Origin of the sequence: Afifella pfennigii DSM 17143, from assembly GCF_000688515.1 — a bacterium.
GTDB classification, from domain to species: Bacteria; Pseudomonadota; Alphaproteobacteria; order Rhizobiales; family Afifellaceae; genus Afifella; species Afifella pfennigii.
Map to the genome: position 1 here is coordinate 56,120 of NZ_JHZK01000009.1, position 47,047 is coordinate 103,166.

A 47,047-nucleotide genomic window follows, 5' to 3' on the forward strand; every position below is an offset into this window, starting at 1 on the left:
CGACATTCTCCGCGACATCGCCTGAGCTTCCATCGGGGCGGAGCGCGCCCCTGCCGGTGCCTCGGAAGGCCTTTAGACGCTGCGCAACGCCTCCGCCGGCAGCATGCGCACGGCCCGCCAGGCCGGATAGGAGGCTCCCAGCACGCAAAGCGGCACCGCAAAGGCCAGTGGCAGCGCCAGATCGGCCGCCCGCGGCGTGAACTCGATGAGGTCGCCGAGCGCCGGCAAGGAACCGAAGAACGAGGAAGAGGCGATGCCGAGCACGACGCCGCCCGCGCAGCCGGCAAGGCCCATGACCAGGCCCTCCACCACGATGAGACCGACCACCTGCATGTCGCTCCAGCCCATGGCCGTCATCATGCCGATCTCGCGCGTGCGCTCCTGCACGGAAAGAAGAAGCGTGCCGAGAAGGCTGAGCCCGCCCATCACCAGGGCGACGATGGAGATCGCCGTCGATATCGATTCCAGGACCTCCGTATTGCGGTCGCCCTCCATCACCTCTTCCGCGTTGGAAACCGTAACCGGCAGGGCCTCGGCGATTGCCTGCCGCACCGCCTCCGCTTCCTGCGCGCCGAGTTCGGGGTCGAGGCGCACGGAGAAGTACGTCACCTGTCCTTCCCGCAGCGAGGCCTCCTGTAGCACCGAGAGCGGCGCGATGGTGAGGCCGCGATTCATCGCCGTGTCGAACTCGGTCAGCCCGACGACGGTGAACGGCTCCTCGAACATCAACACCTCGGAGCCGACCTGAAGCTGCAGCGTGTCGGCGATGACGTCGCCGACCACTACTTCCCTGGCGCCGGGCTCCGGCATGCGCCCTTCCGACAGCGGCACGTCCCGCCAGGCCTGCGAGGCGGGGTCCCAGCCGGAGACAAGCACATGGTTGCCCTCGCCGACGACGGTGAAGGCCATCAGCGTGCCGGCGACCGCTTCCACCCCTTCCATCGACGCCAGCTCGGCGGCCATGTCCCCCGGCAAACGCGCCGAGATGACGTCGGTGGCGCTGCGCGCCATGACCACCATCTCCGCGCCCTGCTCGTCGAGCCCCTGCTCGACGCTTTCGGCGATGCCGCGACCGAGCGCCAGGAGCGCCACCGCCGTGCCGATGGCCAGCGTCACGCCGAGGATGGTGAGGAGCGTGCGCGCCGGCCGGCGTTTGAGGTTCGCGAAGGCGAATTCTAAGAACGTCATGCCGCCATCCTCTCCGTCGGTCGGTCCTCCACCACCTCGCCGTCGGAGATCCGCACAAGGCGGTCGCAGCGTTCCGCAAGGCGCTCGTCGTGGGTGACGAGGACGAGCGCCATCTGCCGCTCAGCTTGCAGGTCGAAAAGCAGCCGCTCCACCGCCTCCGCGTTACCGCTGTCGAGATTGCCGGTCGGCTCGTCGGCGAAGAGCGCCGCGGGCTCGCGCACCAGGGCCCTGGCGATGGCGATGCGTTGGCGCTCGCCGCCGGAAAGTTCCGAAGGCAGCTGACCTGCGCGGCCCGACAGGCCGACGCGCTCCAGGGCGGACGCCGCTGTCTGGCTCTGCTCGTGCCGGCCGAGCGCGCCGCTCATCAGCGCCAGCTCCACATTCTGCTGCGCCGTCAGGGTCGGCAAGAGATGGAATTCCTGAAAGACGATGCCGATGGCCGAGCGGCGCAGACGCGCCCATTCCTGGCGCTCGCCGATCGCGCGCCCCTGCCACAGAACGCGGCCCGCATCCGGCCGGTCGAGCCCGGTGGCGATGTTGAGCAGGCAAGACTTGCCGCTGCCGCTGCGCCCGACGATGGCCACGCTCTCATTCGCCTTGAAGGCGAGATCGAGGCCCTTGAGCGCCACGATATGACCGCGGTCGAAGCTGCGGCGCACCTGTTCCAGGCGCAGAAGCGGCTCGGCGCTCATTTCCGTCCCGCCCTGGCAAAGTCCTCGATGGCCGGTTCGATTTCGCCGTTGCGCGTGCGGATATAGCTTGCAAGATCGGCTTTTATCGTCGCCACCAGGCCGCGACCGTCTACGGAAAGATCGACCGCCGTCCAGCCGAGCGCCCCGCCGGGGCGCAATCGCCAGACGAAGACGGCGGCCTTGGCGTTGTCCATCTGCGCCGTGACGCTGGCCCCGCCCTGCGTTTGGCGCACGCGGCGCACCACGGCTTCGCCCGCGATGCGATCGTCGAGAAGGTCAAGGCATTCGCCCGTCAGGCGCGTACCGATCGCCTCGGCCAGCTTGCCCTTCAGGCGGTTGCTGTAGACGTTCCAATCCTGACCGGCGCTCGCCTTCGCGATAGCGTTAAGGTCGAAGGTGTCGCCGACCAGCTTCGAGCAGGCGCTGCGCTGGGGCCCGCCGCTAGGCGCCTGGCGTGCCGCGGTAAGGCGCTCTTGGCTCTTGCTCACAAAGCTCTCAGGGTCCGCCGCGAGCGCCTGGCTGGAAAGCGCGATCATGAAGAAGGCGAGAAAGGCGACGAAGGGCGCAAGGCGTTCTTGCCGAGCCGGCAGAAGGTTGGTCGCGGAAGGATTGAGCAAGGGGATTTTCCGATTTGGGTCGAGCTGCAACAAATCAGCAGATAGGTTTCCGTTTCCGGCCGAAAAGCGTGCGCGTGGCGGCAAGTAGCATCCCCAACCTTCCTCCCGATACGTTGCGCTCAGGGGCATACACCACCGACACGCGGATGGCGACCATGCGCCCGGCCGGAAGGCATGGGCGACGCCAGAGCGGGTTCGCGATGTCCCGATAGGCAGGTTGAGCGCCTATCAGGCGCCGCTGCGATCGTAAACGGAGATATCGTCGCCGGTATGGGCCCGCGGATTTGCTCGCAACCTTCCGGGGGGTCAGAGCGCACGGCGAGGAAGCCCGCGCCGAACTTATCCCCGGCCCTCTTCGCCCGTGTTTCATGTCTCCACGGACAACCTCGCCCGGCAGCACAGAGATGACGAACAACACGGCCAATCTCAGTCTTCCTTACATCCTCGCCGCGCAGGCGCAGAAGCATGTCACCCACAACGAGGCGCTGCGCATCCTCGATAGTCTCATCCACCTTGCCGTCCTTGACCGCGACCTTGCCGAGCCGCCAGCCCTGCCTGCCGAAGGGGAGAGATATCTCGTCCCCGCCGGCGCCACGGGCGAGTGGGAGGCCAAGGCGGGCATGCTGGCGGCCTGGCAGGATGGCGCCTGGGCGTTTCTGACCCCGCGCCAGGGATGGCTGTGCTGGGTGACGGACGAGGCGACGCTTCTCGCCTTCGACGGGGCGAGCTGGGAGAGCGCGAACGGGCAGATTGAGGCCCTGCCGATGCTCGGCATCAACGCCAGCGCCGATGCCACCAACCGGCTCGCCGTCAGCGCCGCGGCAACGCTCCTCAGCCACGAGGGCGACGATCATCGCGTGGTGGTCAACAAGGCCCTGGCCGCCGACACGGCCTCTCTCGTCTTTCAAACCGGCTTCTCCGGCCGCGCCGAGATCGGACTTGCCGGCGAGGACGACTTCTCCTTCAAGGTCAGCGCCGATGGCACAAGCTTCCACCAGGGCATCGCCATCGCGGCCGCGAGCGGCCAGGTGAGCTTCCCGCAGGCGCCCAAATTCTCCGCCACGATCAATTACGACCAATATTGCGCCGCCGATGCCTGGACCAAGATCGGCGTCAACGTCGCCCAACACAACGATCAGCTGGCTTTCGACGCGGCAACCAGCCGTTTCACCGCCCCGGCCGCCGGCTACTATCTCTTCGGCGGCAAATACCGCTTTAAGGCGAACGCCACGGTGCCTTCCACCATCCTGACGGGCTTCGGCAAGAATGGCGCCGACCCCGCGACAGGCAGCGATAGTGCGGAGCAGCAGGGCCCGATCGCGAGCCTCGTCTCCACCGTGCAGCACCTCCAGCTCTACAGCCTGGCGCAGGGCGACACCATCGATCTGCGCGCCCGCATGAGCGGCTATGACGGCTATGCCGAGAGCGGCAGCGTCAGCTTCTGGGGCCACCGCATCGCCTAGGAGCGGCGTCAGAGGAGCAAGAAGGGAGGCGGCGATCGCGCCCCCGGACTCCTGGATACCTTACGGACCGAAGGTCTGATTGTACGCTCCAACCTGCGGCGAGCGGCGCAACAGCACGTCGAGGGACCTGAACATGTCCATCATGCGCTCTTCCGAAACGGGGCTTTCCACCACGACGACCAATTCCGGCTTGTTGGAGGAGGCGCGGACGAGCCCCCAGGTGCCATCCGGATTGCTGACGCGAATTCCATTCACGCGAACGATCTCCGCGATCGGCGCGCCGGCCAGCTCCTCGCCAGCGGCCTGACGCGTTTCAATCGCTCGCGCTAGCTGCTCGACCACCTCGTATTTGGCCTCATCCGGGCAATGGGGCGACATGGTCGGCGAGCTCCAGCTTTTCGGCAGAGCCCCATAAAGCTCCGATAGGGTAGCTCCCTCAGCTTCTGCCAGCATGTCGAGGACGGCGATCGCCGTCACCACTCCATCGTCATAGCCGAGGCCGATGGGGGGCGCGAAGAAGAAATGCCCGGACTTTTCGAAGCCCGCCAACGCCCCGAGCTCGCGCACGCGGCGCTTGATATGGCTGTGGCCGGTTTTCCAGTAGTCGGTCCTGGCGCCCGCTTGCTTGAGGATCGGATCCGTGGCGAAGAGGCCGGTCGACTTGACATCGACCACGAACCCCGCCGCTTCATGATGGCGGGACAGATGACGTGCGAGCATTAGACCGATCTTGTCGGCGTAGATCGGCTCTCCTTTTTCCGTCACGACGCCGCACCGATCCCCATCGCCATCGAAGCCGAAACCGATATCGGCTCCCGTGCGCACGACCTCCGAAGAAAGTGCGCGCAGCATGCGCAGATCTTCGGGGTTCGGGTTGTAGTTCGGGAAGGAATGATCGAGCTCGCAATCGAGCGGAAAAATCTCGCAGCCGAGCCGTTCCAGAATGGCCGGCACAAACGCCCCGGCCGTCCCGTTCCCACACGCAACCACAGCCTTCAGCTTTCGGGTGAAACTTGGCCGGTCGGTGAGGGTCGCCGCGTACTGCGCCGGGAAATCGTCGACAAAGCGGTAGCTGCCGCCCTGAGCCGCCGAGAGCTTTTCCGTCAACACGATTTCTTTGAGTTCCAGCATGTCCTCTGGGCCGAAGGTGACGGGCGGGTCCATGCCCATCTTGACCCCTGTCCAACCGTTCTCGTTATGCGAGGCGGTCACCATCGCCACACCGGGCACGCCGAGCTCGAACTGTGCGAAGTAGGCCATGGGAGAAAGAGCAAGGCCGATATCGTGAACGTTCCTCCCCGTCGCCAGCAGACCAAGCACCAGCGCGTGCTTCACAGGCATGGAATAGCTTCGGAAATCGTGACCCGTCACGACGTCGGAGATACCCCTTCGAGCGAGCAAAACGCCGAGACCGGCGCCTAACCTTTGCATACCGAGCAGGTTGATCTCGCTCCCCAGCAGCCAACGGGCGTCGTATTCGCGAAACCCCGTCGGCTTCACCAATGGCACCGTCTCGTATTCTGCGCTGTTCGGCGGAAGCCGATCCACGGGCCGCCGAAGCAGTGCCTCCCCGTTCGTCTCAGCGCCGAAGGATTTGGCTTCGCTCACGATAGGCTCAGCTCCGATGGTAGGCGTCGTCGAAGCGCACAATGTCGTCCTCGCCTAGATAGTCGCCGCTCTGCACCTCGATGAGCACGAGGGGAAGGATGCCGACATTCTCCAGCCGGTGCTTCGCCCCGCAGGGGATATAGGTCGACTGATTGGTCGTCAGGATCAGCTCCTCATCGCCGTTGACGATCCTCGCCGTGCCGCTGACCACGACCCAGTGCTCTGCCCGGTGGTGGTGCAATTGCAGGCTCAGCCGGCCGCCTCGCTTCACCTCAAGACGCTTGATCTTGAAGCGGTAGCCGGTCTCCAGGACGGTATAGCTGCCCCATGGCCGGTGCACCGTGCGATGAAGCCGCGCTTCCTCGCGCCCGCAGAGCTTCAGCGCATCGTAGAGCTGCTTGGTGTCCTGCGCCCGCTCGCGCCGCGTCACCAGGAGCGCGTCCGGTGAATCGACGATGACCAGATCCTCAACGCCCATGGTCGCGATGAGCCGCTCACTGCCGCGGATATAGCTCGTGCGCGTGTCGAGCGCCACGATATTGCCGAGGATACGATTGCCGTCCTTGTCCGGCGCGACGAGATCGGCCATGGCGTTCCATGAGCCGATATCGCTCCAGCCGATATCGCAGGGCACGACCGCAATCCCCTCGGCACGTTCCATCACCGCATAGTCGATCGAAATCTTCGGCGCGGCCTCAAAGCTGGTCGGGTCCAGATGCAGTTCGGCGAAGCCGTGCGGCTGCATCCGCGTTCCCTTCGCCAGAGCGGCCTGCGCAGCTTCCAGAACCTGGGGGCAATACGCCGTCAGGGCCGCTTCCATCGTCGCGGCTTGAAAGCAGAACATCCCTGAGTTCCAATAGAAGTTTCCCGCGGCCACATAGCGCTCGGCGGTTTCCAGGTCGGGTTTCTCGATAAACCTGAGGACATGCTCGCCCCGCGCTTCGATGTAACCGAAGCCGGTCTCCGGGCGGGCCGGACGGATGCCGAAGGTCACCAGCTTCCCCTCGCCGGCGCGTGCGACGCCGCGCTCTATCGCCGCCAAGAAGCCGGCCATGTCGCTCACCATATGGTCGGCTGGCGCGACGCAGAGGATGGCGTCGGGGCCGTGGCTCTCCTTGACGTGGACGGTTGCAGCGGCGATCGCCGGCGCCGTGTCGCGCCCGGCCGGCTCAAGCAGATAGGTGCGTTTCAGTCCGCCCTTCCCGCAGGCCGCATATTCCTCCTCCGTCACGAACAGGAGCTCGCGATTGGTGACGGTCAGAAGCTCGGCGCTTTCCGCGATCGCCGTCATACGGCGAAAGGCGTGCTGGATCAGCGAGATGCCGTCGGCATCCTTGATGAAAGGCTTCGGATAGGTGTCGCGCGATACCGGCCATAGCCGCGAGCCGGCGCCGCCACTCAAGATCACCGGGACAACAACCACCGCATCTTCCCCCGTGACAGCCGGCCCGCTCGACGAACCGCAACTCTATCCAACAAGGGACAGCCTTGGCTATAAGGCGTCCAGCTTCAAGGCACGCCATCGCCAGGCGCGGTGCATCGGCGGATGGCTGGCTTGATCGGCGCCGCAACCCCGTGGCACTCACACAGGCAACCCCGCGCCAAAACGCGTAAGACCGCTTTTCGGAACCATCCTCAATGAGCCGTTTCGTCCATCTCGTGGCGGGAGCCCGACCGAATTTCATGAAGGTCGCGCCGCTTTACCACCAGCTTGCCCGCGCCGACTGGTGTCGCCCGGTGCTGGTTCATACGGGACAGCACTATAGTTCGGAGATGTCGGAGACCTTCATCCGCGATCTCGACCTGCCGACACCGGACCACCAGCTCTCCATTGGCAGTGGCAGCCACGCCGAGCAGACGGCGCGATGCATGATCGCTTACGAGAAACTATGCACCTTGACCGCACCGGACCTCGTGGTGGTTGTCGGAGACGTCAACTCGACGATGGCTTGCGCCCTTGCCGCCAAGAAGCTCGGATTGGACGTCGCGCATCTGGAAGCCGGATTGCGCAGCGGCGACCGGTCGATGCCGGAAGAGATCAACCGCCTTGTAACGGACGCTATCGCCGACCTGTTATGGACACCCTCGCCTGACGCCGATGTCAATCTGCGCACAGAGGGTGTTTCGGAGAACCGTATCCACCGGGTCGGCAACATCATGATCGACGCCTACGAGTTGCTGCGCGACCGCATTGAAGCCGCCCCTGGCCCCTCGTCCCTCGGCCTGGCAGGCGAGGACTACGCCGTTGTCACGCTGCATCGTCCGTCCAATGTCGATACGCAGACGAAATTGGAGGAACTCGTCTCGGCCGTAACGCAAACGGCCGAGCAAATTCGGCTGGTCTTTCCGCTGCATCCCCGCACCAGCGCGGCTCTGGAGCGCTTCGGCATGACCGCCGCACTCAAGCATCCACGTATCCACCTTCTGTCGCCGCTCGGCTATGTCGACTTCATGTCTCTTGTGCGCCGGGCTCGCCTGGTGATTACAGATTCCGGCGGGCTCCAGGAGGAGACGACGTATCTCGGCGTTCCCTGTCTCACCATCCGCAAAAATACAGAGCGACCAATCACCGTGACGGAAGGCACAAATCGGCTCATCGATGCAGCCGATCTGCCCGTGGCCGTCGCGCAATGCCTCGCCGACGAGGCGCCAGCGGCCCGCCGGCCGGAACTATGGGACGGTCACACCGCTGAACGCGTAGCACGGAGCATTAGGGAATTCTTCACGGCGCGTAGCGCGTGACGGCCCGGCCGCGGCGCCGCCTGGTCAGGCCGCCGGAGAGACTGGCGTTCTGCCATCGCGGAAGACGTACTCCGAACACGCCTCACCGGTCTTGATGTTCTCCAGCTGAAGCCCCGTCTCCTTCATTCGATCGATGACGTCCTGATCGTAGACGAACTCCATGGGCCAACCGCCGAGCCAGTCGCGGATGTCGGTGAAAAGGCTCATGCCGCGCGTCATCCGGTGATGAACCATGCGCCAACCGAGATGAGGCAGACGCCATGGCCGGCGGTTGAGCATGTAGGTCCACACATACCAGGCCTCCATGCGACGGCGCTTGGTTTCGCTCGCCTGATTGTATTCCTGCTTGATACGCAGCCAGAAATCCGGATCGGGCTGCACGTCCGCCGCATAAAGCGCGATATAGAACGTGCCACCCTCGGCCACGCGCTTGCGCGCATTTTCGACCGCTTTCCAAACATCACCCGTGTGGTGGAGCACGCCCCAGGAATAAACGAGATCCCAGGTGCCGAGCGATGCCACATAGGCATCGTCGAGAACGTCGCCGCGCTCGATCGTCCAATTGTCTGGGCGACCGGCGAACTCCCACATCTTCTGCGTCGTCTCCACCGAATTCGGATCGTAGTCAAAGCTCCGAACCTCAGCGGCGCCGGCCTGGAAGGCGGCGAGGGAATGGATTCCGCTGCCGCAACCGATGTCGAGAAAGCGCACACCTTCCAGATTGTCACGCTTCAGTAACGACATCATATGCTTGGCGGCGATATCCACCCGTTCCTGTGAAAAGCTTTTCTTTGCGAAACGGGACCAGTTTTTTCCGAACTCGTACCGCATTTCAGACGATTCAGTTGACATCTCGTCTTCCTGCATGAGGGGGAAGGGGGCAGGCACGTGCGACCGCGCTTTTGCCGCTGACTAGCCGGATCGTCAACATAGGATAGGCCGCTTGTCACGCCATCGAGCGATGATCATCCGCGGCCAGGCGGGTCACCCGTTGGTTCGCCGGCCACCTGAGCGAGTAGATTATGGCGAAAAATCGCGGATCGAGGCGAATTGGAGCTCCCATAAACCACCAAACGCTCTTTCTGTCCAACTAGCCCTAATCCGGCAAAATCCGCCGATTCGATGCTATTCTAGCCGATAAATGTCGCGCCAGGGCTTCCCAGCGGTAGCGAAAGGGACGAACCAGCGCTTGCGGGCTTGATCGGTCAAGACGGTGCCACACACGGATGAAGGGTTCGCCCGGACGCTCATGAAGCCTCTTTCGAGCATTCTTACTGCCACCGCGAATGGCTCCTTCAAATCCGTAGGCCGTTTTCGCATCTGGCTATTGCGCGCGCTCGCCGTGCTCTCGATCTTGGCGGTCATCTTGCAGTTCGGCCTACCCCAATCGCGGGTCCTGACGGACGAGGCAATCCAGGGGCCCGACGGGTGGATGTATCATCTGCCCCTCACCTCGCCGCTTCCGCTCCTCCAGACCCGCGATGACACCAACACCGCTCCACGACGTTCAAAGGCGCGCCTTCTGGAGGACGGCAAGGAACTCGGCCCTGCCCACACGTTGCACGCTAACATTATTGCAAATGGCGGCGGAGGTTACTCGCATTACCAAGACTATTTCTATTTCTCCACAAGCGACAACAGCGACCCCCGGCAAAACGGGCGCACCTACACGCTTCAGTACCAAGTCTACCCGTCAGTCTGGCTAACGCTGCTCGTCATCTTGGTTTTCGGCCTCGTCGTCTTAGCCTCGATCGACCGGAGCGAGCCTCGTGCCGGCTTGCTTCGGGTCACCCGGCAGGTCTTCTTCGGCCTGTCCCCATTGGCGGTCCTCGTAGCTGCGTGCGGGCTCGGTCTCCTCATGGGCGGCGTGATGCTCTTTGCGGTGCCCGATATCGCAGCAAAGCTCTTCAAGGGGCTGCGCAGAGCGATCGAGGAGGCCGCCGTTTTCGGCCTTTCTTTCGCAGCCGGAGCGCTTCTCATTCAAAGCCTCCGCAATCTTCGCTCGGTACACCGGCATCTGCTGCAATGCGTCGGCCTCGTCCTCCTGGCATACGGAATCTCGGACCTCGTCGTCGGCCCGGTCCAGTACTGGGGCATGGCCATGGGCGTGCTCGCCGCTCTACCAGTCATCGCTGGCCGGGATCGCCGTTATTCTGCCGTTTCACATCTCGTCTCTTGGTGGACGGCGTTGGAGGCAGCCGATGAAAGAAAGCTTGTCCGACGAATTATCCTCGCCTCCATGGTGGCCTGCCTCATCGTCGTGCTGCCGGAAGTTATCCGTTACTGGGATGAATCAGGCTGGTGGGATTCGGCAAGCTACGATCTCATCGCACATCGCATAGCCGCCGGCACAGAGCCGCTTGGCTCCAGCTATTTCATGCCCGTCTACCAGTACGGACTAGCCACTTTTTATTGGGCGTTCGGACATTTTTTCTTTGTCCAGCAGATCGTGAACGTCGCCTTGGCCACCTTCGCCGTCGGCATCATGACGACCAGTGCGTGGCTCTTGTTCCGCCGGGCGCACGCCGTGCTGATCGTCGCTGTCGTGGTCGTCTGTTGGGAGCAGTTCCATCACGTCTCCTGGCGAACACAGATCGAGGGATGGTACATCCCGATCTTTGCCGCCTCCATTCTGGCTCTTCTTCTGTATATCCGCCGACCCGGCTGGAAGACATTGGTGCTTCTTGCCCTGGCCGCCGCCCTCGTGTTCAACACCCGCCTGCAGGGGGCTTTCTATGCTGCCGCCTTGGGGCTTTCCGTCTTCTTCATTTTTGACACGGGATGGCGGCGCCGGGCCCAGCATGTCGCGGTCTTCTTCCTTCTCTTCCTCACACTCGGGATACTGCCCTGGTCTCTGAGGAACTGGGTCGAAGAGGGTCGCTTCTCGCCCTCCAGCACGCAATCGGCCATCCTTTCGGCAACGCTGAACGATCCCCGAACCCCCCTTTATGGCATCCGCTACTGGGAAGTGCCCGACGAGGTCAATGAGGAATGGAAGCGACGCTATCCGGACGAAGCCGAGAGAATTGAGGCTCAACGCGGCGAACTGATGCGCCGTCTCATGACGGATCCCGGTTACTTTGTGGAAGCCGCGCCCTGGCGTGCGATGGCGTTTTACGGCCTGCTACCGCCGGGGACTCTCGAGACGGTGGCTCGGCAAGCGGATTGGGAAAACGAGCTTTGGCCTTGGCTCGATACCGTATCGCCCTTCATGGCGCTTCTCCTCCTTTCCGCTCTCGGCGTTCTGGCCCGCCCACGCTCGCGTTTTCAGCTCCTCTTTGCGGGATTGATAGCCGCGAATCTGCTCGTCGGGCTCAGCGTAGGCTCCGCCGAAAGCCGCATCTCCTATCCGCCATTGTTGTTACATCTTCTGATGGGTACGGCGGTGTTCGCACCATTCGCCCTTGGCGGGCGCTCGCAGCCGTCAGCTCCAGATGTGGCTCTACCGGTCCCCTGGGGAACGATTATTGGCGCGATCTTCATCGTGCTGCTTCCCACCATGATTGCAGCCCACCTCGCCTTCGGTCGGACCCATCAATTCAGGCCGATCATGTCGAATGCTTGGCGCTTCGAGCCCGCCGTCGCCCCCGATTCTGCAATACCTCGGCTCGATCCACGCATGCTACGCGGCGAGTTGGAGGCACCATTGCCACTCAAGCCCGGGACCGAGTATCGGGCTTCGATCCGGGTCCTAAATCTGATGATGCCCCCGCCTTCTGCCTGTTGCTGGAGAGGCTTCGATCGGCGCCTGCATCGCAATGGTTCGGTACAGTATTTCATCGCCCATATTCTTGGAGATCACCGGGGCGACGGTTATGCACAGATCGCGCTGCGTTTTGAGGGAGCCGTGGTCACGGGAAGCCCCCTGGAAGACAGTGTCGTCGATGGCGTCTTGCGTATCGAAGCCGACCAGGACGAGGTGCCGTCGCTGCCGCGCTATTGGGCGGTTCTGCGATCGGCAAGAACGCTTAAGCCGCCACCTTACATACCATGAGGTCGGCGGAGCACACGCAGCGACGACGATGGTGGCAACGGTTCCCCTACCGCCTCATTGGCGTAGGGCTTCTCATCTACATCCTCTCGGTGGTGGATCTGCGGGAGGTGGCCGCCGCGCTCGCAGGGCTATCCATCGGCGAACTCTCTCTTGCAAGCCTCATCATCGCTGCCTTCATTGGCCTGCGCTGTGCGCGCTGGGACATGCTGGTGAGAAGTACCGGCTGCAATCTGCCATTCATCACCAATCTGCATAGCTGTAGCGAAGCGATCTGGCTCGGCCTGGTGACGCCCGGGCGGTTAGGTGAGTTCCGCCGAGCCATGGAGGTGCGGCGCGCGAGCGGGCGACGCCTGGTCGTGATCGGCTGGTTGGTGACGTTCGACCTGGCGCTCGATCTCGCAGCAATGGCGTTGTTCTTTCTGGCAGGGCTACCGATCCTCTTCCTCTCAGCCGAAAACTCGCTTGGTCCGCTTCTTTATGCAGGAATATTTCTCTCTGGATCTTTAGCGCTGATCTTCACGCCGGCGATTCTGCTATTTGCCCACGACTATCTCCCTGGCCTCAGACAACTGCCTGGATTGACGGAGTTCGTGAAGGATATGCTGACGCGCCTCGGCGGACGGGGTATGGCGTCTCTCACCTTGCTCAGCATCAGCGCTTTTCTCGGCTATGCCGGCGCCATCTGGGCATTGACGGCCAACATCGACCTTGATCTTTCACTTCTCGCCCTACTGACGATGGTCGGTGCCGTCGGCGTATCGGGGGCGATCCCGATCACCGTTTTCGGGCTGGGAACGAGAGAGTTGGTTCTTATCTGGTACCTTGGATTTTTCGGCAAAGCGGCAGAAACGGCCATCGCCGTGTCGCTGATGTTTCTCGCCGCGCAGGCGATTGCCTTCGTGATCTCCTTCCTGACGGCGCGCGCGACGAAGCTATTTCTTCCGCAGACCGACGAACCGCCTGACCGAAACGCCGCCGGCCATAGGCAAGACTGAGCGGTCGGTCCCGCAGTCAGGCACGCCGCCCTCGAGCGGCCGGCTCTAAAGCGGTCTCAATCTGTAGGATTTGGCCAGATTGAATTGGCGCCCGCCAAACCGGAACGGCCAGCACGAGGTAGCTTCGATCCGGAAGAACTTTTCGAGGCTGTTCTCGATCAGGAACACCGTATTGCAATGGTCTATCCGCTGGGCGGTGCGGCTCTGAGCCGGCGTCATCCCGTTGATTCTGGCATTGCGTATCGAGGTGACGTAGCGGGCGGCCGTGACCGCCAAGCTGCCTTCGGTCGGAACCATGACATAGAAAGCTCCGTCCGGCGCCAGGCAGCGCTGAATCTCCTTCAACGCCGCCTCCAGGAAGAAGACATGCTCCAGAACGGCAATGGCGAAAACGCGCCTCACGCTGGCGGAGCGGAAGGGCAAGGCTGCCAGATCGGCGCGAATGAGCGTCGCCTCTGGGTTCCGTCTTCGCGCCATCTTCAACAACGACATCTCTTGGTCGATGCCGATCGCGCCGCCTGCTCCACTCAGCCGCTGCAAAGCATCGCCGGCGCCACATCCGAGATCTATCCCCGTCTCCGTCGACGGCACGACCAGGCGATAGAGGTCCTCCTTCAGACGGCGCTCGATCTCGGCAGAGAGGCTTCCAGGCGCGTAATGCGCCGCGTGGTGAGCCTCGATATTCTCGATGAAACGCTGATAGTAGGGATTGTCGTAAAGACGCGGGCGCTCCTGCCCATGGCCGGTCACCGAAAGGCAATCGATGATGTTATCCTCGCAAGGATAGCTGGCCCCGCAGGCCTGGCAATCGAGGGCCATTTCGGTGAGTCTGACATCTGCCGCGCCGCAGATCGCACAGGCAAGCAACGCCAGCGCGCCATCCTCATCGCGCAACTGCGCCCCTCTGCCCGGCGGCGCTCGCTCCAAGGCTCCACTGGACATCGGCTTCCCCTTCACAAAGGCGGTTTCTCGGCAACGATCAGCACCTTGAGGCCAAAGAACCGACCGGTCCGATCGAGCAGAGCATGATCGATGGCCTGCATCAGCCGAACAGCGGCATCGGGCAGATGCAAGGCCGTAAATCCGCCGGTTGCGAGATACCCAAGGCAGGCAAAGGGCGTTACTTCGACTGTTCGCAGGCCGACGCGGGCCGGCAGCTCGTCGGCGTATTTCTCAAAATAGGTACGTGGAATGGTGGCATTTCCGTCCATCGGATCCTTCTCGCCACGAAAGACGGGGCCCCAGGGCTCGGCGATCGCAAAGCAATCCTCATCGTGCAGATAGGTGTTGACGATCGTGCCCACGGGGCCGGTCCACGGCTCGATGAGCACCAGACGCCCGCCGGGAACCAGCACACGCGCCATCTCGGCGAAGGCCGTGGCCGGCATCTGGAGGTGGTGGATGACGTCGATGCCAACGACGCAGGAAAAGCTGTCGTCCTCAAAGGGCATATTGTGGACATCGACACAGCGATCGATATGCGGCGCAGGCGTGACGTCGGTGACGGTATCGCAGCGATGATGGCGCGCGAAGAAGCCCGGACCGGCCCCGACCTCAAGGCTCCGCCCCTGCGGCATCGCGGCAACGATGCGTGCGAAGAACTCGCTCTCGTAATAGCGGCGCAAGCCGGCCTTGCGTTCCCACGCGTCCCAGTGTCTGCGCACCCAATCCGGTACGGAAGCATCGGCGTCTGCTGCGGGCGATAGGTCGACCATTGCCTTCACTCGATGTCATCGATCTCGGCGTCGGGCCCGGACATCGGAAGTCGCCAGTTTACGCAAACGGGGCTGCCGTTCGCCAATGTTTGCCTCAGATGCTCGAGCGCCGCCGAAGGAAATCGGATCACCAGGGCGCCATCCTGGCGTGCCGACGGGCTGTGCATGGAGATCGCGCCGGCAATCGCCAGACGCTCGAGCGATCGCAACCCGTCCCCCGGCACCAGTCGATCGCATATGCGTATCGTCTCGCCGAGATGCACCTTGCGCTCCAGCCGCAAGGCCAGCGATCGGCGCGGCGTCACCATTCTTTTCTTGACCACGCTCTGGAAAAGCTCGGCGAGACGGCCGTTCGCCAGAAGCTCCGTCAGCAGTTGAAACGGGACCATCAACCGCTCAAGTGGCAGGCCGGAGGCGGCCGCGTAAAACGGCGCGGACACCGAGACCTCGCTGAGATCGTCGGACCCCTGCAGCGGTCCATCGGTCCAGATTGCCGACGAATACCTCCTGTCGCCGGCCACGACTTCATAGCCCAGATGATAGAGTGGGACGCCACGGGCCGGCTGAAGAGCGAGAGCCCCGCCAAGCCGGCGACTGATCATCAGCGCGCGCCCCTCTTGGCGGCGAAGGACGAAACCGGCGCCCGGCAGCTCGACCGAAGCCGGACCGCCCCGTTGCCTTTCGCTCAAGCCGGCCGGGTTGTGGGTCGCTTGTAGTGCAGCAAGAGCAAATTGCGGAAAGTAGAAATAGGCGAAGTAGCGATCATCGATCCCACGCAGATTGGGACCACGCCCGTTCGCGAGTTGCGACAGCCATCGACCCGCGAGCGCGGCGGCTGCGGGATTGGCGTCGGCGAAGTAAAGCGCGCCGAAGGTGAAGAGATGCCCTGTCCCCCGGCTCCCGAGCCGTCCGGGATAGCCTGCATGATCGACGCCCAACAGTGAGAGAAAGCCGATAAGCTGTTCAGCAATCGGACCTGCTTGAGCCGCGCCGAGACCGTGGCATGCCGCAAGAAAGTCGAGCGCCAGCGTGCTGTAGCCGAAGTCGGCGCCGCCATATTCCGGCAGCCACCCCTCCTCATGCTGATCACGGGCGATTGCCGCCAGTTTGTCCTCGCCAGCCCGTTGCCAGCGGGGCGCCCCCGTGAGGCGAAAGAGCCCTTGCATCGCGGTTGCAGCTGCAAGGTTTTGGTTCATCACCGTCGGATTGTAGCGGCCTTCCAGCCAGCCGCCCGCCCGCTCCAGCGCTCCCACTGCGGTGTCGCGGACGCTGCCGGGCAACGCGTCGCCGAGAAGGTCGAGTGTCAGCGCCGCGCCGGCTGCGGTGATCGCCGTCGGGCAGTAGCTGTGCTCGTTGCGATACCATTCGTCAAACGAGCCGTCGCGATGGGCATGGCGGGCCCACCAGCCGAGCGCCGCCGCGGCAGCTTCGGCCGGTGACACCTCCAAACCGGTGTCCGAGCCGTCGGCTCCCAGCCGGTGCAACGCCGCCAGACCGAGCATGAGTTGCTGCCAGGTTGCGCCCGGAAAGTTGGTCAGCGTCCGGTAATACCAATACGCTCGGTCGGCGCAGCCATAGGTGCGCGACAAGGGCCCCAGATCCAGGAGCGCGTAAGCCCGTCCAGCCGCGGCTCGGACTTCACCAACGAGATCGAGGCCCGCATCCGCTGTCCCCACGACGGCTTCGCCCTTAGCGATTTGCTGTATTGGCATCGAGCCACATATGCAGGCTGGCCATCGTCACCAGGCGCTTCGAGGCGAGAAAGTCGCCACGCCGCAGATGGGCGAGGTTCTCCTCAACAAATGGCTGCTTCAGAATGCCGTGGCGACGCACGGTCTCGGGCGACAGCCAATCGCCGCAGAGCCTTTCCAGACCCGCACGATAGCGCTGCTCCATCGGCACGTGAAAGGCGAGCTTTGGTCTTGCCCAGGCGCCGCCCTGGCGCTTCAGAACCTCCCGTAGGACACGTTTATTGTGACCGTCTGCCAAAAAGAGCTCATCGGGCGCCGAAAGCATATGCTCGTAGAGTCGCGGATCGAGGAAAGGAACGCGCGCCTCCAACCCATGCGCCATGCTGAGTTGATCCATCTTGTTGAGGATCTGATAGGGCAGCCAGGTGCGCACTGTCTCGAGCATCACGTTCGACAGGCTGAGATCCATACCGTTCGCGGGCGTCGGGATGCCGAGATCGGCCGCACGGGTGATGTCGCGATCGTCAATCACGGCACAGGCATTGCGATAAATGCCTTCCGGCCGGTGCAGATCCGTGACCATCCTTGCCACTTTCTCACGGCCCAACACACCCAGAGATGCCTGATAGTCGAAGAAACGATCAAGAAGGGCACTCGGGACCATGCGCACCAGGGGCGACAGGAGATGGGCGAAGGGAAGAAGCCGCCGCAGCCGGTCGAACTTCGCAAAGGCGGCAAAATGGACGTAGCCGCCAAACACTTCATCAGCGCCTTCGCCCGTCAGGACCACCTTCACGTCCCTGGCGGCCGCTTCACAGAGCTGGTAGGTCGGCAGGATGATGGCGTCACCGACCGGCAGATCCATGCAGGCAATCGCGTCATAATGGTTCGAGAAATCGTCCGCATTGTCGACATCAACGACCTTGTGCCGAGCCCCAATAGCCTCGGCGGTTTCAAGAGCGCCCGCCGTCTCATCGCCAGCATCGCGCATGCTGAAAGTAAAGGCCGTCATATCGTAGGCGGCGTGGCGGGCGGCAAAGCGCGCGATCACGGAGGAATCGACGCCCCCGGACAGAAACAGCCCGACCGGAAAGTCCGACTGCAGCTGAGCACGAACCACATCGTCGATGAGCGCCTCGGTTTCGTCGACCCATTCGGCAAGGCTGAGCTGCGAGTGCTCCTTGCGCGCGGCGGGCTGCCAGTAATGCGTTAGCCGCGGTTCCTCGTTCGCCGGCTTCTCAAGGATCGTGCCGGGTGCAAGCGTGCGGATTCCACGAAAGAAATGCTGCCCGTTTGGGACATAGCGGTATTGGAGAAAGTCTCGGAGCGCCCGCTCGTCGAGGCTGCGGTCGACTTCCGGATGGCAAGCAAGCGCCTGGGCGCATGAGGAAAAAGCTATGCCGCCGGGAATATCGGCATAGTAAAGCGGCTTAATGCCGAAATGATCGCGCACCAAGTAAACCGTTTTGGTGCGCGCATCGTGAAGGGCGAAGGCGAAAATACCATTCAACTCGGCGAAAAAAGTCGGGCCGAAAATCGCATAGCCGAGTGGGATCAGCTCCGTATCGCAGTCTGTGCGGAAGCTCTGGCCGGCGGCTTCGATTCTCGCTCGCAGCTCAGGGTAGTTGTAGATCTCTCCATTGTAGCTAACGGATATCCTGCCATCCTCTGTGACCATGGGCTGAGCGCCGCCATCCATGTCGAGGATGGCAAGCCGGGTATGACCGAGGCAAATGCCGCTCGCGCAATAGGTGCCCTCGCCATCAGGACCACGATGACGGATGGCGTCCACCATGCGATCGATGAGCCCATCGATCCGTGGCCCTGTGTATCCGGCAATTCCGCACATGTTAGAGTGCGCCTGTTGGTGCCGGCGGAACGCTATTCCGCCAAACGCGCAATGCGCGGCATGTTACGGTCGATCGCTGAGAATGTCTCGGCGATATGCTCGCTCCGTGACACGCCGACCACGATGCCATCGATGTTCGGAACGGTCGACAAATAGCTGTAGGCCTCCTCGGGCTTCAGATAACCTGAAGCCAAGGATCCCATGATGAGTAGGCTGCAGTCGTTCTCGGCCACCGCCTTCTCGCACGCTCCGCGATCCGGATTCATGTGGTAGCCGCATTTGTTGAAATGCGTCATCACAAGCGGTGGCGGAAGGCCCCATTCCCTGAAGCGCGCGAGCAGGAAGGGCAGGTTCTTTGTCGCAAAACCGCCCTGTGCGGAATAGGATTTGCGGATTTCCTCAAGATAGAACTCGAAGACCTGCGGCATCCCGAAGGCAAGCGCCAGGTCGGTGAACGCGTCATGCAGGAAAACCGCCGGCATGTTCAGCGGCAAAAATGGCTTGAGTTCCAGCTGCATCAACGCGGAGAGCGTGGCGTTGATGTCTTTCGACACGAAAGCCCGGCTGCCCATGGCGAACAGCTTCAGCTTCTGCGACAGCGTCGTGCCGGACAACATCTCCAGCACGACGTTGACCATGCCGACCTCGTTGGCCCTCGTTACATATTTCTGGGCGTAGGGCAGCAGAGGATAAATGCGAAGATCCTGTCGCAGCCGCGGATCGGCGGCGATCGCGGCAGATAGGGGGGCGGCCCGCTCATGCGTCGACATCATCATACCGCCCGCCCCGGCGGCATGCGCCTCCCTCACCACCGCCAGGATTGCGGAGGGATCGGCGAAATGCGCCGCCCTCTCCATTCCTCGCTGGCTTGAGAGATGATCGACACCGAAGAAGGCGTTGTGGCCGAGAACGATCCCGGCAAGCACGTCAGCGGACATTCGTATGTCCCTCCTTGAGGGAGACGGGCACGCCGTTACCTTCCGCCGACAGATAGGCCGCGTCGATTACGCGCTGAACCTCGAAGGCGGAGCGGATGTCCGAGCCGACCTCGCCTTCGCCGCGCACGGCGCCAAGAAACTCCATCGCCTGATCCGTGTAGATCGTTCCACCGATATCGAAAGGCACGCCCTTGTAGAGATCGGGCTTGCGCCATCGGTGCCACCCCGCGGCGAGGCTCCCGACGCCATCGACAAGAAAGAGCTGGACCTGATCGTCATCGACATCGAGCGTCCCGTTCTCGCCCTGCACATGGATTGCGACGGTAGGCGTTCGATAGTGGCGCGCCGACCACGAGGCATCCAAAAAACCGCGAAGACCATTCTCGAACTGCAGGAAGACGTGCGCGTGATCCTCCACCTGCTGGGAGTAAAGGCGACCCATCTGTGCGCTGACCCAATCGATGGGCCCGAAAAAGTGACGCAACAGGTCGATGAGGTGCGAATTCTGTGTAGTCAGGACCCCACCCCCGGAGACCTTCGGATCGTAGCGCCAGCCTTTTCCGCGCTTGAAAAGCTGACCGATATACATGCTCGAGCGCAGCATCTGGAGCCTGCCAAGAGCGCCACTGGCGATGATCTCCCTGGCCTTGACCGCGGTGTGCTGGAACCGTGTCATATACCCGACCATGTTGACGACCGGGTGCGCCGTCAGCTCCGAAAGCAAAGGCTCGGCCTGGGCGGCATCGGTCGATAGCGGCTTTTCGATGAAAACATGCCTGTCCCGGCGGATACATTCCAGAGCGACGGGCACATGCAATCCAGTCGGCGTCGCAATGGCCACGACATCCGGCTCGATTTGGTCGAGCAGCTTCTCAAAGTCGGTGAAAACCTCGATCCCCGTCGTGCGAGCCTTGAGGCCGTTCAGAACCGTCTTGGCCTTGTCGGCGACGGCAACGAGGCGGCAACCGGGGAGCGCGTGAAGGGTCGCCGCGTGCAAGAGGCCAAGCTTGCCGAGACCGATAACGGCCGCCCGGAGTTCAGAGGTTTGATGCATGTCTTTCCTTTGTCGCCTTCCGCTCGGCGGAACTGCCGAGCAACGGCGGACTGACCCGGCCGCGATCGACGGCACGCTTGATCTGCGTGACCAGCTGCAGGAGAACGCCGAAGAAGAAAAACTGCATGCCGGCCAGGACCAGCAAGGCGATAAGAACCAGCCCTGGCGTTCGGTGAGCCAACCTGAGCGAAAAGTCTTCCTGATACAGAATGAAAAAGAAATAGAGAAACGCGAAACCGATGAGCGACAAGCCAAGCATATACAGGGTTTGCATGTGATGACCGGAACGCAACAAAAGAACCGGCAATGTATAGAATATATAGCGCGGGATTGAGCCAACAACGCGCGAGTTGCCGTGCTGGCGCATCCGCCAGGCGCTGGGCAGCTCTACGACTTTGAAGCCTTTTTCAACCGCATCGATAATCGTTTCCTGCACGTAAGTGTGCGTGCCGATCATCTCCAACTCGCGCGCGACCACCGGAACCATGGCGCGAATGCCGCCGTGGCTGTCGGTCAGATCGAGCCCCGTCTTGCGATTGAGCATGTAGGTGAGGATGCGTGTGCCGACGCGGTTGATGAACCGGTAGCGATAACCTACCAGGCCAGACTCCTTGAAGCGCGAGCCGAGTACGAGATCGGCGCCGCCCTGCGTCACCGCGGCCACGAAGCGCCCGATTTCCTCGCGCACGGCTGTCTGGCCGTCACCATCGATGCTGAGAATGATATCTGGCTCGAACGCCAGCGCCGCTTTGAGCCCCCGGTACATCGCCGAGCCTAGCCCTTCGCCGCCGCCGATGAGCACGCTAGCCCCGGCGGCTTCGGCACGTTCGCGGGTCGCATCACGCGAATCGTCGACAACCAGAATCTCGATGCGATCGTAGTGGAGTACGCGCAGCGAGGACCGTACCTCCTCGATCACCGCCGCGATCGAGGCCTGCTCGTTCTTGGTGGGGATGACCACGACGGCAGTTGGCATCAGCAGTATCCTTGTACGGCCGCCGTCAAACCCGAACGGATCGCGTGATCATTGGATGACAGGGTGAATGTCGCCAGCGAGCCGCGCCGCCAGGATTGGCGTCCTGAAGCCGCAGTGCCAATGCGACGGGCTGCGGCCGCCGAAAGCCGCCTCGCGACCCGCCATGAACAATTGATCCGCATCCGCCGCGCAAACAGCATGCTCAGTGCGAGACGGTACGCAAAGCCGCATGCCCGCACGAGCCCGGCCAGAACAAGCCGGAAATATCGGCCTTGATCCCCGAATGGTCTGACAGACCGACCAGATCGAACAGCGTTTGTCCGCGTTTCCATGGCAGGCTGGCTATAGGGACGGGTGTGCAAGCGCGCGCCAGAATCACAAGGTCCGTCTCCTCAACGAGCCGGTGACAGTCTTCCACCAGCATGGTCGCCAAATGAGGCAGGCTTTCCAGGGCGAAACGTCGGTTACTTCCAACCAGGCGCTCGGGCATCAGATTGTTGTCGTAGACAAGGATCGATCTGCCCTTGCCGAGCAGATGCTCGGCAATCGTCACCATAGGGGAATCGCGCAGATCATCGGTTTGGTCCTTAAAAGCTAGACCGATCATCCCAATTCGGCGGCCTTCCATGTGCAATATCTGCGAGATGATGTTCTGAATCTGCGCCTCGTTCGACAGCGGCACATGCTCAAGCATAGGCACGTGAAGCGCCTCCTGCCTCGCCCAACTGATCACACCTCTAAGATCCTTCGGAAGACAGCTGCCGCCATAAGGCATGCCGGGCCGAAGATACTTCGTCGAGATATTGAGTTTGGTATCGAGGCAGAAGACATCCATCACAGATCTCGAATCGACGCCGAAGGAATGTGCCAGGAGACCGATCTCGTTCGCAAAAGTGACCTTGACCGCGTGAAAGCAATTGTCGGCATACTTCACCACTGCCGCGACGTCGGGCTCGACATAGCGGACAGGCGCGTCAATGCCGGGATAAAGCTGCTGACAGATCTTTCTGACAGCCTCGTCGGTACAGCCAAAAACGATCTTCGACGGCTCAAAGAAATCCGTTACAGCCTGACCTTCGCGGAGAAATTCGGGATGCACACAGTAACCGACTGGCTGTCGCGGCATAAGCTCACGCGCCAGAATATCCATCAGTTCCCGATGAACGGAGGGAAGCGCCGTCGAGCGTGTAAGTATTGGGATGCATCGTTCATGCGCAGCGCGAAACTCGGCGATCTCTCCGACAACCTGGCGAAGAAAAGAAGTGTCGATCGCGCCATTGCGCAGCGAGGGCGTTCCCACGCAAACGAAACAAGCATCGCATTCCTGCAACGCCTCTCCGGCATTGGTCGTCGCTGAGACTGCGCCACGCCGATGCGCCTGCGCCAACAGGTCGTCAATGCCAGGTTCCTGCAGAGGCGCCTTCCCGTTGGCGATACAGTCCACCTTGTTCGGGTCGGGGTCGACACCTATCACTCGATGACCGAGGCGGGCCAAGCAGGCGGTGCTGGTTGCCCCGACATAACCCAATCCAAAAACGGCTACGGTTAGTCCCATTGGGATACCCCTCGGGAGCGGCGAAAAGCGATTGAGACCTCCTCACGGTCGTCGCATCCACGGTAAACGCGGCGCTGTCCCCGTATCGCCCCGAACCAACGCCCGGGTCTCTCCGCTCATGTCGCCGCTGTTCGTAGGCGGCCGGAGCGCTGCTCGCAAGCACGCAAATGCAACACATGCGCCCATAACGCCCGTCACAGCCAACAATGACTGTCATATACGCGTCTACACATCACCCGCCCCGTCATTTGCTACGGCATGTCCGTCGGAGACGAGAAGAACGCAACTAGATTTAAACAAAATACATATCGAAGAACCCTAAAAAACGCGCGCTCCCGTGTGCTGCGAGAGGTAGGACCGCGCTGGTCATCGAGAAGCCAGCGTCGCGACAGAGGAAGATTGCTTGTCGCCTTCGGGTTCGTCGGCGCAGGCGCGTATTAGACGAACGAGACCCTCGGCCGCCCGTCCAGCATTGTGCGTTCGGTCAATATAGCTTCGTACGGCGTCTGATGCCCGCAACCACGCAGCCTCGTCCGACACCAGCCGCTCGATCCCGGCACACAGAGCATTCATATCACCGGCGGCGACGAAGCCGGATCCGGTGGCGGTCAGGAACCCGTCTGGGTCGACGACCAGAGATGCGATAGGCACCCCTGCCTTGCCTGCCTGCAGAAAGGTGTTCGGAAAGCCTTCCAGGGTGGACGTACTGACCAAGATGCGGGCGCGGGCGAATAGCCCGTCGATCTCGGAGAACGGTACGTAATCGTCGATCGTGACATTCGCCGGACGCTCCTTCAGAACCGTTTCATGCAGTGTCGGATCTGAGCGCGTCATCACCATATGGAAGCGCCGATTCGGCAATGCGCGAGCGAGTTCGAGGCAGAGCTCCGGGCGCTTGCATCCGTCGGATTTGCCGACCCACAAAACGTCGATATCGCGGCCCTCACCTGGCGCGACCGGATCGGTCACCACCGGATTTGCGATGATGAGGCCATCCCTGCCAAAGGCCTCCGCGAGACGCTGCCGCTGCCATTCGGTCTGAACGACGATCGCCGATGCGTGAGCTAAAGCATATTGGCCACGCCATGACGTCCGCCCCCATGCATCGACCTCCTCGCTGGCGAACCGAAAATGGTCCGCAAGATCGGAATCGCTGCCAATACAAAGAACGCTGGCACATCCACGGCGACGGCAACAAGCGATCGTCTCAGCGCTGACGTCGTTGACGCCGAAGGTCACGACGACATCGGCAGCGCAGCGCTCCAGCAAGGCCGCTGTCTCGCTGGCGCAGCACGGCTCCGCGAATTCGGCGGTGGCGCCATCGGCTTCTGCCTGGGGAGCCTCGGTTCCGCCGACGGCGGGCCTCAACCGATGCGGTAGCGCCAGCAGGGGTCGCACCACCGGCCGCAGTACCCTCCTGAAGGGAAGACGAGCCCAGACAGCATAGGCGAGCCGACGCACGAGCGTGCGGGCCGAGGCCCCGGCAATGAGAGCCGGCGCCCCGATCATCGGGTAGCCCGGATGCTGGTGGACAAGAACGTCGTCGATCAATTGCCGGTCGGCCGCACCGTGATGGCCGACGAAGAAATGGACAGTGAGGTCGTCCTTGGCGGCCACCAGACGCGCCAGGAGAGCGGCACGGACCTCCGACCCGCCGAAAGGAGCGCGCGATGCCGTATCGAACAACGGATAGGCATACAGCGCAACGAAGCAGACATTTGAGGTTTTCAAGCCGCCGCCCTGATCAAGCTGGGCGAAAAGTCTTCGACCGCCGAAGGCATCTCGTAGACCGCCAGCGTTTCGTCAATCATACGTTCATATCCAAAACGTTCCGCGATGAAAGCCGGGCTCTCTTGCGTGGCGCGCCGTCGCCATGTCTCGTCGGCGAGGATGAACAAAATGCGCTCCGCCAAGAAGCGTGCATCATGCGGCCTGACGGCAAATCCTGTGACCTCCGGCAAAATCGCCTCCGATGCACCGCCTCCATCGGTCGTCACCACCGGCACGCCGATCATCTGTGCTTCCACGAGGGCGTTCGGGAGCCCTTCCAGCCTGGAGGTCAAAAGCAGGACATCCATTGCGCTGAGCGCCGCCGCCGGATTGGCGACGACGCCCGGGAAGACCATCCGCTCCAGAAAGCCATACGCTTGCGCGCGATCCTTCGCAGCGGCCAAGAGCGCTCCGTCGCCAACCATGAGAAAGCTCGCATCGGGTCGTTCACGCGCCACGATGGCGGCGGCCTGGATCCAAAGAAACGGCCCTTTTTCCTCGTTGAAACGCATCAACCCGCCGATGACGGGTCCGTTCCAGATTTGAATCTGGTCGCGGAAAGCCCTTGCCTCCCTGGCCGAGGCGCGCACGAAATCCTCTGTACGCACCCCATTCCGCAACACCTTGATACGGTCGGCGGAAATACCAAGCCAGCGCGCATAATCCCGAGAACCCGCAACGCTGTTGTTCAAGATCGTCACGTTCGGCTGACGCAGCAGCGTGCGATAGCCATTGCGCATATAGGGCTGATAAAGCCCGAAATGGGTCGGGGCAACGCTACGACAACTGAGGACGATTTTCGGCACCCCGGCAATCAACGCGGCGATACCAGCTTTGACGTTCATCTCGTCAAGCCAAGAATGAACGACTTGCGGACGCTGGGTAATGAACTCGGCCGCGTAACGGCATATGCTCTCCGCGATCCACGGCGGCAAGGTGGACAGCCTATGCCGGTACCGCGATGCAACAAGCTCCGCGAGAGCGCGCATCGCAGGATCCATCTCGTCCAGGCGTTTAACCGTTCTGGCCGACACCCCGGCGCGCCGCAGCGGCGCGGCGAAGAAGTCGCCTTCGCCCGGAGCCATCGCTTCGCATAGAAGCGCCACGTCGCGATGGCCGCGCGCGACCAATCCAGTCAGCGTGTTCACCGCCTGTCGCTCAGCGCCACCGGCACCCAAGGTGCCAGTCACGACGATGACGCGCCCCGCAACGGCCGTGTGTTGACCGGAGGAACGTGAGAGGGGCCGTGCCGGATAGGTCGGCGGCAAGGTTCCGCGAGCAAACACGCGCCGTATCGGCTGCACAATTCGAAGCGTCGAAAACCACCTTTGACAGTATACGAGGATTGCATGGAGCTCAGCTCGAAGCGGGATGCGCCGAAGAACCTTGCGCAGGATCGGCTGACCTCTATCGGAGCCTTCTGACATTAGGCACCCAAGCGTATGGCGCTTTCATCTATCATGAAGCGAGTCGGCATGATCTCAAAAGAATATTCTCTGAAGCGGCGACCTCCGCCCTCTCGCAGCCTTGGCTTCAAGCGCCATCTTCTCAAATTTCCCCGCGACAAACGGAACCTCGTACTGCCTTACCGCCTCCCGATGCTGATTGCTCATTGCAAGTTTATTTAATTCAAATCTACACAACGCTTGCGACAGAGCGTTAACGACAGAAATTGGGTCGTTGGGGTCCAATACTTCGTAACCCAATTCGCGAACGATGTCAGCCGATGCTCCCCGCTGGGGCGTGAGAGCTAGAATCGGCTTTTCCATCATCATGTAGTCGACAAGCTTGGAGGGAAAAAACACATTCGTCTCTGCCGGCGCGTCGATCAACACCAGCACGTCCGCCTTCGACATCTCCCGGAGACTGTCCAAATAGCTCATCCGACTGGCGAAAACGACGATATCCCCAAGACCAAGATCTGCCGCAAGGGTTTCCGCTTCTTCCGCGCCTGATCGTTCGCCGACGACCTGCAACTCAATACGCCCAGCCAGTTCCGTTTTCTGTCGCAGCATCGACAACGCCCGCAGCAGCACGTTCGGCGTACGCCGGCCGGGGAAGAGTTGGCCGACATAGGCAAGTCTTAACGGACGTTTCATTGCTTCAGCCGGCTGGCCTTCTTCCACCAAAGTCCGCAAATCCGAATCGATGGCATGCGGTAGCACCCGAGCCTTCCGGCGAAGCGCCGGAGGGTATTTGCGCATGACGAGATCGGCAGCGTATTCGTTGGTGAACAGGAGAAGGTCCGCCTGACGCACGACGGCGGCCTCCCGCCGCGCCTGCAATTGGCGGCTCTCCTTAGAAAGGCCGGAGACGTAGGGATTGTCCACCCACGGATCGCTAAAATGGGCAATCCAAGGTATACCTCGCCGCCACCGTCGCAACTTCAGTCCAACGAGATGGTCACGCCAGGGTTGGGCGAAGGTCACCAGCACATCGCAACCATCCACGAGATCGGCATTGCGCACCGCTTCGGCGGCACGGCTTGCCCAGATCTCGTCCTCGTCGGGTTTGGCGCCCTTCAGTCGCGACCAGAATCGGACGAGCGGATGAGAGGGTTCCTGGTCGAGATTGCCGAAATCGACAAGAAACGGCGTATAATAGCCGGCATTCAGGTCCCGAAGCGTCAGATCGAGGATATCGGTCTTCGGCAAATCCGCCAGCCGAGGCGTCACGACGACGCTCTGCCAGCCGAGCTTGCTCAGTCCTTTCAGCAGACGAACCACCTGGATGGAGCGCGGATAAAGCGCCGGCGGCATTGCCCAGGAGACGGCGATCAGGCGCTTGTCCATACGCGCAGCCACTGTTCGAGGATGATCAGGTTCCAAAGACGGTGCCTGGAGGGACCGTCGGCGTCGACAGCGGTACCGGCCCGCACCGCATCTTCCAAGGCGGCGCGATGACACCATGCGGAAAGCGCGCTGGAAGGCGACAGCAGGCACTCTCGCGCCCAGCCCGCAAGCGGGCCTGACAACCAGCCGTAGACGGGTACCGGAAAGCCCTGCTTTGGCCGCTCGATGATCTCGGCCGGCAACAGGCTTGCCGCGAAACGGCGCAGCACGTGCTTGGTCTCAAGATCGCCTTGGGGACCGCGCCCGACCTTTGCCGCGGCGGGCGCGCGCGCCGCCCATTCGACAAGCCGATAGTCAAGAAAGGGCGTCCGCAGTTCGAGCGAGTGGCCCATCGACATGCGATCGGCCTTCATCAGGAGATCCTCCACCAGCCAATCCTGGCAGTAGAGATAAAGCATCTGATCAAGCGCCGGCCGGCATCCGCCGCGTTGCAGATGTGCCCTGAGGACATCCAGGCTGTCTCGCGCTTCGATGGGTCGCGAAAGCAGGTCGCCTTTCTCGCGCGAGCTGAGATAGTTGGTCATATGGCCGGGCACCGCATCGTGCCTCACGTCGCCACCGGCCATCCCCCTCGTGGCGAGCCCGAGACGCTCGTATAGCCGCTGGAGGGGTCCTGCCGTCGGCGCCGGAAACATTTCCTCGCGGCGCATCAGCCAGCGGTCGAAATCGTAGCCGGCCAGGATCTCGTCGGCGCCCTCCCCCGACAGAGCGACGGTGACGCTGCGGCGCGCCAGTTCCGACACGTAGTAAAGGGGGACCGAAGCGAGATCCGCCAGGGGCTCGTCGGTCAAATGAACGAAGTGCGGCAGGAAATCGAGGAACTGGCGCTCGCCAATCTCCACTTCGGCATGGTCGGTTCCGAGATGGTCGGCGACGCGGCGAGCATGGACGCGCTCGTCCGTCTCCGGACTATCGCAGAAGGAAACCGAGAAGGTCTTGAGATTGTGGCCGTGGCTGCGGACGGCGACGGCGGCAACGGCGCTGCTGTCCAGCCCGCCGCTCAACATGATACCGACCGGCACGTCGGCGATCATGCGACGCTCCACGGCGTCGGTAAAAAGATCGCCGAACTCCTTCACCAGCTCCGCTTGCTCGCGCGCGCGCGCATTGGGTGGCGGGATGTCCCACCATCGTTCGATGCATGGCTCCATGCCGGGCTTGATGACGAGGCGGTGGCCCGCAGGAAGCTTGAAGATGTTCTTCCACATCGTGCCGGGTCCCGGCACGTAGCGGAAAGTCAGATAGTCCCAAATCGCCCCAGGTTCGATGTCGCGGCGGGTACCGGCCAGCGCCAGGATCGCTTTGATCTCCGAGCCGAATGCGAAGATCTGCCCATCCCAATAGTAGTAGAGCGGTTTGACGCCCAGGCGGTCGCGAACCAGGTGCAAGGCACGTTCACGCCGGTCCCAGATCGCGACGGCGAACATGCCGTTGAGCTCATGGAATCCATCAAGACCATGCGCCACGTATTGGCGAAGGATGGTCTCCGTATCGGATACCGTTCGGAACCGGGCGCCGCGCTCCAGCTCAAGCTTCCGCCGAATATCGCGGTAGTTGAAAATCTCACCGTTGAAGACGATCTGAACGGCGCCGTCCTCGCTCGCCATCGGCTGGTGCCCGCCCGCGATGTCGATGACGCTGAGCCGCTGCATGCCCAGCGCTACGTCGGTATCGATATAGGTTCCGCGATCGTCCGGCCCGCGATAAACGATCGTGTCGCACATCGCCGCAAGCATCGCACGGCGCGCGTCTTCCGATTCCGCGACGCCTAGGAACCCCGCAATACCGCACATCGTCCTAGCGCGCCGATTGTGCCATCAGAGCGCGCGGAAGCGCCGGACCGCCTCGCGCCCCTGCAGGGACGGCAGGTTCCGTTTCGCGACGAGGTCGATCGCCTTCTCGAACGCCGCCTGGCCGGCGACATGCGAGGGGTCGCAGTAATAGGTCAGAATTCCGGGCATTTCCTCGGCGAGCATACGCTCCACCGTCTCGCTGAACAGCTCCCAATATATCTCGCCGAGCGCGTAGTTCGTCCGGTCCGTCAGATAGGTCCAGGAATCGAGAATGGTCGGCGGGTAGCGATACGACCCCATGGTCGGGAGCTCGACGAATTCGTCCATATCGACCACGGGACCGCGGGAAAGCGCCATTGCGGGTATCGTCGTCGAGGCGTAGCGATAGCCGAGCGGCTTCAACTGCCCATAGAGGAATTGCAGCTGCTCGGGTGCCTGAAAGCAGCCGAAATGCGGCGCGCGAAAGCCCTCCGGCACGACGCCGGTCGCCGCGATCACCGCCTCGTGGCCCGCAGCGATATCTCCAGCCACCTCATCGCGTTCCATGTCGGCATAGAACGTCGCGCTCTGGTAACGCCCGTCGCGCCACTCCGCATGCGGCCGGTAGCCATGATTGAGGAACTCGGCTCCGGATTCGGCAAGACGCCGCCAGGTGGCCGCCCCGTTCTCCAGCTGTACGCCGGGAACCGCATAGCCGGACCGAATCCCGCGTCGTCGCAAATCGGTCTCAAGCGCCTCGGCGGCGGCGATATCCTCGTCGGTATCGCAATCGAAGGTCAGAAGCAGGTAGAGCCGATCGACGCCCGCGGCCCGGCAAAGCTCGGCGTAGCCCCGCATCTGGGCAACGTTCTCCGCCTCAGGCTCAGCATTCTGCCGACCGGCCGGCACCCCGCTGTCTTCGGGGGACGGGCGGAATCCGAAACGTTGCAGGAGGGCGGCGATCATCGTGCGTCCCATGCTCTGCTCAGGTAGACCGCTTGCCGGTGATCCACAAGCTCCAGCCCCAGCGACGTGCCAAAGCCTTGATTCTCGGCAACGGCAGGCGTTTTGTTCCAAGTTCAGGGCCCCAGATGTTGAGTACATTCGGCACGTCGGTACCCAGAACCCGAATGTCCACCCCCTGATATTGCTGGAAGAGCTCCTCACGAATCTCGCGCTTCGTCACCGGCCAGGTATGCGGATTGCCTTCGCGACGATCCCCGTCCGCGTAGCGGCTGGCCAGTTCGACTTCCTTCAGCCATCGACGCTCCATGTTGACGAACCCTTCCTGCCAGCCGACCAGAAAGCGGTAGAGAAGAGACTCCCGATTATAGAGCATGACGCCGACGCCGCCCCCGGGCTTGAGCACCCGCCGCAATTCCTCGATGGCCGCCTTCGTACCCGGCGTGTGGTGCAACACGCCCCAGGAATAGACGAAGTCGAAGCTTTCGCTTTCGAACGGCAGGGTCTCGCCGTCAGCCTCTCGAATGTCGCCCGATAGACCGAAGATACTGAAGCGATTGCGCGTCTGAGCCACCGCCACCGGGTTGATGTCGACGGCTGCGACCTCTGCCCCCTGACGCGCCCAGTTCATCGCCATACAGCCCATGCCGCATCCGACTTCAAGGACGCGCGCGCCACGGTAGCGCGGATAGTCGAAGAGTCGCGAAAATGGGCCTTCCGGCCCGTGAAGCGGCATATTCCAGCGATAGAACGTAGCGTCGGCGTTCTCGAAGAACTCCCGCGATCCGAGCTCCACCGCTTCGACGCCGCCCTGGCCAGCATATTCGGTGTTGCCGTGCTCCTCCCCGTAGGTCATCGGGAAGTCGGCCCACCAGCGACGAATGGCGGTTTTCACGTCGGCATTATCGACCATGACGAGACCTCCGCGCATCGAGGGCGGCCAGCAAGGCCGACAGCGGCTGAACGGTGAGCGCGAGCGCTTTCTCAACGATGCGCGTATGCGCCAGAAAGCGAGATAGTCGCAGGCGCCGCGCTAAGCGTCGGTCGAACCGAAAGGCTCGCCGGCGGCCGTTCAGAACGAATAGGCCGGGCGCCCGTTCCAGGGCCACCCTATCCACGGCTTCGCAGCCCAAGCCCAGCGCATCCGCCCAGACGAGGACGACGTTGGCGAAATCGCCAGCCTGACCGAGTAAGCCCTCGCGCCAGGCGGCGGGATCAAGAGGATCGACCCGTTCGATCGATGCGAAGAGATCAGCGACTTCTGATGGTAGGCTCTCGGCGTCCTGAAGGGCGCTGTCGAGAACCAGGGCCGGTTTGTCCGAAGCGGCGATGATATCCGTTGCGCTTACCACCATCGCCATCTGATAGGCGAAGGCGCGCGGATTGGCATAATGGTCGCGATGAACGATGCGATGACCGCGCGCAGCGGGCGTTTCCAGCCGCGCGGCGAAGCTTCTCGGCGCACCCGTGCCGTCCCGATCGCGGCCGTGATAGGCAAGGACGACGAACAACGTCCGCCCGGCTTTCGGCGGGGGCGTCCAGGCGAGCGTCAGCGGCAGGCCCGCAGGTACGGCGGTTGGCGAATTCATGCCGACACGCCCTCCTTCGTGGCCAGCAAATAGAGCGACGATGCCTGTCGCGGCAGCAACGCCCGGCCGGCTAGCGAGAATAGATCGTCCACCATCTTGTATTTGCGGATGCGGCCGTCGAGCGCCCAGTCCGGCGGTCCCCAGCCCAGATGATGGGTATCCAGCACCTTGAAGCCGGCCTTGATCATCTTCAGCCCGATCGTTTGGCCGGTGTAGAAGTGACAATGGTCGGTGCTCATGATCGCCGCCGCATCGCGCCGATAGGCCCACTGCCACCACCAGGCACCTTCGTTCGGCGTGCCGAGAACCAGCAATCCTCCGGGTCTGAGGATACGCCTGATGGCGCGCAGCGCCGCGATATCGTCGGGGATGTGCTCGATGACATGGTTGAAAAAGATCACGTCGAAGGCCGAATCCTCTGCCGGGTAGTCGAGGATATCGGCGACAAACAAGGTCGCATCGGCATTGAGCGCCTTGGCCCGTGCAAGCCGCACGGCGTTGTAGTCGCTCCCATAGACGTGCTCGCCGTAGCGGGCAAGCCAGAGAAGATGATTGCCGTCGCCGCAACCGAGATCGAGAAGACGCGCCGCCTTGCGGCCGGCGCCGAGATGGCGCGCAAGCGCGCTCTCCACATAGAGCCGCCGCTTCTTCAGGTGATGACGCCAGGGGCTCGCCTCTTCGGGCGGTTGCACGGCCTCGTACCAGAGCGGATTGACCCGCCGCGCCTCCTCAAGTTCGGCCGAGAGCTCTTGCCAGTTTCGAACCAGCACCGGCACGCCGGCAACCGCGCCATACACCTCCCCGCATGCGCCGCAGGCGACACGCTCCTGCCCGGAAACTTGCAGCGCACTGGCGCCGCATGCCGGACAGACGAGCCCGGCATAGGCCGCCTCGCTCGTCACACTCATCGGCCGCCGCGCATGAAGCGCTCGTAGATTTCGACGACCTTCTTCTCCGTCACGGCCGGCGCCCAATTGGCCTGCGCATGTCGGTAGGCTCGGCGGCCGAGATCCTCGCGCGCGGCGTCGTCTCGCATCAGCCAGGAGATGGCATGGCTGTAAGATTCGACCGAGTTCTCCACCAGATGGACGAAGTCGCCATCCTCGAATTCAGGGACGGGCGGACCCAGACGCCTGTTGATGACGAGAGGCAATCCGGTCAGCAGAGCCTCCAGCACGGATTTGTTCAGCTCCCAGTATTCGGTATGGACAACGAACGCATCGAAAGACGGTAGGATCTCGCAAAGCTCGTCATTGTCGACGGCGGGCCGGAAGATCACGCGGTCCGTCACACCAAGTTCCGCACTCAGCGCCTCCAGCGCTGGCCGCTGCGGGCCGTCTCCGACGATGGTCAGTTCGGCCTCGGGCAGCTCCGCGACGGCGCGAATGATGTTGTCGGGGTTCTTCTCCGGCACCAGACGGCCGACGCAGACCATGCGGAACCGCTCGCCTCGGCTGTAATCGGACTTCTCGCGCAGGTTCGGACCGTTGAGGATGTTATAGCACACCTCGAAGCGCTCCACGCCGTGCCGCTGCACATACGGCACGATGGGCTTGTAGACCGGCATGACGAGATCGGCGGAGCGCAGCCCCGCATGCTCGATATACTCAAAGAACGCGTTGTGACGTTCCTGCTCGGGCGTGAAGGGCGGCCGGACGTGGCGCCGGACCGGATTGACGTCCGGGTTGATGTGCAGCGACATCACATAGGGAATGCCAAGCTTGCGCTTGATGCGGCTCGCCAGATAGCCGTTCCAGTCAGCGCCATGCAGACGGATGAGATGCGGGTCGATCCGTCTGGCGGTCTCCACGCCCGGCGCCGCCCAGTCGCGCAGCGGCTTCTTCCACCAGCTTTGCCAGTTTTGCGCGATCAAGCCCGGATCTTCCGGATGGGTGTGCCAGTGCAGCTCGGCCCGACCGACAGTCCGCTGGAGCGCTTGCAGATCGGGCGAGTCCTGACTCGTGGACAGGATATGCACGACGTCGAAGAGCTCCCCGGGATTGTAATAGTTGGGCTGGTATTCGCCCTTGGTCAGGATATCCGTCACGCGGTCGGGGATGATGACCAGCAGGCGGCGGGCCGCGTTGGACGACGACATGGAGGCCATATTGCTCGCAAAACTCCGTTAGGGCTGGCGCCGCTTGCGACCGGCGACTTCAACCGCGAAACGGGCAGGATTGTAGAAATCGAGAAGGGACCGGGGGCGGCGGACGAGCCCGCCGAAAAGCACGCCGAGCCCCGACATGGGTTGCAGGTTGAGCCGGTCATAAAGATCGAAGCCGAGCCTGCGCAGCGTTGCCATGACGCCCCAATTCGAGCGGTAGAAGATCGAGGTCTCGAAAAACTGCGGGTTTTTTCCGTGAGCTCTCAGCCGTGCCGCCGCCGCTCGTCGGCTCAGGAACGGATGCCAGGGAACCTGATAATGCGCCTCGTTGCGCCATGCCGCATAGTTCGGACACAGGACGTAGATCGAACCGCCCGGCTTCAAGAGCTCAGCGGCTCGGGCAAGCACGGCGCGATAATCGTCGATGTGCTCGATGACGTTCCACAATGTCACGGCATCGAAGCTTTCCGGCTCCAGCTCGGATGCGAACACCCCGCCCTCCAGAAAGACGCGCTCGGCATCGTCCTGCGGGCGCAGTCGCCCCAGCCGGCGCCGCGCGAAATCGACCTCATAGGCGGCGACCTCCGTGCCAATGGCGTCGTAGCCTGCGTTGCGCGCCGCCACGACGAAGCTGCCGAAGCCGTTGCCGACATCGAGGATGCGCGCTGGCGCCGCAATCGCCGCGCCCACCACCTGGACCGCATAATCGGCGAAAGCCATGCCGGCATGGCTCTCGATATGGAAGGCTATCGAGGCATCGTCGAAGACCCCGGCATACTCCTGGCGCAGATGCCTCTCAAGCTCGGCGCTTTCCCGAGCCGTCAGAATCTCCGCGCAGCGCTCGACATGGCGCGGCTCTCTGCCCGTGTTCTCCACCGAAACCATTGCGTCTGCCTTGTGCGAACCGCGTGCTACTGTCAGACCGGCTTCCGAAACACGCATCCAATGACATCGGCGAAGCTTGGCAGGAGAGCACCCGGGCAAATGGCGCGTTCGTGTTGATCGGTCATAGCGTCAAAGAATTCCCCATGCGCTTCCAGACCGCTGTAGCGCTGATGCACAGAATTCATGGGGCTAGCTCCTTCGCTCCACGACGATGAGATGACGAAAGGCGAATCGGCGCAGAAGCGGCAGACTGCTGATCCGTTCATCGAGCATCCGGCCGAAGACCCGGCGCTTCAAGATTTCGCGCCAGACAGGATGCAGCAAGGGACGCAGCCAATTCGGCCTGCCCGCCCATAGCGGCAGCAACTGAAAGCACCGATGCTCTTTCACCGCAAGCCCGGCATCGCCGATTGCGGCCCCGATCTCCTTCAGCGACAGCGGATAGGTCTCTGGCCAGTCGGTGTAGAACTGCAGGCAATAGGCATTGAGCGAACGCCGATTGCCGAAGTCGAGGATGGCCCGGCCGCCAGGCTTCAAAACGCGGCCAACCTCCGCCACCACCGTCTCGGCCTGCGGGATCGCATAGAGCGAGGAGAAGCAATAGAGGCAATCCACCGAGGCATCGCCGAGCGGCAAGGCGCGCGCATCCGCGCCCGCGAAGGCGACGTTGCCGCGTCCACGCTCCTCAGCCAGCGCCCGGCCGGCCTGCAGATACCGCTCGCTGAAGTCCAGCCCGATCGCCTGGTCGACGGAGGTCGACAGATCGACCAGATGCGCGCCTGCCGCGCAGCACAGATCGACGAGCGCGCCGCCGCGATAGTTGCGCGCAACAAGCGAGAACCGGTCGTGCAGCAGCCGGTCGACATATTCGCTCGCTGCGGCATCGAAGGCACGGCATATTTTCTCGGTCGCATAAAGCGACCCCGCCGCATACGCGGCACGTGATGGCATGCCGCCGCCCTGATTGGCACCTCCTTGGTTGCTCGCAGTGATCGGCAATGCTCCATTTAGATCAGTTTTTGCGGCCGCGGAACGGAGAGCCTTCCGAGCCTTGAAACTGCGATGCAACTCTCCGCCGAACTTGGATTTGAAAACCGTAAGTCCCCGCTGCTTCCCGTCCTGGACCCACGGAAAGACGTCACCAACTTCGTACCACCTGCAACCGCTTTCCAAAGCGCCAGTAATCGCTCTCCACATCAGAAGATAGTTGATGCCACTATCTAGATGGCCATTGAAGGAACAGCCGGTGTGGTAGAGGCGACCATTCGCGATGGTCGCATCATTGTGGAAGGCAATAGGCTCGCCGGAGGGCGAGAAGCCTACTAGAAGAACTGCGTATCCTTCCGGAGCTATGTGGTTGGCGATCCCGTCGAAATAGGCTTTCGGATGAGGACTGACGCCCGTCCGATGATAGGTTTCACGATGGGCCTCGAAGTAACGATCGGCATAGGCACCCCAATCGCAGCGCTCGACGGTGTAGCCGGCCGTCTCCGCCTTGCGGACCATCTGGCGAGCATTTGCCGACAGGCCCGACCACAACGCCTCCTGGCCCACGGAAAGATCGATCATGCGCGTAACGGTCGACAGGTCCTCGAACCCGGCCTCGATGAACGGGTTGACCTGCCATGGAACGTCCTGCGACGTCTCCGTCAGCGGCGACAGACCGACCTCAAGCACGTTGGCGCCGGCATCGGCTCCGACCTTTTCCGCATGGCGCAAGGCACGCGACCACAGCCGTTTCCGGTGGCTGGCTTCCACGCTGACGGCGATGATCGGCCCGGCCCACCCCCAGCCGCTTGAACCTGCGCGTCCCGATGCGCGCTGAATCTGCAATGGCATGACGGCGACAAGCCGACCGTTCTCGAGCGTCGCGAAGCTGAGATCCTCCAGGCCCCAGGGCTCGACCGCGAGAATGAGATCCTGCCAGCCCGACAGCGCGAACACCCATCCGTCGGGCGACGCGTTCACAAGCGCATCCCAATCCTGCGCAGGGATTTGTGCGCGCGGCAGAAACTCGATGCCCATCACGCGCTGCGCAGCGTCCGGCGAACCGGCATATCGAGTTCCTGCCAATGGCTTCTTTGGGAGAGAAAACCCTGATTGCGCACCAATCCCTGCTCTCCCAGATATCCATCAAGCGAGATGCGGATGCGCGTCGCGTCGACGACGCTGTCGAGCGTGACGAGATTGCCGTCGGCCGCCGAGCCGAGCTCAAGCATCAATGAATAATCGCCGCTGGTCAGCTTCAGCGCCGGCACGACGCACTCCACGGTGCCGGCCTCCGGCAAGGGAGCTGCTTTCGGGTCGAGCGGGGAGAGAAGCATCGTCAGCCGTTCGTCATCCATCGTGTGGATGCCGATGCCGATATAGGGCGCGGCGACCGAAGGCGCCCGATAGGTCACGCGAATGCGCACTTCCTCACCTGTGGAGAACACGGTGGCCGGCCGGCCATCGGCGTTCAGCGTCTCAATGGCCTCAAGGAGAATGCGTCCCCGCACATGCGTGTAGTAGCCTTCATGCCTATCAAGTGCGACCTGTGCCGGCGCGTCCGCTATATCCTGCGCCTCGCTGGCGCCGGCGGCCGGCATGGCGACCGTTTCCAGATACGCTTCGACGATTTCCTCCGGCGTTCCGCTGCGCACGATCCGGCCGTGATCGATCCAGATGCAACGCGTGCAGATCTGCCGGATTGCCTGCATGCTATGGCTGACGAAGAGAACGGTACGCCCCTCATGCGAGGTCTGCGCCACGGATGCCTTCGTCTTTTTCTGGAAGTTGGCGTCTCCCACCGCCAGCACCTCGTCGAGCAACAAGATATCGCTCTCCAGAAGCGCGGTGACGGCGAAGGCGAGCCGCATATACATGCCGCTCGAATAGCGTTTGACCGGCACATCGATGAAGTCGGCAAGATCGGCATAGTCGACGATGGCATCGAAATTGCGCCGCGCCTCGGCCACGCTGATCCCGATCAGCGCCGCCGCGACGAAAATGTTCTGGCGGCCGGTCAGGTCGGGATGAAAGCCCGTGCCGACCTCCAGCAGGGAGCCCACACGGCCAGACATCTCCGCCCTGCCGGTGGTCGGAACCGTGATACCGGACAAGAGCTTGAGAAGCGTACTCTTGCCCGCGCCGTTACGCCCGATGATGCCGAGCACCTCGCCGCGAGGAACCTCCAGCGAGACATCGCTCAGCGCCCAAAACCAGTCCTTCTCCGCCTCGCGTCGCAGCGCGGGAAACCGCGCCTTGGCCCGCTGCACCCATATCGGGCCGCGCAGCGGCTCGCCGCCGCCGGCGCCCGGCAGCAGATACCGCTTGCCGAGATTTTCGACGCGCACGGCGATCTCGCGGTTGCCGCTCATAGCTGGCTCGCGGCCTCCGCGATGCGCCAGGATGAGGGCGTGACGAAGCTTCCCAGGTCATCGGCGTCGAGCAACGCCAGATGCGGATCGGCCTCGCGGATACGCACGGTCGTCGCTGTCGGAATGCAGTCAACGGAGACGAGCCGCTCAAAATCGATCTTGCCGACATCGATCATGATCTCATAATCCCCGGCGACGAGATCCACCGAAGGAATGCGACATTCCACGAGCCCGTCGCCCACCGGATAGAAGATCCGGTCGCAGTGGAGGCTATAGAGCACGAGCGCCCGGCTGCCGTCGGGGCGGAGGAAGAAGACGGTGAAGTAGGCGGCTTGCGCTTCCAGGCTCTCTGCTCGGTAGCCGATCCGCACCGTCAGCGGCGAACCGCGCTCCATCAGCCGCGTTGCGCGACCATGACCGTCGAGCGTCTCTACCGAACGCAGAATGCGGTTCTCGCGCGTCGCCCAGAAACCCGAATCGCGTCCCAGATCGAGCCAGGCCGGCTTGCGCGCATAGGCCTCGTCGGTCTCGTGCGGACGCACCGCCGTCGATTCGGCATAGCGCTCCGTCATTTCTCCGACCGGGCCGAAATCCTTGACCCGGCCGTTCTCCAGCCAGAGGCACCAATTGCAGATGCGTTTGATGGCATCCATGTCATGGCTGACGAAGAGGATGGTGCGTCCGTCGCGGGCGATATCGTCGATATGTCCCCGGCTCTTCTTGCGAAACGCCTCGTCCCCAACGGCAAACACCTCGTCGAGGATCAAAATGTCGGAGCGCAGCAACGCACTGACGGAATAGGCAAGCCGCACATACATGCCGCTGGAATAGCGTTTGACTGGCATGTCGATAAACGGCGCGATGCCCGAGAATTCCACGATCTCGTCGAACTTGCGGGCGATTTCGGCGCGCGATACGCCGAGCAGCGAGCCTGACAGAAAGACGTTCTCGCGCCCGCTGAGATCAGGATGAAAGCCCGTGCCCACCTCCAGCAGCGACCCAACCCGGCCGTTGATTCGCGCTCGGCCGGAAGTCGGCGTCGTCACGCCGGAGAGAATCTTCAGCATCGTGCTCTTGCCCGAGCCGTTCCTGCCAACGATGCCGAGGATATCCCCTTCTCGCAGCTCGAAGGAGACATCTTGCAGCGCCCAGAACCAATCGCCTGAGGCGTCGCTACGCCCCGGCATGAAGCCGCTCAGACGGCGTTGCCATGACCTTTGACGCGATCCGCCATCCTCACGCTGGTCCTCAGGCTTGAAATAGCGCTTGCTGAGCCCCTCGACGGCGACTGTCACTTCGCCGGAAGACTGCTTTTTCCAGCGTCGGCGTTTACTGAACATCCACGGCCGCCTTTTCCTGGCTGGAATAGACGAAAAGCCCAAGGAAAAACAGCACCACGCTCAGAAATAACGATGCGTAGAAGGAAGCATTCAAGGCAAGCGGCTGACCGAGAAAAATCCACCTCGACCCCTCGATGGCCCAATACATCGGATTGAGCTGATAGAATGGCATGATCGAGGCAGGAACCATCGAGGGAGGAAACAGGATCGGCGTGAAATAAAAGCCGATCTGAAGGATGATTTGCATCAGCGGTCTTATATCGCGCATCTTCACGAGCAAGCCGGCGAGCCAAAGGCCGATGGTAACCGTCAGCAATGTCACGGATATTAAAAGCACTGGCAGCATCAGAAGGCGCCATGTCGGCGGATAGCCGTAGAACCAGGCGATTGCCACCAAGATCACAACGAGGATCGTCGCATCGAAGAGATCGCGAAACACAGCCGCGAAAGGCAGCAGGATACGCGGGAAGTAGACTTTGGAAACCAGCGCCATATGGTCATGCAGGCAGCCGATCGCATTCATGGTCGCCTTGCTGAACAGCAACCAGGGCACAAGCGCGGAGAAGACAAAAACGGGATAGGGAATGCCGGGGGTGGGCACCCGGATAAAAAGGCCGAACACGACGACCAGCGTCAGCAGCATCGCCAAAGGCTCCAGCACCGACCAGAAGATGCCGAGCACCATTTGAGCGTAACGCGAGGTCACGTTGCGCCACATCAGCAGCCACAACAATTCGCGGTGCGCCCAGGCGTCGGCAAGATCCAGCCGCCACCAGGAGCGTTTCGCCTCGATCACCTTGACCGGACGGTCTGTTGCGGTGCTCACCGAATCTCTCCGCTTCGCAGCCCAGTCGCAACCGTCATCTAGCGGACATTCCGCCGACTGCGGCACGGCAAGGCGTGCAGTGAAAATGTCTCAAGGCGCAGCACCCGACCCACATATCGCCGGATACCGCCCCAACGTTCGCGCCGACCCAGCCGGTGGTTGCGAAAAGCAACACGCCCACGGCCTGCCCTATTGGGGTTCGTGCCGCCAGGTCGGTCCAATCGCACCCGCATGAGGCCGAATGAAGGAGACGCGTCTCGTGCGTTCGCCAACAGATTCCTCATGCTATGAATGGGAGCATCAACCTTAGGGGCGTTCTTATCCCCGGATGTCGCGCGTCCCATACCAAGAGCTGCGAAGCAAGCGCAAGCGCGGGTCTTGGTTGGCGCCTCCCAGAGCATCCACATCAACTGCGCATTTCGTGCGCGAGCAGCGATATCGGCATCCGATAGCGCGCTGCTGCGAGCCGAAGGAGGATCGGCTTGCGCCGACGCGCTGCAGCGTGCCTGCCTCGCCGGCGTTCAGACCAGCGCAGCCTCCAGCCTCGACTGGACCGGCGGCGTCGAAGGACAGGCGCCATCGATCCACATCTCGAACCATAGCTCGAGCATCAGCAACGCCCAGATTCTGGGCGCGTGCCCGTGCCCGCTGCAATGCAGGTCGAGCAGCTGCCGCACCGCCTCCGGCCGGAACAGCCCCCGCTCCCTCGCGCGCTGAGACAGAAGCACTTCGTAGACGAAATCGCGCATTTCGCCCTTCAGCCACCGATCGATCGGCACGCCGAACCCCATCTTGGGGCGGTAAAGCAAATCGTGCGGCAGGTAAGGCTCCATGGCCTGTTTGAGCAGCGCTTTTGTTTCGCTTCCCTGGAGCTTGACGTCTTCCGGCAGAGAAGCCGCCCATTCCATCAGTACATGGTCGAGGAACGGCGAGCGACATTCGAGCGAATGCGCCATCGAGGCGACATCCACTTTCACGAGCAGATCGTCGGGAAGATAAGTGTGGATGTCGGCCCATGCCGCGCCCGCTGCCGGCGTCGGCGCCGCCAGCAAATAGGGATCGAGCCGGTCCAATGGCGATGTCTCCAAATAGCCCTGCATACGCTCGCCATAGAGCGGCTCCTTGGCCTCGTCGCCGAAAAACGCGATCGCCTGCTGATATCTGCGGCTCGGTTGCGCATGCAGGCGCCCGGCCCAGTGCCGCAAAGCCCGTGCGGGCAGCGTCGGGCTCCAGGAGGCGGGCATTGTCTGAAGGATCTTCGAGACGATGCTCTGCGCCGGCGCGGGCAACGACGCTTTTTCGGCCCATTCACGGAAGTTCACATAGCGCGGATAGCCGAGAAAGGACTCATCCCCGCCATCGCCGTTGAGCGCGACGGTGACGTTTCGCCTTGCGACCTCGGACACGTAGTAGGTTGGAATCGCCGAGGAATCAGCGAAAGGCTCTCCATAGTGCCAAACGATGCGCGGCAGGATGTCCATGCCGTCCGGGCGCACGATGTATTCGTGGTGCTCCGTATCGTATCGGTCCACGACCGCTTGGGCATAGGGGCGCTCGTCATAGACCTGCTCCTCAAAACCGATCGTGAAAGTTTTGACGCGGGCCGTCGATTCCAGCGCCATCATCGCCACGATTGCTGAGGAATCGACGCCGCCGGAGAGAAACGCTCCCACTGGCACATCGGCGATCAGCCGCAGCCTTGTCGCCTCACGCAGGTGATGAACGAGTTCCTCGCGCAGCTCCGGGAGCGGACGGGCCGCACCGCTCCGAGGCTCCGGCAGAGAGAAATACTGCCGCAGATAAGGCTTCTTGCCACGTTCCTGCAGCAACATATGCGCCGGAGGCAGTTTATGGATTCCCTCAAAAGCCGTCAGTGGCGAAGGAACGTACTGATACGTCAGATATTCGTGAATGGCCTGCAGATTGGGCGTGCGCTCCATGCCCGGCCAGGCAAGGATACCCTTGATTTCGCTGGCAAAGATCAGCCTGTCCCGGAAGTGGGTATAGTAGAGCGGTTTCTTGCCCACCCGATCGCGCACGAGGACGAGACGCTCTTGGCGCCCATCCCAAAGAGCGAATGCGAACATCCCGCGCAGGCGCTCGACCACATCCAGTCCCCACGCCTCGTAGCCGCGGAGGATGGTCTCCGTATCGGAATGGGTGTCGAAATGCGCGCCGAGCGTCTCTAGTTCCTTGCGCAACTCCGAGAAATTGTAGATTTCGCCATTGAAGACGAGCACGATCTGACCATCGGCGCTCGCCATGGGTTGGTTCGCGCTCTCAGACAGATCGATGATGGAAAGCCGCGCATGCGCAAGGCCGATTCCATGACCGTTCCAGACCCGCTGCGCGTCCGGTCCCCGGTGCGTCAGGGTGCGGATTTGCTGGAACAGCCGTTCGTTGCCGTCGGGAAGCTCCGAACGGTCTGAAATGGACATGTAGCCCGCGATCCCGCACATGCTCGCCTCTGTTCCATCTATGCCCGCAAGCGGCGGGGCTTTTTCACGACCATTGCGGCCAGGCTGAGGCGTCCACGCCACAGGGTGCCGTTCGCCACTGCCAGCGCGACGGCTCCCCTAATCCATAAGGGGCTAAGAGTTGCGACCGCCCCAATCTTGGCGCCGCGCTGCCACGACGGCGACTAAACCCCGTAGAAATCGCGGTACCATTTGACGAAGTTCTGAATGCCCTGCTCGATCGGCGTCCGCGGACGGAAACCGACGGCTTCCGTCAACGCTTCGACATCCGCATAGGTCTTCGGAACATCGCCTGGCTGCAGCGGCAGGAAGTTTTTCTCCGCCTCCCGGCCCGCGGCTTTTTCGATGCACGAGATGAAGTACATCAATTCGACCGGATTGTTATTACCAATATTGTACAACCGATACGGAGCGTTGGAAGTGGCGGGATCGGGCGCATCCGAAGACCAATTCGGGTTCGGTTGCGCTACCCTATCGAGCGTTCGCACCACGCCCTCCACGATATCGTCGACATAGGTAAAATCGCGGGAGTGGTGGCCGTTGTTGAAGACGTCGATCGGCTCTCCTGCCAGAATCTTACGCGTGAACAGGAACAGCGACATATCCGGCCGCCCCCAGGGGCCGTAGACGGTGAAGAAGCGCAGCCCCGTCACCGGCAAGCCGTAGAGATGGGCGTAGGTGTGCGCCATCAACTCGTTCGACTTCTTGGTCGCGGCGTAGAGGCTGAGCGGATGGTCGACATTCTGATGGACGCTGAACGGCATCAGCGTATTGGCGCCGTAGACGGAGGAGGACGAGGCGTAGACCAGGTGCTCCACTGCGTGATGCCGGCAGCCTTCGAGAATATTGATGAAGCCGACGATGTTGGCGTCGATATAGGCATGCGGGTTTTCCAGCGAATAGCGCACGCCGGCCTGGGCCGCGAGATTGATCACCCGCTCAGGCTTGTGGGTGAGGAATAGCTCGCCAATCGCCTCCGCATCCTCAAGGCTTGCCCGCACGAAATGGAAATTCTCATGGCCCTCGATCTGCCGAAGGCGCGCCTCCTTCAGCGCCACATCATAGTAATCGTTCAGGTTGTCGAGCCCGATCACCACGTCGCCGCGCGCCAAAAGCTTGCGTGCCGTGTGAAAGCCGATGAAGCCGGCCGCGCCGGTAACGAGGACTTTCATCAAACACCGGTCCTGGACGATTTGCCTTGATCTGCGTGGAATGCCGCATAGAGCACGAAGCGATGGGTGGCAAAATAGCCTGCAAATTGCAACCGCCCACGCAGTGAAATGCCCCGCTTATGGCGGCCGGTGCAGGATGCCCCCCGCCTCGTTCACGGAGATAAAAGGAGATTTCGGATCGAGCTCACCGGGGCCTCTTGTTCGCTTCCGGTCCGCAAAGCATGTTCCGATAGAAGCCGTCGTAGGCTTCCACGCATGCCTCCATGCTGAACCTTGAAGCCGCAACATCTCGCGCGGCCACGCCCAACCTCTGTCGAAGCGAAGCATCGGATGCCAGCCGCAGGATCGCTGCGCCCAGTTCTTCCGGCGCCCGAGGCGGCACCACAAGCCCGCAAACGCCGTCCGCCACCGCCTCGGCATTCCCTCCAACATCGCTCACCACGATCGCCAGCCCAGCCGCCATCATCTCCAGCACAGCGTTGGAGAAGCCCTCTTCATGGGAGGCAAGGACGCCAATATCCGCCGCCGCAAGCAAGTCAGGCACATCTTCGCGCGCACCGAGAAAAACGACCTGATCCTCAAGCCCCCTGGCCAGGACATGCCGTTCCAGGTCATTCCGAATGCCATCATCGCGTCCCACACAGATAAGCTTCCACGCGCGAGGCATCTTCTCTTCCACGCTGGCAAGGGCATCGATGAGGTCTCTGTGGCCTTTGTAAGGGATCAGATTGGCGACGCAGACGACAAGGATGCAGTCGTCGCTGACATCCAGGCGCTTTCTCATCGCCCAGCGCTCTGCGCTTTCCTCCAAGGCGGGAAGATCGACACCGTTGTAGATGAGGCTGAGGCGATCTTCCGGGCAGCCTTCTTCGATGAGATCGTCCATGACGCGGCGGGAATTGGCCACGAGCGCGGTCATGCGGTGGTGCAGCCATCGCTCCAGCCGCGCCGCATGGCGCCAGCGCGCCTGGTAATGGTTACGGCTCCGCCGACTCATGACACGGATGGGAACGCGCGCGACCAGGGCGACCGGCGCGCCGACGAGATAGGCGCCGGGGAGAAAGAAATGTATCGTCTGGGGTCTTCGCCGCACAAGATATAGGAAGAGCGATACTGCTCTGTGGATCATGCGGCCGACGCGGCTCATCATGCCGCCGCTCCCGGGTCCCGCGCTGGGCTCACCGATCACCTCCACCCCCTGCGCCTCGAGCGCCTCGGCAAGCTGACCGCGATGCGTCAGGCAATAGACGGTCACGTTCCAGCCGCGTGCCGCCAACCTGGGCGTGATCGAGGCAAGATGCTGCTCTGCCCCGCCTCGGTCGAGGCTGCCGATCACGTAAAGGAGGGAGCGAGGATCCCTGCCGCTGAACTTGGACACTCTCGGCCTCGTCGGCGTTGTCGTTGACGGCTTCAGATGGGCTGCGAGGCCGTCCGCGCCCGCGGGGTGCATCCGCGAAGCCCGGGGACGGCGAGCCATCTCAGTAGGCGCGCAGAAAGTCGCTGTCGAGAACATGCGCACCATGTCGGCTTTCAGGAAGCGCGCTCACGCATGCCGCGGACAACGCTCTGCAGGAGGCACGAGAGCCTCTGCCTCCATGTCCGTCGTCAGATGATTTGGGACATGGTGGCGAGATCGATATCGGAGGATCTGGCTCCCTGATAGTTGAGTTTATGCCGCGTTCTGTTGGTGCAGCAAGCGGCGTTGTTCGATCGTCTTCTGTTTGATCTCCCTTCTTTGTCTGAGGATGGTTTCGGCCCGGCCGAAGTAGACGTCCGCAGGCGTCAGGTTGCCAAGGCTCTCATGGTACCGGTGGTTGTTGTAGTGGTCGATGAAGGCACCGATGGCATGTTCGAGAGCGCCCGGCAGATAGTAGTTCTCGAGCAGGATGCGGTTCTTGAGCGTCTGGTGCCAGCGCTCTATCTTGCCTTGCGTCTGAGGATGATTTGGCGCCCCGCGGACGTGATCCATGCCGCGGTCTTCCAGCCAGTCGGCCAGATCGCCGGAGATGTAACTGCTGCCATTATCGGAGAGCAAGCGAGGTCTGTGGGCGACCGTGGCGGTGTCGCAGCCTGAAGCCACCAGAGCGTCTTCGAGGGTAGCTGTGACATCGTTTGCCCTCATCGTCGTGCAGAGCCGCCAGGCGATGACATACCGGCTGTAGTCATCAAGGATGGTTGAGAGGTAGAACCACCCCCATCCGGTGACCTTGAGATAGGTGAAGTCGGTCTGCCAAAGCTGGTTCGGTCGAACGGTCTTGTCGCGGAACTCATCGGCTGCCTTGATGGTGATGTAGGCCGGGCTCGGGATCAGGTCATGTGCCTTCAAAAGCCTGTAAACACTGGCTTCGGAGACGAAGTAACGCTCGGTGTCGGTGAACCGCACGGCCAACTCCCGGGGCGACAACTCGGGCTCATCCAGGGCCAGATCGACGATCTGCCGTCGCACAGCATCAGGGATGCGATTCCAGACCCGACTGGGCCGAGATAGCCGATCCACCAGCCCGGCTTCGCCGAGCGACAGATACCGGTCATACCAGCGATAGAACCACGGCTGTCCGGTTTAATTTTGTGGACTGAGCGCACGGTGTTGATTCTACTCGTGTTCAGACGTTTGGCGCGTCTTCCGGACGCGAGGGAGCAACACCGTGCGGCACCACAATAGCGTTTTCCACGACGTCTTGAAGCATGTTCCCTGGGGCGTGTTCGAACGGCTTGTGGACAAGCACCATGCGGACAAGCATGTGCGTCGGCTGTCGACTGTCCGGGATCAGCGCCCATGGGCCATCTGAGGTGATTTCGTAAAGGAGGGTTTCTGGCTCATCGTAACCGCCAAGGAGTGGAGATGAGACAGAAACCCGGAA

At 62.3% G+C, this 47,047-nt stretch carries 37 protein-coding genes and 2 pseudogenes (1 of these 39 only partly in view); 6 read left to right on the forward strand and 33 right to left on the reverse strand.

Annotation, left to right across the window (positions count from 1 at the left end; all coding sequences use genetic code 11):
* Window positions 1–25: the final stretch of a DUF6625 family protein gene (locus tag Q331_RS0108975; protein ID WP_034491638.1), read on the forward strand. 1,022 nt of this gene lie to the left of the window's left edge; 25 of the gene's 1,047 nt are visible here — the last part of the coding sequence; the start codon falls outside the window, past its left edge; its stop codon occupies window positions 23–25.
* 47 nt (window positions 26–72) lie between these two features.
* Here the strand turns inward: Q331_RS0108975 and Q331_RS0108980 are convergent, their stop codons facing one another.
* The 3 genes from Q331_RS0108980 to Q331_RS0108990 are packed head-to-tail and all read right to left on the reverse strand — an operon-like array spanning window position 73 to window position 2,497.
* Window positions 73–1,188 (reverse strand): ABC transporter permease, encoded by a 1,116-nt coding sequence (locus Q331_RS0108980; RefSeq protein WP_026380404.1) that lies wholly within the window; start codon window positions 1,186–1,188, stop codon window positions 73–75.
* The gene (locus Q331_RS0108985) at window positions 1,185–1,880 is read right to left on the reverse strand and encodes an ABC transporter ATP-binding protein (RefSeq protein ID WP_026380405.1); all 696 of its coding nucleotides are present in this window, start codon (window positions 1,878–1,880) and stop codon (window positions 1,185–1,187) included. Before Q331_RS0108985 ends, Q331_RS0108980 begins: the two co-directional genes overlap by 4 nt.
* Window positions 1,877–2,497 carry an ABC transporter substrate-binding protein gene (locus Q331_RS0108990; RefSeq protein ID WP_026380406.1) on the reverse strand — a complete coding sequence of 207 codons (621 nt, stop codon included), beginning with the start codon at window positions 2,495–2,497 and terminating at the stop codon, window positions 1,877–1,879. Before Q331_RS0108990 ends, Q331_RS0108985 begins: the two co-directional genes overlap by 4 nt.
* Before the next feature lie 404 nt (window positions 2,498–2,901).
* On the opposite strand from Q331_RS0108990, the gene Q331_RS0108995 reads away from it, so the two are divergent.
* Window positions 2,902–3,960, forward strand: a complete 1,059-nt coding sequence (locus Q331_RS0108995; RefSeq protein ID WP_026380407.1) for a DUF2793 domain-containing protein — start codon at window positions 2,902–2,904, stop codon at window positions 3,958–3,960.
* Window positions 3,961–4,020: 60 nt separating this feature from the next.
* Here Q331_RS0108995 and Q331_RS0109000 read toward each other — a convergent pair whose 3' ends face one another.
* On the reverse strand, window positions 4,021–5,523 hold the full coding sequence (locus Q331_RS0109000) for a phosphomannomutase/phosphoglucomutase (protein ID WP_026380408.1): 1,503 nt from the start codon (window positions 5,521–5,523) through the stop codon (window positions 4,021–4,023).
* 52 nt (window positions 5,524–5,575) lie between these two features.
* Window positions 5,576–6,991, reverse strand: a complete 1,416-nt coding sequence (locus tag Q331_RS0109005) for a mannose-1-phosphate guanylyltransferase/mannose-6-phosphate isomerase (RefSeq protein ID WP_026380409.1) — start codon at window positions 6,989–6,991, stop codon at window positions 5,576–5,578.
* Window positions 6,992–7,206: 215 nt separating this feature from the next.
* Between Q331_RS0109005 and wecB the strand changes: the two genes are divergently transcribed.
* Entirely contained in the window at window positions 7,207–8,310 is a 1,104-nt protein-coding gene (gene wecB / locus Q331_RS0109010; RefSeq protein ID WP_026380410.1) for a non-hydrolyzing UDP-N-acetylglucosamine 2-epimerase, read from the forward strand.
* 24 nt (window positions 8,311–8,334) lie between these two features.
* Here the strand turns inward: wecB and Q331_RS0109015 are convergent, their stop codons facing one another.
* Window positions 8,335–9,162: a class I SAM-dependent methyltransferase gene (locus tag Q331_RS0109015; RefSeq protein ID WP_026380411.1), complete on the reverse strand. Its 828-nt coding sequence runs from the start codon at window positions 9,160–9,162 to the stop codon at window positions 8,335–8,337.
* Window positions 9,163–9,559: 397 nt separating this feature from the next.
* Here Q331_RS0109015 and Q331_RS20785 point away from each other — a divergent pair, with 397 nt between their 5' ends.
* Together Q331_RS20785 and Q331_RS0109025 are read left to right on the forward strand one after the other, a co-directional pair.
* Window positions 9,560–12,304 carry a hypothetical protein gene (locus Q331_RS20785; RefSeq protein WP_034491641.1) on the forward strand — a complete coding sequence of 915 codons (2,745 nt, stop codon included), beginning with the start codon at window positions 9,560–9,562 and terminating at the stop codon, window positions 12,302–12,304.
* Window positions 12,301–13,299 carry a lysylphosphatidylglycerol synthase transmembrane domain-containing protein gene (locus tag Q331_RS0109025; RefSeq protein WP_026380412.1) on the forward strand — a complete coding sequence of 333 codons (999 nt, stop codon included), beginning with the start codon at window positions 12,301–12,303 and terminating at the stop codon, window positions 13,297–13,299. Before Q331_RS20785 ends, Q331_RS0109025 begins: the two co-directional genes overlap by 4 nt.
* A gap of 45 nt (window positions 13,300–13,344) precedes the next feature.
* Here Q331_RS0109025 and Q331_RS22975 read toward each other — a convergent pair whose 3' ends face one another.
* The 27 genes and pseudogenes from Q331_RS22975 to Q331_RS20845 form a co-directional block, all read right to left on the reverse strand.
* Window positions 13,345–14,241 (reverse strand): class I SAM-dependent methyltransferase, encoded by an 897-nt coding sequence (locus Q331_RS22975; RefSeq protein WP_084174947.1) that lies wholly within the window; start codon window positions 14,239–14,241, stop codon window positions 13,345–13,347.
* 11 nt (window positions 14,242–14,252) lie between these two features.
* On the reverse strand, window positions 14,253–15,014 hold the full coding sequence (locus Q331_RS22980) for a class I SAM-dependent methyltransferase (protein WP_084174949.1): 762 nt from the start codon (window positions 15,012–15,014) through the stop codon (window positions 14,253–14,255).
* A 5-nt stretch (window positions 15,015–15,019) separates the two neighbouring features.
* The gene (locus tag Q331_RS0109040; RefSeq protein WP_156953301.1) at window positions 15,020–16,603 is read right to left on the reverse strand and encodes a hypothetical protein; all 1,584 of its coding nucleotides are present in this window, start codon (window positions 16,601–16,603) and stop codon (window positions 15,020–15,022) included.
* A gap of 100 nt (window positions 16,604–16,703) precedes the next feature.
* Window positions 16,704–18,554 carry an asparagine synthase (glutamine-hydrolyzing) gene (gene asnB, locus Q331_RS20800; RefSeq protein ID WP_084174951.1) on the reverse strand — a complete coding sequence of 617 codons (1,851 nt, stop codon included), beginning with the start codon at window positions 18,552–18,554 and terminating at the stop codon, window positions 16,704–16,706.
* A gap of 32 nt (window positions 18,555–18,586) precedes the next feature.
* Window positions 18,587–19,492: a hypothetical protein gene (locus Q331_RS0109050; RefSeq protein WP_026380414.1), complete on the reverse strand. Its 906-nt coding sequence runs from the start codon at window positions 19,490–19,492 to the stop codon at window positions 18,587–18,589.
* Window positions 19,482–20,546, reverse strand: coding sequence for a Gfo/Idh/MocA family protein (locus Q331_RS0109055; protein ID WP_026380415.1), 1,065 nt, complete (start codon window positions 20,544–20,546; stop codon window positions 19,482–19,484). The genes Q331_RS0109050 and Q331_RS0109055 overlap by 11 nt, the downstream gene beginning before the upstream one ends.
* Window positions 20,530–21,522 carry a glycosyltransferase family 2 protein gene (locus Q331_RS0109060; protein WP_026380416.1) on the reverse strand — a complete coding sequence of 331 codons (993 nt, stop codon included), beginning with the start codon at window positions 21,520–21,522 and terminating at the stop codon, window positions 20,530–20,532. Before Q331_RS0109060 ends, Q331_RS0109055 begins: the two co-directional genes overlap by 17 nt.
* Before the next feature lie 202 nt (window positions 21,523–21,724).
* On the reverse strand, window positions 21,725–23,077 hold the full coding sequence (locus tag Q331_RS20805; RefSeq protein ID WP_084174953.1) for a nucleotide sugar dehydrogenase: 1,353 nt from the start codon (window positions 23,075–23,077) through the stop codon (window positions 21,725–21,727).
* Window positions 23,078–23,443: 366 nt separating this feature from the next.
* Window positions 23,444–24,808 (reverse strand): glycosyltransferase family 4 protein, encoded by a 1,365-nt coding sequence (locus tag Q331_RS0109070; RefSeq protein ID WP_026380417.1) that lies wholly within the window; start codon window positions 24,806–24,808, stop codon window positions 23,444–23,446.
* Entirely contained in the window at window positions 24,805–26,274 is a 1,470-nt protein-coding gene (locus Q331_RS0109075; protein ID WP_084174955.1) for a glycosyltransferase, read from the reverse strand. The genes Q331_RS0109070 and Q331_RS0109075 overlap by 4 nt, the downstream gene beginning before the upstream one ends.
* A 54-nt stretch (window positions 26,275–26,328) precedes the next feature.
* A complete protein-coding gene (locus Q331_RS0109080; RefSeq protein WP_026380419.1) occupies window positions 26,329–27,639 on the reverse strand; it encodes a glycosyltransferase in 1,311 nt (436 codons plus the stop codon).
* Complete coding sequence (gene asnB / locus Q331_RS0109085) at window positions 27,624–29,492, reverse strand: asparagine synthase (glutamine-hydrolyzing) (protein WP_026380420.1); 1,869 nt, start codon at window positions 29,490–29,492, stop codon at window positions 27,624–27,626. The genes Q331_RS0109080 and asnB (Q331_RS0109085) overlap by 16 nt, the downstream gene beginning before the upstream one ends.
* 24 nt (window positions 29,493–29,516) lie before the next feature.
* Window positions 29,517–30,449, reverse strand: a complete 933-nt coding sequence (locus tag Q331_RS0109090; RefSeq protein WP_026380421.1) for a polysaccharide deacetylase family protein — start codon at window positions 30,447–30,449, stop codon at window positions 29,517–29,519.
* A 7-nt stretch (window positions 30,450–30,456) separates the two neighbouring features.
* Window positions 30,457–31,347 carry a class I SAM-dependent methyltransferase gene (locus tag Q331_RS0109095; RefSeq protein ID WP_026380422.1) on the reverse strand — a complete coding sequence of 297 codons (891 nt, stop codon included), beginning with the start codon at window positions 31,345–31,347 and terminating at the stop codon, window positions 30,457–30,459.
* On the reverse strand, window positions 31,337–31,945 hold the full coding sequence (locus Q331_RS20810; RefSeq protein ID WP_156953304.1) for a hypothetical protein: 609 nt from the start codon (window positions 31,943–31,945) through the stop codon (window positions 31,337–31,339). Before Q331_RS20810 ends, Q331_RS0109095 begins: the two co-directional genes overlap by 11 nt.
* A 74-nt stretch (window positions 31,946–32,019) precedes the next feature.
* Window positions 32,020–32,931, reverse strand: a complete 912-nt coding sequence (locus Q331_RS0109105) for a class I SAM-dependent methyltransferase (RefSeq protein WP_026380423.1) — start codon at window positions 32,929–32,931, stop codon at window positions 32,020–32,022.
* Entirely contained in the window at window positions 32,928–34,130 is a 1,203-nt protein-coding gene (locus Q331_RS0109110; RefSeq protein WP_026380424.1) for a glycosyltransferase, read from the reverse strand. Before Q331_RS0109110 ends, Q331_RS0109105 begins: the two co-directional genes overlap by 4 nt.
* Window positions 34,131–34,148: 18 nt before the next feature.
* A complete protein-coding gene (locus Q331_RS22985; protein ID WP_051630910.1) occupies window positions 34,149–35,012 on the reverse strand; it encodes a class I SAM-dependent methyltransferase in 864 nt (287 codons plus the stop codon).
* A 32-nt stretch (window positions 35,013–35,044) separates the two neighbouring features.
* Complete coding sequence (locus tag Q331_RS23905; protein WP_169738487.1) at window positions 35,045–35,197, reverse strand: hypothetical protein; 153 nt, start codon at window positions 35,195–35,197, stop codon at window positions 35,045–35,047.
* A gap of 4 nt (window positions 35,198–35,201) precedes the next feature.
* Window positions 35,202–37,037, reverse strand: a complete 1,836-nt coding sequence (locus Q331_RS22990) for a GNAT family N-acetyltransferase (protein WP_026380425.1) — start codon at window positions 37,035–37,037, stop codon at window positions 35,202–35,204.
* Window positions 37,037–38,371: an ABC transporter ATP-binding protein gene (locus tag Q331_RS22995; RefSeq protein ID WP_051630911.1), complete on the reverse strand. Its 1,335-nt coding sequence runs from the start codon at window positions 38,369–38,371 to the stop codon at window positions 37,037–37,039. Before Q331_RS22995 ends, Q331_RS22990 begins: the two co-directional genes overlap by 1 nt.
* Entirely contained in the window at window positions 38,368–39,558 is a 1,191-nt protein-coding gene (locus Q331_RS23000; RefSeq protein WP_245615572.1) for an ABC transporter ATP-binding protein, read from the reverse strand. Before Q331_RS23000 ends, Q331_RS22995 begins: the two co-directional genes overlap by 4 nt.
* Before the next feature lie 142 nt (window positions 39,559–39,700).
* Window positions 39,701–40,537, reverse strand: a complete 837-nt coding sequence (locus Q331_RS0109135) for an ABC transporter permease (RefSeq protein ID WP_026380426.1) — start codon at window positions 40,535–40,537, stop codon at window positions 39,701–39,703.
* A 521-nt stretch (window positions 40,538–41,058) separates the two neighbouring features.
* Complete coding sequence (asnB, locus tag Q331_RS20835) at window positions 41,059–42,996, reverse strand: asparagine synthase (glutamine-hydrolyzing) (protein ID WP_051630915.1); 1,938 nt, start codon at window positions 42,994–42,996, stop codon at window positions 41,059–41,061.
* Between the two features lie 182 nt (window positions 42,997–43,178).
* Window positions 43,179–44,186: an NAD-dependent epimerase gene (locus tag Q331_RS0109145; RefSeq protein ID WP_026380427.1), complete on the reverse strand. Its 1,008-nt coding sequence runs from the start codon at window positions 44,184–44,186 to the stop codon at window positions 43,179–43,181.
* Window positions 44,187–44,370: 184 nt separating this feature from the next.
* Window positions 44,371–45,564, reverse strand: coding sequence for a glycosyltransferase (locus Q331_RS20840; RefSeq protein ID WP_051630917.1), 1,194 nt, complete (start codon window positions 45,562–45,564; stop codon window positions 44,371–44,373).
* Between the two features lie 291 nt (window positions 45,565–45,855).
* Window positions 45,856–46,731 (reverse strand): annotated as a pseudogene (locus Q331_RS20845) (IS3 family transposase); the annotation flags it as partial.
* A gap of 100 nt (window positions 46,732–46,831) precedes the next feature.
* Here Q331_RS20845 and Q331_RS23415 point away from each other — a divergent pair.
* A pseudogene (locus tag Q331_RS23415) lies at window positions 46,832–46,945 on the forward strand (DUF4372 domain-containing protein); the annotation flags it as partial.
* Between the last annotated feature and the right edge of the window lie 102 nt (window positions 46,946–47,047).

Excerpts from the sequence above, each read along its gene's own strand:
- Q331_RS23000 (WP_245615572.1), bottom strand. The coding sequence starts at position 39,558 with ATGCCGGGGCGTAGCGACGCCTCAGGCGATTGGTTCTGGGCGCTGCAA.
- Q331_RS0108980 (WP_026380404.1), bottom strand. The coding sequence starts at position 1,188 with ATGACGTTCTTAGAATTCGCCTTCGCGAACCTCAAACGCCGGCCGGCG.
- Q331_RS22985 (WP_051630910.1), bottom strand. The coding sequence starts at position 35,012 with ATGGTTTCGGTGGAGAACACGGGCAGAGAGCCGCGCCATGTCGAGCGC.
- Q331_RS0109090 (WP_026380421.1), bottom strand. The coding sequence starts at position 30,449 with ATGGGACGCACGATGATCGCCGCCCTCCTGCAACGTTTCGGATTCCGC.
- Q331_RS20805 (WP_084174953.1), bottom strand. The coding sequence starts at position 23,077 with ATGGGACTAACCGTAGCCGTTTTTGGATTGGGTTATGTCGGGGCAACC.
- Q331_RS0109095 (WP_026380422.1), bottom strand. The coding sequence starts at position 31,347 with ATGGTCGATAATGCCGACGTGAAAACCGCCATTCGTCGCTGGTGGGCC.
- Q331_RS0109015 (WP_026380411.1), bottom strand. The coding sequence starts at position 9,162 with ATGTCAACTGAATCGTCTGAAATGCGGTACGAGTTCGGAAAAAACTGG.
- Q331_RS0108995 (WP_026380407.1), top strand. The coding sequence starts at position 2,902 with ATGACGAACAACACGGCCAATCTCAGTCTTCCTTACATCCTCGCCGCG.
- Q331_RS0109080 (WP_026380419.1), bottom strand. The coding sequence starts at position 27,639 with ATGGACAAGCGCCTGATCGCCGTCTCCTGGGCAATGCCGCCGGCGCTT.
- Q331_RS0109025 (WP_026380412.1), top strand. The coding sequence starts at position 12,301 with ATGAGGTCGGCGGAGCACACGCAGCGACGACGATGGTGGCAACGGTTC.
- Q331_RS0109055 (WP_026380415.1), bottom strand. The coding sequence starts at position 20,546 with ATGCATCAAACCTCTGAACTCCGGGCGGCCGTTATCGGTCTCGGCAAG.
- Q331_RS22995 (WP_051630911.1), bottom strand. The coding sequence starts at position 38,371 with ATGAGCGGCAACCGCGAGATCGCCGTGCGCGTCGAAAATCTCGGCAAG.
- Q331_RS0109105 (WP_026380423.1), bottom strand. The coding sequence starts at position 32,931 with ATGAGTGTGACGAGCGAGGCGGCCTATGCCGGGCTCGTCTGTCCGGCA.
- Q331_RS23905 (WP_169738487.1), bottom strand. The coding sequence starts at position 35,197 with ATGAATTCTGTGCATCAGCGCTACAGCGGTCTGGAAGCGCATGGGGAA.
- Q331_RS0109060 (WP_026380416.1), bottom strand. The coding sequence starts at position 21,522 with ATGCCAACTGCCGTCGTGGTCATCCCCACCAAGAACGAGCAGGCCTCG.
- asnB (WP_026380420.1), bottom strand. The coding sequence starts at position 29,492 with ATGTGCGGTATTGCGGGGTTCCTAGGCGTCGCGGAATCGGAAGACGCG.
- asnB (WP_051630915.1), bottom strand. The coding sequence starts at position 42,996 with ATGTGCGGGATCGCGGGCTACATGTCCATTTCAGACCGTTCGGAGCTT.
- Q331_RS22980 (WP_084174949.1), bottom strand. The coding sequence starts at position 15,014 with ATGGTCGACCTATCGCCCGCAGCAGACGCCGATGCTTCCGTACCGGAT.
- wecB (WP_026380410.1), top strand. The coding sequence starts at position 7,207 with ATGAGCCGTTTCGTCCATCTCGTGGCGGGAGCCCGACCGAATTTCATG.
- asnB (WP_084174951.1), bottom strand. The coding sequence starts at position 18,554 with ATGTGCGGAATTGCCGGATACACAGGGCCACGGATCGATGGGCTCATC.
- Q331_RS0109050 (WP_026380414.1), bottom strand. The coding sequence starts at position 19,492 with ATGTCCGCTGACGTGCTTGCCGGGATCGTTCTCGGCCACAACGCCTTC.
- Q331_RS0108985 (WP_026380405.1), bottom strand. The coding sequence starts at position 1,880 with ATGAGCGCCGAGCCGCTTCTGCGCCTGGAACAGGTGCGCCGCAGCTTC.
- Q331_RS22975 (WP_084174947.1), bottom strand. The coding sequence starts at position 14,241 with ATGTCCAGTGGAGCCTTGGAGCGAGCGCCGCCGGGCAGAGGGGCGCAG.
- Q331_RS20785 (WP_034491641.1), top strand. The coding sequence starts at position 9,560 with ATGAAGCCTCTTTCGAGCATTCTTACTGCCACCGCGAATGGCTCCTTC.
- Q331_RS0109110 (WP_026380424.1), bottom strand. The coding sequence starts at position 34,130 with ATGGCCTCCATGTCGTCGTCCAACGCGGCCCGCCGCCTGCTGGTCATC.
- Q331_RS0109145 (WP_026380427.1), bottom strand. The coding sequence starts at position 44,186 with ATGAAAGTCCTCGTTACCGGCGCGGCCGGCTTCATCGGCTTTCACACG.
- Q331_RS0109075 (WP_084174955.1), bottom strand. The coding sequence starts at position 26,274 with ATGTCAGAAGGCTCCGATAGAGGTCAGCCGATCCTGCGCAAGGTTCTT.
- Q331_RS22990 (WP_026380425.1), bottom strand. The coding sequence starts at position 37,037 with ATGGGCATCGAGTTTCTGCCGCGCGCACAAATCCCTGCGCAGGATTGG.